Below are 57,671 nucleotides of genomic sequence, written 5' to 3'. Positions count from 1 at the left end.
TCGAGCAGATAGATCCGCGTATTGGCCACCGGCCGCCCAATGGGCACCGACACCAGCCCGGGTTGGCGGGTGCAGTGCCAAGCGGTCACGTCCACCGCCGCTTCGGTCGGACCATAGAGGTTATGCAACTCGACATGCGGCATCTGGCGGTAGAACTCCGCCACCAGCGAGGCGGGCAGCGCCTCGCCGCTGCACATGACGCGCACCACCTGCCCACAGCGGCGGCTCGCGCCTTCATACAGCAGGAAGCTTTGCAGCATCGACGGCACAAAGTGCAGCGTTGTCACGCCATACTGTTCAATGGCGCGGCTCAGGTACTCCGGATCCTTGTGGCCTTCCGGGCGCGCCATCACCAGGCGCGCGCCATACATCAACGGCCAGAAGAATTCCCACACCGAGACGTCGAAGCCGAACGGCGTTTTCTGCAGCACCGTATCCGCCGGCGTCAACCCATAAGCCTGCTGCATCCAGATCAGGCGGTTAACGATGCCGCGATGCTCATTCATCGCGCCTTTCGGTTTTCCGGTCGAGCCGGAGGTATAAATCACGTAAGCCAAATGATTGGGCTGCGCGCGCGGCGCCGGGTTATCGGCGTTCAGATCGTCCGGCAACGGTTCATCCAGCGCCAGCAGCGGCACCGCGTGTTCGCCCAGCGCCGCGCGGCCGGCGGCGTCCGCCAGCAGCAGCACCGGATCGGCGTCCTGCAGGATATATTGCAGACGTTCGCCCGGATAAGCCGGATCCAGAGGCACATAGGCGCCGCCGGCCTTGAGGATGCCGAACAATGCCGTCACCATCGCCAGGCTGCGCTCGGCGCACACCGCCACCCGGCAATCCGGCCCGACGCCGCGCTGCATCAGCGCGTGCGCCAGGCGATTGGCCTGCGCGTTCAGTTGGGCGTAGCTCAGTTCGGCGTCGCCGCAAACCAGCGCCACGGCGTCCGGCGTGCGGCGCACCTGCGCTTCAAATAGCCCATGCAGGCAAACGTCCTGCGGATAAGGCTGTGCCGTTGCGTTCCAACCATTGATCAGCAAGGCGTACTCGTCGTCCGGCAGAATCGACAGTTCACGCACCGGCATTTCCGGCGTGTGTTCCAGCGCATTCACCAGAGCGGTCAACGCCTGTTGCATATAGCGGCACACCCGCGAGGCTTCAATGGGGTCGATGACCTGCGCCGTCAACGCCAGCGAATCCATGCCGTCGTCCACCGACAGCACGAACGGGTAGTTGGTGCGTTCGTCCGCGCCGATCAGGCTGACCCCTTCCGGCAGTGCCAAGGCTTCCCCGTCGTTGTGGCGGTAGTTCAGCAGCGCACTGAACAGCGGCGCACCGCTTTTCACGCCGCTGCAGCGCTGCGCCAACGCCAGCGAGGCGTGCTCATGCGCCAGCAAGCCGCTCAGGCGCGCATGCGCCTGCCGCACCGACGCCTCAACGCTGCGCCCGTCCATATCCAGCCGCAGCGGCAGCGTATTGATGAATAGCCCCAGCGCCCGGTCGGCGCCTTCGCCCGATTCCATGCGGCCCAGCAGCACCGTGCCGAACACCACGGCATCACGCCCGCTGGTGCGCGCCAACACCTGCGCCCAGGCCAGATGGCACAGGCTGGCCAGGCTGACGCCCAGCCGCTTCGCCTGTCGACGCAGGTCGGCATTCAGCGCAGGCGCCAGCGCCAGACGGCCGGTATTGGCGCACTGTCCGTCGCCGTGTACGTTGCCGAGCCCGAACGGCAGTACCGGTTCGTCGATGTCCGCCAGCATGCCGCGGAAGAAACGCTCATGTTCCTGTTCGCTGAGCCCCAAACGCGCTTGCGCCACCGCATTGCGGAACGGCTGCGCGCAGCCCAGCGTATCGCCTCGCCCGGCCAGAATGGCGTTGACTTCTTCTCCCATCATCGCCAGCGTCGAGTGGTCGCCAATCAGGTGGTGCCACTGCTGCAAGACGTACCAGCTGCCGTCGCTCTCTTCGGCGATAACGTAATACAGCAGCGGTGCCCGCGTCAGATCCTGCCGGATCCGTCGGGGGTCGAAGCGCGCTTCCAGCTGACGGCCGACCGGCCCCTCGGCCGGATCCAGCGCCAGCTCGATCACCGCTAAACGCGCCCGACGCCAGACGACCTGTACCGGTTCGGACAGCCCCGCACCGACAAAGGCCGTGCGCAAAATGTCATGACGCTCCACCACCTGCTGCATCGCCGCCAGCCAGCGATCGAAACGCGCCCGGCTGTCGAAACGCAGCAGTGCCGACAGCAGGTAGGGGTCGCCCTCTTCCGCCAGCATGTGGTGGAACAAGATCCCTTCCTGCAACGGGGAAAGGGCGTAGATATCCTGTACGTTGTCGATGCCCCCCTCCACACCGTCGACGATCTGATCGATCTCCGCCTGAGTCAGATCGGCCAGCGGCAGCATCTGCGGCGTGATTGCACGGCAGCCCGGCGCAATCACGTTTTCCGGCACCTGAATCCGCTGCTGCGACACCAGCGTTTGCGCCAGAGCCGACAGCGTTGGCGTGGAGAACAGCGCCTGAACGCTCGCCGACAGCCCGGCCTGGCGCAGCTGCGCCATCAGCTTCACCGCCAGCAGCGAATGACCGCCCAACTCGAAGAAGTTGTCGTGACGCCCCACGCGTTCAACGCTCAGCAACCCCTGCCAAATCTGAGCCAGCAGCGTTTCGGTTTCCCCCTGTGGCTCGACATAGGCTTCGCGCATGGCGGCATCCGGCGCCGGTACCGGCAACGCGCGCCGATCCAGTTTGCCGTTCGGCGACAGCGGCAGCGCCTCCAGCCACACAAAGGCCGTCGGCACCATATAATCCGGCAACGTTGTAGCGAGTGCCCGGCGCAACGTCTGCGCCAGCGCCTCACGCTCCGCCTCCGGCTGCGGCACGACCCAGGCCACCAGACGTTTGTCGCCTTCGCCATCCGTGAGCGCATCCACCACCGCGTCGCGCACGGCGGCATGCATAGCCAGCTGCGACTCGATTTCACCGCATTCAATGCGGAAGCCGCGAATTTTTACCTGCAGATCGTTGCGGCCCAGATACTCCAGGCTGCCATCCGGCATATAGCGCGCCAGATCGCCGGTGCGGTACATGCGGCCGCCCGGCGCGAAAGGATCGGCCAGGAAACGCTCCGCCGTCAGCGCCGGCTGGTTCAGGTAACCGCGCGCCACCTGCGCGCCGCCGATATACAGTTCACCCACGGCGCCCAGCGGCACCGGCTGGCCATCGTCATCCAGCAAGTACGCCCGGCCGTTGGCGATAGGCCGGCCGATAGACGGCATCGCCGTACCGACCGCCGGCTCGCCCGAAGTCGCTACCACGGTCGTCTCCGTCGGCCCATAGTTATTCACAATGGTTACGCCAGGCGGCGCCGGTAGCGGCCAGCGGCGAATGCTGTCGCCGCCGATCAGCAGCATCCGCAGATCGGCAGGCATCTCGCCCATCAGTGCGATCTCAGCCAGCGGCGTCACCATAAACCCGACCTGCACACCGCTGCCGCGCCACCATTGCAGCAGCGCTTCGCCATTGCCCGTCGCCTCTGCCGGCGGCAGCAGCAGCGTCGCCCCCTGCGTCAACGTCGGCCAGATTTCCCAAACGCTGGCGTCAAAACCCAACCCGGCCATGCTGGTCGTTCGCTCGCCAGCCTGCAAACCGGTCGCTTCGCAGTGCCACATGATCAGGTTGATCAGGTGCGCCTGCTCCACCATTACCCCTTTCGGTTTGCCGGTCGAGCCCGAGGTGTAAACCACATACGCCAGGCTGCCTGGCTGCGCGCGCGGCGGCAGGTCGTGATCCTGCTCTGGCAGCGCGTCTTCCAGCGCCAACAACGGCGCTGCTACCGCCCCCAGCGCGGCGCGGCCGGTACTATCCGCCAACAGCAGCGCCGGCGCGCAGTCCTGCACGATATAGTGCAGACGCTCAGCGGGATAAGCCGGATCCAGCGGCACATAGGCGCCGCCGGCTTTCAGGATCGCCAGCAGTGCGACGATCATCTCCGGGCTGCGCGCGGCGCAGACCGCTACGCGGCTTTCCGGCCCTACGCCGCGTGCCGTCAGGTAATGCGCCAGCCGGTTGGCGCGCGCGTTCAATTCCGCATAGCTCAGCGACATCGCCCCCTGAGACAGCGCCGGCACCGTCGGCGTACGCCGCGCCTGCGCTTCAAACAGGGCCGACACGCTCGACGCCTGCGGGAAAGCCCGGTGCGTGCGGTTGCGCACGTTGAGCAATAGCTCTCGCTCCGCCTGGCTCAGTAAACGATCGCCTCGCACCGGCGCATTCGGCGCCGCAGCGGCCTGCCGGAGCAGCAATAGCAGATGCTGCGCGGCACGCAGCATCTGCTCGTCCCCCACCGCGGCGCTGTCGTACACCCAACGGAAAGCGGCGTTGCTTTCACAGATTTGCAGCACTGCCCGAGCGCCGGAGCGTTTCACCGCCGCTGCGCCCTCCTGACTGTCGTCGAATCCCGGCGAGGTGTCGCGGCGCAATAGCGTCACGACGGTTGACCAGGCGCGCGAACGCGTGTCCAGGCCGAGCAATGCCGGATGGTAGGCGCGACGCGCGCGCGCCTGCTGCCATTCGCGTCGCATCTGCACCTGCGCCTCGGCGAAACCCAGCGTCGGATTCAGCGAGATCTGCAGCGGCAGTGTCCAAACCTGGCCCGGTTCGCCGATGACGTCGTCCGTCGCGTTCAGCCAGCCAAGTTGGAAATCACTTTCGCCGCCCATCAATCCCAGATACAGCGCCAGCCCGGTCAACACCGCTTCAACCTCGATCTTGCCCGCGTGTTGCCAGGCCGTAGCCTGCCATGCCGGCCGGGCTTCGCGCTGCCAGGCCACCGGGAACGCCGCCGGGGCAAACTGCGCCAATCGCGGTTGCCAGAAGGCCGCATGATGCCCACCGGCCGCCTGTCGCTCCTCCAATCGTTTCGCCTGCGAAGGATCAAGCAACGGTAACGGCTCGCCCACCGTCAAACCGTGCAGCTGCGCCAGCGCTTCCCCCGCCGTCAGCTCGCCTTCGGCGGTGAACCAACCCCCGATCCGCACCGCCCCTTCCGCCGTGGCGATATTCCAACCCGCATCGTCGACGCAGAGCAGCGTACCGGGTGGCGCATTGTCGGCGTCAGGCAGCATTTCCAGGCGCCCAACGCCCAGCGCCCGGTCGGCCAACAGGATTTTCAGCGGGCAATTCCCCGCAGGATGGCCGAGTGACGTCGCGAGGCGCACCAGCTCAGCAGCAGGGCGATCCCAGCGGATGAAGCCGGCGGCCGGCGGCAGTCGACGGAGATCATAGAAACTGCCGCTGACGTCCGCTTCAGGCTGCGCAGAGATCTGTTGCATCACCTGGGCAATGCTGCCTTCAGGTTGTTCAGAGAGGAGCCGCAGAATAAATTGGAAACGCCGTTGTAAACTCTCAAGCTGGCTTAATGAATGGGCATGCGGCGCATCGGCAAACATGACGTCCAACTCTTGCGCCTGCTGATCTTCGTAAAATAGAATTTGCATATCGCTGACGGCGATGTTGCCACCGTAGTACCAACGTGTCTTACATCCCCAAAACGGATCGCCATGATCGAAGGAAACGATATTGATGGCGGGACCAAACCAGGATGAACTCATGGTGCTGCGATCGCGACGAATATCCTCACCGCGATATAATTGCCGACGAACCACTTTGGCTATTTCCGCAGCGACCTGTTGTGCAAAATCAGCCAGACGACTTTCAGGGTTAATAGCTAAAATCAGTGGCACCACATTCGCAGTCATACCAATACTGTTTCGCTCTCGCGTACCGGTCACCGGCAGGCTGAAATTCAATAAGGTCTGACCAGTAATACTATGGAAACATAATGCGACAGCCGCCGCCAATATATGAGCGCGATGTACGCCGGCTTTTTCCGCCCCCCGATCAATCGCCGCTATCTCATTTATTTTTAATGTGTGATTGCTGATTTGCATGGACGAATAAGGGACGAGTTTCTCCTGACGCGTCAGGCTATAAGGCGCGGCGAGCGTATAGCCTTGCCAGAACTGTTTATCGGTGGCGAAGCGGGAAGAATCGCGGTACTGCAGGTCGTGTTCATAGAGCCGGGTAAAACTGCAATTGCTGAATTCAGGAATGTTTTTTTTCTCAGCTAATGCGTTGTAATACAGCGCGATACGACGCATAAACTCTTCGGCGCTGCGGCCATCTACCAGCATGTGGTGAAAACGTCGGTAGAGGATATAGTTGCCCGGCGCCAACGTCAGTAAGGCAAAACCGAACAGGTCCTGATCCAGCGCGGAGATCACGCGATCGGCATCTTGCCGCATCCAGCGCTGCGCCGCCAGCTCAGGGTATTCCTGGCTGCTGAAGTCATGCACGGAAAGCGGGTCATGACTGCGCGCCGCACGGTATTGATAAAGCTCGCCGTCTTGTTCGGTGAAATGGGCCTGCATCGCCGGCGTTTCTTCAATGATCGCGTCTATCGCCTGGCGCAGCAGGGCTATCTGCAACGGCCCTTGTATCGTGCCGTATCCCCACATATTGAATGGCAAGCCTTCAGACATGCTGGCGCTCAGCCAAAGCTCGCGCTGAGCGGTGGTAATTTCATGCAGTTCGACTTTTTCCAACGAAATATGAGCACCCGTACGGAATTCCCCACTCTTCACATCAGTTTGTTTGTTCATAATATTCTCTAGCACGTTTTCATTACGTTAATGAAAGGGTCCGTCCGGATTTAGGCAAAGCCTGGCCGTCCGACAGTTCAAGTCAGAATAAAAAACCGTAGAAAAGCTGGGTCTCCCCCAACTAAGAAAGAATGAAATGGTTAATCCAGAGGTTCCCCCTGTGCCTCAATTTGCTGAGGTGTGAAGTATAGGAGAGGATATTTTTTTTGGCGAAATGTGCGAAAGGGGATAAATGATCATTTTATTTCCCCGATATTACTCAGGGATGACGAGCGTATTCCGCTTTTATTAACTCGATATAATTATGGAGAGATTAATATTATTTTGTATTATTCACCACAGTTAATGTGCAACAATACTTACGGTAAGAGCCCCTCCATATCAATAAGTTATACTTTATTGTTTTAATGATAATAATTTATTTTTTAATTAATTTACTTCCAATTAAAATGGACGGCGATTTTGCCTGCGGCGCATCTATCGTTTTTTGTTATAACGATGAGAAAAATTATGCTGAAAAATTTCTTCGTTTTTTCTGGCGTCCACCAACGGCACCGTTCCCAACGACAGATAACGTAAAAGGGGCGGCAGAGCCCGCCCCGAGAGGTCTTACCACATCAGCCGGCCGATCAATGGCGCGGCCACGACCGTAATGATGCCGGCCAGCATCATCACCAAACTCGACACTACGCCCTCCTGCGGCCCCAGCTCATAAGCGCGAGCGGTGCCGGCACCGTGCGACGAGGCGCCAAATCCGGCACCCTTCGCCAGACGGCTGCGCACCGCCAGCCGCAAAAACAAAATATCCCCCACCGCCATGCCGAACACCCCGGTGATCACCACGAACAGCGCCACCAGATCCGGCTGCCCGCCCATCTGTTTGGCGGCCTCCAGCGCGAACGGCGTGGTGATCGACCGCACCGCCAGGCTGCGCTGCACCTCTTCCGGCAATGTCAGCAGGCGCGCCAGCCACACCGAGCTGTACACCGCCACCAGCACCGCGGTCGTTACGCCGGCGGTCAGCGATAGCCAGTGGCGGCGGATGATATGCAGGTTCTCATACACCGGCACCGCGAAAGCGATGGTTGCCGGCCCCAGTAGCCACAGCAGCCAGTGAGTTTCACCAATATAGTCCTGATAGGAGATGTGGGTGACCACCAGCAGCAGCACCAGGATCATTGGCGTCAGCACCAGCGGCATCAGCAACAGCGTGCGCCGGCGGCGATACAGCTTCTTGTTGGCGAAGTACAGCGCCAGCGTCGCCAGAAAACAGGCCAAGCTAAGGATAAAATCATTCATGACGCTGCTTCCGACGCTGCAGCCAAATCTCCAGCCGATACACCCTGTCCACCACCAGCCCGGTGGCGCCCAACGTCAGCATGGTGCTGACCGCGATCACCAAAAAGATCTTCCAGCCCTCGACCATCAACAGCTGGGCATAGTTGACCACCGCCACCACCGCCGGCACGAAAAACAGCAGCATTTCCGCCAGCAGCCAGCGGGAGCCGGCCTTAACCCAGCTCAGCGGCAGAATGCGCAGCAGTATTAGCGCCAGCAGCATCAACATGCCGACGATATTGGCGGGGAGCGGCAGGTGGAATTGTTGCACCAGACGATCGGCGATCAGGAACAGCGCCGCATACAACGCCACCTGAATCGGCACCTGCAAGCGGGTCAGCAGGGAGGGGGCAACGCGGCGTAACGCCAGAGACATGAAAGATGACCTCAAACAATAAATTAACGGCCTACAGTATACGCAGCCGGGAAACCACGCCTGAAATGAATTAAAATTATCGACATCATGCCGTCCGGGAATAGTTTCCCGCCGGTAGCGTCCCCAAGGAGAACCCTAACGTGGATGTCCGCACCCTGCGCTACTTCGTTGAAGTGGTGCGCCAGCAAAGCTTCACCCGCGCCGCGGAAAAACTGTTCGTCACCCAGCCCACCATCAGCAAAATGCTGCGGCATCTGGAGGAGGAGCTGGAATGCACGCTGCTGATCCGCGAAGGCCGCAAGCTGCGCCTGACCGACAGCGGCCAGGCGGTGTATCAGCGTGGCCTGACGATCCTCGACGAATTCCGGCAACTGGAGGCGGAGCTGGAAGACATCAGCTCGGTGAAAAAGGGCGTGCTGCGGCTGGGCATTCCGCCAATGGTGGGCAGGCAGATCGCCGATCTGATCCGCCGCTTTCGCCAAACCTACCCCGGTATCGAATTGAAGATTTCCGAGCTGGGCGGGCTGTCGGTCGAACAGGCAGTGATGTCCGGCGAACTGGATCTGGCGATGACGGTGTTACCCTTCGATTCGGAACAGCCGCTGACCTTTCTGCCGCTGCTGGGCCATCCGATGTGCGTAGTGGCGCCGCGCACGCCGCAGTGGCTCAACCGCACCCGCATCAATATCGCCGAATTGGCCGACAGCCCGATCCTGATTTATAACGAAGACTTTGCGCTTTACAAGATGCTGATGAAGGCGTTTCGCCAGGCCGGTTTTGAACCGCAAATCGCGGTGCGCAGCGGCCAATGGGACTTCCTCGCCTCGATGGTGCAGGCCGGCGTGGGCATCGCCATGCTGCCGGAGCCGGTTTGCCGCTGGCTGGACAAGGAAAACCTGGTCTGGCTGCCGCTGGAGCCGCGCATGGAGTGGAAAATCGGCCTGATCTGGCGTCAGGGCAGCTACCTGTCGCACAGCGCGCAGGCCTGGATCGCCTGCTGCCGCGACTATTGGCCGCCGCTCAAGTAGCCAAAAAACAAGGGCCGCACAGGCGGCCCTTCAGACAGAAATAAAGAGGAAAAACGTTTATTCCTCTTCTGGGGTTTACCCTTCGCGTTCGATCAACAGCGCTTCGAGCAGGTCGAGATCGTGCAGCAGTTTTTGCAGCGTCTCGTTGCTGATTTTCTGCGTGGCGCGCAGGTGGTACAGCTCGCCGCGCTCGGCGCGCAGCGCCGTCAGGCGGAAACGCCGCTCGAGGTTTTCCATCGCCAGCGCATTCTCGATATCGTCTTTCGACGCGATGCGCCGCCGCAGCATGCCCGTTACCCGCGAGCTGACCTCTTTCAACACCTGCGGATCGAGGTTCTCTTCGGTATCGGCAACCAGGCGCTCTTCCATTTTATTCACGCTCTCGATCGCCACCTCGGCCGCCATGGCGATCGCCATGCGCTCTTCGTGCTTGCTGGCGCTCTTGTCGGCCACCTGCACGCCGCGCAGCAGCAGCGGCAACGCCAGCACGCCGACAATCAGCGACAGCAGGATCACCCCGGCGGCGATAAACACCAGCTGATAGCGCGCCGGGAAGGCGGTGCCGTCACTCAGCAACAGCGGTATCGACAGCACGCCGGCCAGGGTAATCGCCCCGCGCACCCCGGCGAACGACGCCACCCACAGCTCACGCGTGCTGTAATCGCCGAACTGCAGCGGACGCTTTTTCATAAAGCGGTTACTGGCCTTCTTCATCACCCACAGCCAGGTGAAACGCAGCACCAGCAGTGCGGCGTAGATGGTGGCCACGTCGGCGAACAGGTACCAGGTCTGGATGGTCGGATCCAGCTCCGCCTGCAGGATGGAGGTTTCAAGAATGCCCGGCAGCTGCAGGCCCAGCATGATGAACACCATGCCGTTGAACACGAACTCCAGCATCGCCCATACGCTGTTGGCGCGCAGACGCATCGCCAGCGGCGCGTTGCGGATCACGCCGGATTGGCTGATGGTCATCCCCGCCGCCACCGCCGCCAGGATGCCGGAGACGCCGATGTGTTCGGCAATCAGGTAAGAAGCGAACGGCAGCAGCAGCAGGAACACGATCTGGGTCGCCGGATCGTCGCCGCTCCAGCGGCTCATCACCCGCAGCGATTTACTGTAGGTCCAGGTGACCGCCACGCCGGCCAACAGGCCGCCGATCGCCACTTTGAGGAATTCAAGGGTCGCGCCGCCCACGGTGAACACCATGGTGCCCATCGCCACCGCGATGGCGAACTTGAGCGACACCAGGCCGGACGCGTCATTCATCAGCGCCTCGCCCTCGAGCACGCCCATGATCGGCTTGGGAATCCGCCCTTTGCCGACGATGCCGGACAGCGCCACGGCATCGGTCGGCGACAGCACCGCCGCCAGCGCGAAGGCCGCCACCAGCGGAATGCCCGGCACCATGGCGTAGATCAGATAACCGACGCCGACCACGGTGATCAGCACCAGCACCAGCGCCAGGCCGAGAATTTCACGCCCGTGATGCAAGAACTCGCGCGTCGGCGTTTTCCAGCCGTCGGCGAACAGCAGCGGCGGGATGAACAGCACCAGGAACAGTTCGGGATCAAAGTCGACGTGCAGCCCGAAATGCGGCCAGGCCAACAGGGCCCCGATGGCGATTTGCATCAGCGGCAGCGGCACCTGGAACGGCAACATGCGCGTCACCACCCCGGACAGGGAGACCACCAGGATCAAAATGAGGATTGTAAAAAAGATTTCCATGCTTTCCTTAGACTCTACGATTCAGACGACATCGGCTCAGGGCCTGCGTTGGTCCCGATAGTAGATCACTTTTTTTACAGCCGTTAAAGCTTGTTGTGCCTTTCAAAACGCGGTGCAGAGCAGAAGAAGACTTATCTTAAGAAGGGAATTGCCGTCACAGGCTCCCCCGCCCGATGGGCGAGGGAAACCCAAGAGGCTTAAATCGCCCAGCCGCCGGCGTAGAACGCCACCAGCGCCACGGCGATCAGCACGGTGCCGATGTTCAGCTTACGCCATTCGCCGGAGAAGATGCGGCCGATGACCAGCGAGCTGAAGCCCAGCATGATGCCGGTGACGATGTTGCAGGTCAGCACGATGAACACCGCGCACAGCAGGCCGGCCATTGCGTCGACGAAGTCGTTGAAGTCCAGCTTGGTGACGTTGCTCAGCATCAGCAGGCCGACGTACATCAGCGCCGGCGCGGTGGCGTAGACCGGCACCAGATAGGCCAGCGGCGACAGGAACAGGATCAGCAGGAACAGGATGCCGACCACGGTGGCGGTCAGGCCGGTTTTGCCGCCCGCGGCGGTGCCGGCAGCGGACTCGATGTAGACCGCGGCGGGCGCGGCGCCCACCAGGCCGGAGAAGATGCTGCTCAGGGAATCCGAGGTCAGCGCCTTGCCGCCGTTGATGATCTGCCCGTCTTTATCCAGCAGGTTGGCCTGCCCGGCCACCGCGCGGATGGTGCCGGTGGCGTCGAACACCGCGGTCATCACCAACGCCAGCACGCTCGGCAACACCACCGGTTGCAACGCGCCCATGATATCCAGACTGAAGATCAACGATTTGCCGTCAGCGTCCGCCAGGCTCGGCATGGCGAACAGCCCCTGGTATTTCACCGCCGGATCGACGATCAGGCCGATGATGGAAATGGCGATGATCACCAGCAGAATGCCGCCGGGCACGCGCAGCTTCTCCAGGCCGAAGATCACCGCCAGGCCGACCAGCGTCATCACCACCGGGAAGGAGGTGAAGGCGCCAAGCGCCACCGGCAGGCCATCCAGCGGGTTCTTCACCACCAGGCCGACACCGTTGGCGGCGATCAGCAGCAGGAACAGACCGATGCCGATGCCGGTGCCGTGCGCCACGCCCATCGGCAGGTTACGCAGGATCCAGGCGCGGATGCCGGTGACCGAGATGACGGTAAACAGCACGCCCATCACGAACACCGCGCCCAGCGCCACCGGAATGCTGATGTGCTGGCCCAGCACCAGGCTGAAGGCGGTGAAAGCGGTCAATGAAATCGCACAGCCGATGGCCATCGGCAGGTTAGCCCACAGCCCCATCAGCAGCGAGCCCAGCCCGGCCACCAGGCAGGTAGAGACAAACACCGCCGCCGGCGGGAAACCCGCTTTGCCCAGCATGCTCGGCACCACGATCACCGAGTACACCATCGCCAGGAAGGTGGTCAGCCCCGCCACCACTTCCTGTCGCACGCTGCTGCCGCGCGCGGAAATTTTAAAATAGCCATCAAGCCCGCCGGTTGGTTTTGCGGCGTGGTTCGCTTGAGAGTTCGACATAGGTTACTTCCCCTGTGTTTCATTAATCGGCCCGTCACAGCAGGCCTGTCATCTCGCCCGCGCCCGATCGCCACGTAATCGTTTACGTCACGTTCCGCTTCCTTGCCCTTCCGTCGCATCGCCAACGGCAATGCGCACCAAGGCAAACGTTTAACTCGCAGCGCGCGGTACGGGTAATTTATGGTGGTTTATTCAAGGCAAACGATTATCCTGCCTTCCATGGCGTCTAATCAACTAAAGATCGCGGCAATTTATGCAGAAAGTGGCGGGAATGGCGTCTGCACGATAAAACCGGGGCGACGGACGCCCCGGCGAGATTATTGCGCCTGTACCGCAGCGGGATCCATATACATCAATTCCCAGATATGGCCGTCCAGGTCCTGAAAGCCATGGCCGTACATCATGCCGTAGTCGCGTGGCTGATGATAAGTGTTGCCGCCACCGGCGATCGCCTTGCGCACCAGTTCGTCCACCGCCGCCCGGCTGGGTTGCGACAGGCACACCAGCACCTCGGTGGCCTGTTTGGCGTCGCCGATCGGGTTCGGGGTAAACATCCTGAATTTGTCATGGGTCAGCAGCATCACGTAAATCGTGTCGCTGACCACCATGCACGCGGCGGTATCGTCGGTAAATTGCGGGTTGAAAGCGAACCCCAGGTGGGTGAAAAACGCCATCGAGGCGGGCAGATCGCGTACGGGTAGGTTAACGAAGATTTGCGTAGCCATGGGCTACCTCCGATGAAGAATGACCCCATCGAGTATAGCCCATCCGCTTAACTCAGCAGGTTGTAAGGGCCGCCCTGCTCCAATGCCCGCTGGTAGGCGGGCCGGGCATGAATGCGCTGCAGGAAGCCGCGCAGTTTCGGGCAATTGTCCAACGCGCCGCGCGCCGCCATCGCCTCCAGCGGAAAGCTCATCTGAATATCCGCCGCGCTGAAATCGTTGCCGACAAACCAGCTGCCCTTGTTCAGGTGCTGTTCGAGGTATTCGCAGTGCGGCGCGATCTGTTTGTCGAGGTATTCGCGCTGCACGCCCTTGCCGATCGCGCCGGCCACCGGCCGCAGCAGCCAGGGGATCGGCGGCTGGCCAAGGCGGCTGAACACCAGCTTCATCACCAACAGCGGCATCAGCGATCCTTCGGCGTAGTGCAGCCAATAGCGATACTGCTGGCGCGCGTGGAAGTCGGTCGGCATGAACATGCCCTGTGCGTCATAGGCTTCCTGCAAGTATTCGATGATGGCGCCGGATTCCGCCAGCGTCAGATCGCCGTCGACGATCACCGGCGATTTGCCCAGCGGATGGATCTTTTTCAGCGCCGCCGGTGCCAGCAGGGTCTGCGGATCGCGCTCGTAGCGTTGCACCTGATAGGGCACACCCAGCTCTTCCAAAAACCACAGAATGCGCTGCGATCGCGAGTGGTTGAGATGATGAACAATGATCATGACGAAGCCTCTGTCCGCTGCCACACCAGTTCGCCAACCTGCACGCCGTTGCCGAGCTGCAAGGGCACCGTGCGCAACGTCAGCCGATCGCCGCTGAAAGCGTAAAAACGCACCTGACGGCTGCCTACCCAATTGGGGAACGAACAGCCTTCGACCTGATGCACCACCCGCTGTTCGCTTTCCTCCACCTGATAGTGGCCGAAGTAGCAAATCATATTGATGAAGGCGGCGCGGATCTCCCGCTCAGACCCCTGCGCCAAATCGTCGGCGGCGAAACGCGGCCGCACGGCGCTATACAGCTGCGCCGCCATCGTGCCGTTGGCCTCATAGTGGATGCGCCCCAACACCTGCTCGCCCAGCGGGTAATTCAGCTCGCCGTTCTGGTTTTTGAACACCGACGACACCAGCGCCCAGCTGCCGATAAACGCGTTTACCGTCATTACGCTTCTCCGGTTAAAGATCCTCTGTAAAGGGTAGTGGCGATTTTTACCGCGCGCCAGCGGGTGAAAAACAATCAGTTTATTTGACAGAGATACTCAAAACTCTCCGATTTTTTATTCACACCCGGTGCACTACTATTTAACACATCGAGAGGCAACGGGCTCTCACCTAACAAATACTCTGAGGAACACATCATGAAAAACGTCAAAATTTTTGCTACCGCTGCGCTGCTGGCTACCGCTTCTTTCGCTACCTTCGCCGCTGACCTGCCTTCCAGCCAACCCGCTGCAGACGCCCAAAAAATCGGCGTAATCTCCGTTAGCGGCGCCACCAACCTGAGCGCGCTGGAAAGCGAACTGGCCAGCAAAGCCGCCGCGTCGGGCGCCAGTTCCTACCGCATCGTCGCCGCCGGTGGCCAGAACAAACTGTACGGCACCGCAGAAATCTTCAACTGATCGTCGAACAGCCAACCGACGGAAGAAAGAAGCCCCGCAAGGGGCTTTTCTCGTTGTGGGCAGGCAAAGCTCTTTGTGAACAGTGGCCGCCGGACATTTCACCGATACTGGGAATAACGCCTTACCCTCACCCACTTTGGAGAAATAACATGACCACAGCACATCCTCTGCAAGGCAAAGTCGCATTCGTCCAAGGCGGCTCACGCGGCATCGGCGCCGCCATCGTGAAACGGTTGGCGAGTGAAGGGGCCGCGGTCGCCTTTACCTACGCCACCTCGGCCGATCGCGCCGAAGCGGTGGCAAGCGCCGTTACCGCCGCCGGCGGCAAAGCCCTCGCCATCAGGGCCGACAGCGCCGATGCGGCGGCGCTGCAGCAGGCGGTGCGTCAGGCCGTCAGCCACTTCGGCAACCTGGATATTTTGGTGAACAACGCCGGGGTGTTTACACTGGGCGGCACCGAAGCGCTGGCGCTGGACGATCTGGATCGCATGCTAGCGGTCAACGTGCGCAGCGTGTTCGTCGCCAGCCAGGAAGCGGCGCGCCACATGAATGACGGCGGGCGCATCATCCACATCGGCAGCACCAACGCCGAGCGCGTGCCGTTCGGCGGTGCGGCGGTGTATGCGATGAGCAAATCGGCGCTGATCGGCCTGACCAAAGGCATGGCGCGCGATCTCGGCCCGCGCGGCATCACCGTCAATAACGTGCAGCCCGGCCCGGTAGACACCGAGATGAACCCGGACGCCGGCGAATTCGCCGATCAGCTCAAGCAGCTGATGGCGATCGGCCGCTACGGCAAAGATGAAGAGATCGCCAGCTTCGTCGCCTACCTCGCCGGCCCGCAGGCGGGTTACATCACCGGCGCCAGCCTGAGCATCGACGGCGGTTTCTCGGCGTAACGTCCAAGCCCCGTAAGGGGCTTTTTATTTATTCGCCTGTCGCGGAGTGTAAGCCTGAAGGTCGATACATACCCGTTCGCCACCCCCGCTATACCCCACCAATACCGCTTGAAAGACAACAATCGAATCAGTTTATGCACAAAAACGGAATAGTTTATTGACGATTCTGTTATTTATTCACCTCATCGTCCCCTTTATCCTTCGCTCCATCGTGTCGTACCGGACACCCTTATTTTTCGAATTGTCGAACACAGGATAAAGATATGAAAACCATGACCACCGTTATTTCACTCGCTCTGTTTTCCATGTTGTCGTTTAACGCCGCAGCAGAAAGCGTTACCGCAACCGGTAGAACGCTGGACTCCACCGAAGCTCTCATCGCTAAAAAAGCGCAAGAGGCCGGTGCAAGCGGCTACAAAATCACCAGCGCCTACATGGGCAATTTCGTCACCATGAGTGCAGCGCTGAAAAAATAATATCAATGACGCCGCTCGCACGGCGTTATTTATTTCCGCATAAGGAAGTCATCGTCGGGTGGTTATTCGCCATGCTTTATAAAGCATTACGCTAAAACACCCGCGTACTAAAAATGAGCCTCTTTCTCCACCGGTTATTATTCGGCGGCCTGACGTCGCCTATGTCCGGACGGTTCATTTTCATTCACTCTGCACTACGTCGTTATAAGGATGAGTCACTGATGAAATCATTGTATCGCCTCTCCCTCTTGCTGCCTTTGCTTGCCACAGTGCCTGCACAGGCCGCAGAGTCCGCCGCTCAGCCGTCAGACTGGTACCCTTCTGTTTACGGTGCAAAAGACGAAATCGGCGCCGCCAACCTGCTCACGCCGGAAGGGGTACTACAGTCCGTGCAACTGGTAAAACAGGGCAAGACATTGTCATTGGCGGTTCCCGTCGATAAAGATTTCCCGGCGTTCCGCCACCGTAGCTTCCGTTTATATAATATTCAGCCTGGTCAGCAGGACGGCAAAACGCTTGGCCCAAATAAATTCACCTTTAATGATGAATTGGTGAATGCCTGGACCGGCGTCGGCACCCAGTTGAACGGTATAGGCCATATCGGCATCGACAACGTTTATTATAACGGCAATAAGGCGGCGGACTTCGTCACCGTAGATGGCGTGAAAAAATTGGGCGTGGAAAAAGTGCCGCCCATGGTCACCCGCGGCGTGGTGCTCGATATGACGGCTTATTATCATAAAGACATCGTTCCGGGCGGCACCGAATTTTCCGTTGCGGATATTCAAGCGGTGCTTAAGAAGCAGGGCATTAGCTTAAGAAAAGGCGACGTTGTTTTATTTAATACCGGTTGGCTGGAGCTGATTGGTAAGGACAATAAAAAATTCCTGGAGGTCGAACCGGGTATCGGCATGGAAGCGGCGAAGTGGCTGGCTGACCAAGGCATCGTGGCCTTTGGCGGTGATACCTGGGCTTCCGAAGTGTACCCTAACCCGAAAAATGACGAAGAGTTCCCGGTCAACCAATACCTGCTGGCCAAGCGCGGCGTCTATAACCTGGAACTGATCGACAGCCGCCCACTGGTGCGCACGAAAACCTGGGAATTCCTGTTCGTGCTGGGGCAACCGCTGTATGTCGGTTCAACGCAGGTCAACATCAACCCGGTAGCAATTTACTGATTGGCGACACCGCCGCAGAAAATCGGCAGCGAGCGCCCACAAAAAACCCCGCCTGAGCGGGGTTTTTTTAGCACTGTCGCCAGGCTTAGAACGGGATATCGTCGTCAAAATCCATTGGCGGTTCGTTGCTGCTGGCCGCCGGAGCGCTGTTCTGCGCCGGACGAGACTGCTGCTGGCCGCCGCTGAACTGGTTGCCGCCCTGTGGCTGCTGAGGCTGGCCCCAACCGCCCTGGCCGCCGGCAGATTGACCGGCCGGTGCGCCGCCGCCCTGACGGCCGCCCAGCATCTGCATGGTACCGCCAACGTTAACCACCACTTCGGTGGTGTATTTTTCCACGCCGGACTGATCGGTCCATTTACGCGTCTGCAGGGAGCCTTCGATGTAGACCTGAGAGCCTTTACGCAGGTATTCGCCCGCCACTTCGGCCAGTTTGCCGAACAGCACGACGCGGTGCCACTCGGTCTTCTCTTTCTGTTCGCCGGTCGCCTTGTCACGCCAGCTTTCGGAGGTCGCCAGGGTAATGTTGGCCACTGCGCCGCCGTTCGGCATGTAACGGACTTCTGGATCCTGACCCAGATTCCCGACCAGAATTACTTTGTTTACGCCTCTGCTGGCCATGAGCACTTCTCCCGATGATTGATTTCTACACAGTATAAACGCGTCAGTTTACCACGCTGAGTACGAAACCACACCCGTGTTGATAAGTGCGAATTGCATTCCAGAATTGTCTTTTCGATCGACCTTGTTGCATTCTCATACTGGATATTCATTCAGGTTTTTTTGTGTCATAATTATGCGTTTCGACCAGGCTGTGCCGGTTTTTTGCGAGATCCATCACAAAATCCCCCGCAAAAATCGCGACAGGCGCGGTGTATCATCAAGACGGGAAGTGTAAATGGACAATATCGAAGTTCGTGGTGCTCGAACCCATAATCTGAAAAACATCAACCTGATCATCCCGCGTGACAAACTGATCGTCGTCACCGGCCTGTCCGGTTCCGGCAAGTCTTCGCTGGCTTTCGATACGCTGTACGCCGAAGGGCAGCGGCGCTATGTCGAATCACTCTCCGCCTATGCGCGCCAGTTCCTGTCGCTGATGGAAAAGCCGGACGTCGACCATATTGAAGGTCTGTCGCCGGCGATCTCCATCGAGCAGAAATCCACCTCGCACAACCCGCGATCCACGGTCGGCACCATCACCGAGATCCACGACTACCTGCGCCTGCTGTTCGCCCGCGTCGGCGAGCCGCGCTGCCCGGATCACCATGTGCCGCTGGCGGCGCAAACCGTCAGCCAGATGGTCGACAACGTGCTGAGCCAGCCGGAAGGCAAGCGCCTGATGCTGCTGGCGCCGGTGGTGAAAGATCGCAAGGGCGAACACACCAAAACGCTGGAAAACCTGGCCGCTCAGGGCTATATCCGCGCGCGCATCGACGGTGAAGTGTGCGATCTGTCCGATCCGCCGAAGCTGGAGCTGCAGAAAAAACACACCATCGAAGTGGTGGTCGACCGTTTCAAGGTGCGCGACGACATGGCGCAGCGCCTGGCCGAATCGTTCGAAACCGCGCTGGAGCTCTCGGGCGGCACCGCGGTGGTGGCGGACATGGACGACGAAAAAGCGGACGAGCTGCTGTTCTCCGCCAACTTCGCCTGCCCGATCTGCGGCTACAGCATGCGCGAACTGGAACCGCGCCTGTTTTCCTTCAACAACCCGGCCGGCGCCTGCCCGACCTGCGACGGCCTGGGCGTGCAACAGTTCTTCGATCCGGATCGCGTGGTGCAAAACCCCGAGCTATCGCTGGCCGGCGGCGCGATCCGCGGCTGGGATCGCCGCAACTTCTACTATTTCCAGATGCTGCGTTCACTGGCGGAGCACTATAAGTTCGACGTCGAAGCGCCGTTCAACACCCTGAGCGCCGACGTACAGAAGGCGGTGCTGAGCGGCTCCGGCAAAGAGTCGATCGAATTCAAATACATCAACGATCGCGGTGACACCACCGTGCGCCGCCATCCGTTCGAAGGCGTGCTGCACAACATGGAGCGCCGCTATAAAGAGACCGAATCCAGCGCGGTGCGCGAAGAGCTGGCGAAGTTCATCAGCAACCGCCCTTGCGCCTCGTGTCACGGCACCCGTCTGCGCGAAGAAGCGCGCAACGTGTTCGTCGAAGACACCACGCTGCCGGAAATCTCCGATCTGAGCATCGGCCATGCGATGACCTTCTTCCAGAACATGAAGCTCAGCGGCCAGCGCGCCAAGATCGCCGAGAAAGTGCTGAAAGAGATCGGCGATCGCCTGAAATTCCTGGTGAACGTCGGCCTGAACTACCTGTCGTTGTCCCGGTCGGCGGAAACGCTCTCCGGCGGTGAAGCGCAGCGTATTCGTTTGGCCAGCCAGATCGGCGCCGGCCTGGTGGGCGTGATGTACGTGCTGGATGAGCCGTCGATCGGCCTGCACCAGCGCGATAACGAGCGCCTGCTGGAAACGCTGATCCACCTGCGTAACCTCGGCAACACGGTGATCGTGGTGGAGCATGACGAAGACGCCATCCGCGCCGCCGACCACGTGATCGACATCGGCCCCGGCGCCGGCGTGCACGGCGGCCAGGTGGTGGCAGAAGGCACCGTCGACGACATCATGGCGCAGCCGGAATCGCTGACCGGCCAGTTCCTCAGCGGCAAGCGCGAGATCGCCATTCCCGCGCAGCGTGTGCCGGCCGATCCGACCAAAGTGTTGAAGCTGAGCGGCGCGCGCGGCAACAACCTGAAGGACGTGACGCTGACGCTGCCGGTCGGTCTGTTTACCTGCATCACCGGCGTGTCCGGCTCCGGCAAATCGACGCTGATCAACGATACGCTGTTCCCGATCGCCCAGCGCCAGCTTAACGGCGCCACCATCGCCGAGCCGGCGCCGTTCCGCGAAGTGACCGGCCTGGAACATTTCGACAAGGTGATCGACATCGATCAGAGCCCGATCGGCCGTACGCCACGCTCCAACCCGGCCACCTACACCGGTATCTTCACCCCGGTGCGCGAGCTGTTCGCCGGCGTGCCGGAATCGCGCAGCCGCGGTTATACGCCGGGCCGCTTCAGCTTCAACGTCAAGGGTGGGCGCTGTGAAGCCTGCCAGGGCGACGGGGTGATCAAGGTCGAAATGCACTTCCTGCCGGACATCTACGTGCCGTGCGACCAGTGCAAGGGCAAACGCTATAACCGCGAAACGCTCGAAGTGAAGTACAAAGGCAAGAGCATCCACGAAGTGCTGGAGATGACCATCGAAGAAGCGCGTGACTTCTTCGACGCAGTGCCGGCGCTGGCGCGCAAGCTGCAGACCCTGATGGATGTCGGCCTGTCCTACATCCGCCTCGGCCAGTCGGCCACCACGCTCTCCGGCGGGGAGGCGCAGCGCGTCAAGCTGGCGCGCGAGCTGTCGAAACGCGGCACCGGCCAGACGCTGTATATTCTCGACGAACCGACTACCGGCCTGCACTTCGCCGATATCCAACAGCTGTTGGCGGTGCTGCATCAGTTGCGCGATCAGGGCAATACCATCGTGGTCATCGAGCATAACCTGGACGTGATCAAGACCGCCGACTGGATCGTCGATCTGGGGCCGGAAGGCGGCAGCGGCGGCGGCGAGATCCTGGTCGCCGGCACGCCAGAAACCGTGGCCGAGTGTGAAAAATCGCACACCGCGCGCTTCCTGAAACCGCTGTTGAACAAGTAATATCGCCAACGTGCGGGCCGTCGTTCAGGCGACCCGCACGCTGACCCGTTTCATTGCAATCAAACAGAAACGGGCAAGATTTCGACATTTTCAGGCATTTCCCTCCGCACTCACTGCTTTTATCATCAATGTTCCCTCGGCGGCCGCCCTGTCTGATTCAGGCCGCATCTCACCGGCACTCCGCTGCCGGCCAAGCGTTGTCCCCCCTACATTGATAACTGGAGCGACCATGAACATTACCCATGCCTATGCCGCGCATGATGCGAAGTCTGCGCTGGTGCCTTTCGATTACCCACCCCGCGCCCTGCGCGACCACGATGTGCAAATTCAGGTGTTGTTCTGCGGTGTCTGCCATTCGGACCTGCATCAGGCTCGCAACGAATGGAGCAATACGATTTACCCGGTAGTGCCGGGCCATGAAATCGTCGGGCGCGTCAGCGCCGTCGGCGGCCATGTCTCGCGTTACCGGGTCGGCGATCTGGTCGGCGTCGGTTGCATGGTGGATTCCTGCCGCAGCTGTCCGAGCTGCGATGAGGGGTTGGAACAGTATTGCGAGAACGGCTTTACCGGCACCTATAACGGCCAGGATCGCCAGACCGGCGCCGTCACCTATGGCGGCTACTCCACCAATCTGGTGGTAGATCAGGACTTCGTGCTGCGCGTGCCGGAAAATCTCGATCCGGCCGGGGTCGCACCGCTGCTGTGCGCCGGCATCACCACCTATTCGCCGCTGCGCCAGTGGGGCGCGGGGCCAGGCAAAAAGGTCGGCATCGTCGGCCTCGGCGGGCTGGGGCACATGGGCGTCAAACTGGCGCGGGCGATGGGCGCGCACGTGGTGCTGTTCACCACCTCGCCGTCGAAAATCGAAGACGCCAAGCGCCTCGGCGCCCATGAAGTGGTGATTTCGCGCAACCCGGATGAAATGGCGCAGCACGTTAATAGCTTCGACTTCATCCTCAACACGGTAGCGGCTCAGCACGATCTGAACCCGTTCCTCAACTTGCTGCGCCGCGACGGCACCCTGACGCTGGTCGGCGCGCCGGAGCACGATCATCCGTCGCCGCAGGTGTTCAACCTGATCATGAAGCGCCGCCGTATCGCCGGTTCGCTGATCGGCGGCATCGCGGAAACGCAAGAGATGCTGGACTTCTGCGGCCAACACGGCATCACGTCCGATATCGAGCTGATCCCGATGCAGCAAATTAATGAGGCCTATGAGCGCATGCTGAAAAGTGACGTGAAGTACCGCTTCGTGGTGGATATCGACTCGCTGCGAGCCTGATGACAGCGGGCGCCCGGCGGCGCCCGTTTTTTTATAGCTGCTTGATGACCCTGGCCGGGTTGCCGCCCACCACGCAGTTGGCCGGCACGTCTTTGGTCACTACCGCGCCGGAGGCCACGACCGCATTATCGCCGATGGTCACGCCCGGATTGATCACCGCGCGCCCGCCGATCCACACGTTGTCGCCAATCTTGACCGGCTTGCCGAACTCCGCGCCGCCGACGCGGGTCTCGGCGTCCAGCGGATGGGTGGCGGTGTAGATATGCACGCCCGGCGCCAGCAGGCAGTTATCGCCAATATGCACCTCGCACACGTCGAGGATCACGCAGTCGAAATTGGCGTAGAAGTTCTTGCCGAGATAGATGTTATAGCCGTAGTCGCAGCGGAACGTCGGCTCAATGGTGCCGCCCTGATAGCCGCCCAGCAGCTCGTCCAGCCATTGTTTGCGCAGCTCGCCCTCTTCCGGCGAGGAGTGGTTATAGCGATGCGTCAACTGGCGCGCGCGCCGACGTTCGCTGCGCAGCAGGTCATCACCGGCGTCGTACAGCTCCCCGGCGATCATCTTGCGCTTTTCTTCGCTGATGGCCATGTCGGCCTCCTTAATCTTATCGCGTTTCTTGAATGCCCAAGCGTAGCCGTTTTTTCCTGACGACAAAAAGGGAACGTTCCCAATTTAAAGCCGCGATCACGATTTAACACGAAAAAGCAGGAGAAAACGGGCGGTGCCGCCGCCCGGCAATCAGGCGCGCAGTTCCTGGCGCACGTGTTCGGGCAGGCCTTCCACCACCAGCTGATAGGAGCTGTCGATCAGCGTATAAAACTGCGAGTTCGGCAGGTTGCCGTCGAGAAACACCGTATTCCAGTGCGCCTTGTTCAGGCCGTCGCAGGCGACGATCTCCGGGTGGTGCTCGCGCAGGCTTTCCGCCAGCTCCGGGCTGGACTTGATTGCCAGCGCCGGCCGCCCTTCGACCTCGCACACCATCGCGAACATCACGTCGCCCACCTTGATCTGGCTGGCCTGCCACTGGTTCTGGTCGCTTTGCTCCGCGCCCGGCTTCGCCATGCAGTACTCCAGCAATGCGCTGTTATTCATTGGGTTATTCCCCCTGTAATGTGGCCACAATACGGCGTGCTCCGCCGTGGATGCGGTGCTCCCCCAGCCAGATGCCTTGCCATGTGCCCAACATCAGCCGCCCGTGCCTGACGGGCAGCGTCAAGGAAGCGCCCAGCAGCGAGGATTTGATGTGCGCCGGCATGTCGTCCGGCCCTTCGTAGTCATGTTGATAGGGTGCGTTTTCCGGCACCTGGCGCAGGAAATGCTGCTCCATATCGGCTCGCACCGTGGGATCGCAGTTCTCGTTGAGCGTCAGCGAGGCCGAGGTATGCTGCAGCAACAGATGCAGCAGGCCGGTTTGCAGGCGGTGTAAGTGGGTTAACTGGTTGACGATCTCGTCGGTAACCAGATGAAAGCCACGCGCTTTTGCGCTGAGGATTAGCGTTTGCTGATGCCACATGAGTGAGCGCCCCTCAATCAGTATATTCTCTCTCCGGTTTGCGGCAACTTCGGCGGCGCACCGGCAATAAAAAAGGAGCGATATCGCTATCGCTCCCCGATGAACGTCCGTTCAGACTAACAGGCGTTACTGCACCGCGGCAAACGCCTCGGCCACCTGACGCACGTTGTTGTGGTTCAGGCCGGCCACGCACATGCGGCCGCTGTGGATCAGGTAGACGCCGAACTCTTCACGCAGGCGATCGACCTGCGCCGCGCTGAAACCGGTGTAGCTGAACATGCCGCGCTGAGCCAGCAGGTAATCGAAATTGCGCTGCGGCAGCGCGCTCTTCAGGGTGTCCACCAGCGCGTGACGCATCTCGAGGATGCGGGTGCGCATGCTCTCCACTTCGTCCAGCCACTGGGTTTTCAGCTGGGCGTCGTTCAGCACCTTGGCCACCAGCTGCGCGCCGAAGTTCGGCGGGCTCGAGTAGTTGCGGCGCACGGTGGCCTTCAGCTGGCCCAGCACGCGCCCGGCCGCCTCTTCGCTTTCGCACACCACCGACAGGCCGCCGACGCGCTCGCCGTACAGCGAGAAGATCTTCGAGAACGAGTTGCTCACCAGGCACGGCAGGCCGGCCGCCGCGATGGCGCGAATGGCGTAGGCGTCTTGCTCCATGCCGCCGCCGAAGCCCTGATAGGCGATATCAAGGAACGGAATGATTTCACGATCGGCGATCACCTTGACCACCTCATCCCACTGGGTAGGGGTCAGGTCGGAACCGGTCGGGTTGTGGCAGCACGGATGCAGCAGCGCGATGCTGTGCTTCGGCAGCTGTTTCAGCGCGGCGAGCATGGCGTCGAACTTCACGCCCAGGCTTTCGCTGTCGAAATACGGATAGGTATTCACTTTGAAACCGGCGCCGCTGAAGATGGCGACGTGGTTTTCCCAGGTCGGATCGCTGACCCACACCTGCGAATCCGGGAAGTAGCTTTTCAGGAAGTCGGCGCCCACTTTCAACGCGCCGGAACCACCGACGGTCTGAATGGTGGCGATGCGCCCCTGCTGCAGCATCGGATGCTGCGCGCCGAACAGCAGTTGCTGGATGGCGGAGCGATAGGGTTGCAGCCCTTCCATCGGCAGGTATACCGAGGCGCCGTGCTCGACGCTGTTCAACTGCGCTTGCGCCGCGGCGACCGCCCGCATCTGCGGAATGATGCCCTGCGCATCGTAGTACAGGCCGATACTCAGGTTTACCTTGTGCGCGCGCGGGTCTTGTTTGAATTTTTCCATCAGCGACAGAATGGGATCGCCGGCATAGGCGTCAACGTTCTGGAACACGGGGTTTTTCTCCTGGTTTATTTATTGTGGTTTAGGCACAGCGTTACGTTCCTAATATAGACGGAAAAGCGCATTTGGTTTCAGCTTTCTCGCGTCACCGGCAACAAACCGTTTTCCTTGATGCGATTGAGCACCACCGCCGTTTTGATATGCGCCACGCTTTTGTGCGGCGACAGCGTCTGGCTGATGAATTCGCTCAGCGCCGGCAGGTCAGCCACCGCCACTTTCAGCAGGTAATCGGCGTCGCCGGTGGTCTTGTAAGCGTCAAGGATCGCGTCCACGTCCTCCAGCATCTGATGAAAGCTGTCGATCTGCTCCTGCGCGTGCGTGATCAGGCTAACTTCAATCAGCCCCACCAGCCCCAGGCCGACCGCCTCTGGCGCCAGCCGCGCGTGGTAGCCGCGGATCAGCTGCGCCTGCTCCAGGCTGATGCGCCGCCGTGAACACTGGGAAGCGGAAAGCCCCACCAGTTCGCTCAGCTCCTGATTGGTCAAACGGCCGTTGGCCTGTAACAGCGTCAGGATTTTCATATCAAAATCGTCAATGTTGTACATAGCCACCTGTAAACTGTGTTAATAAATGTTGACGTTACAGCCTACCAGTTTTTTTACCGTTGCCGACGTCACACCCTGGCGCTTAAATCGCGTACAGCAGCAACGCCCGGCGTTTTCGCCGGTAAGCGGCATAAAAAACGGCTAACTCATGCAGACAAACGACAATTAACGGCGAAGTAACGCATAAAACCACGAATGTATAAAAAGGACGCCAGATGAAAAAGCTACTCCCCCTCGCGCTGCTGCTCGCCGCCGGCAGCGCCAGCGCGCAATCCCACCTGGACAAAGTGCTGCAGCAAAAGACCCTGGAGGTCTGCACCACCGGCGACTACAAGCCCTATACCTTCCTCAAGGAAGACGGCAGCTATGAAGGCATCGACATCGACATGGCGCAATCGCTGGCCAAGAGCCTGGGCGCCAACGTGAAGTGGGTGAAAACCAGCTGGAAAACCCTGACGCCGGACTTCGCCTCCGGCAAGTGCGACATCGCGATGGGCGGCATCTCCGTCACGCTGGAGCGGCAAAAACAGGTGTTCTTCGCTGACAAGCTGGATACCGACGGCAAAATCCCGCTGGTGCGCTGCACCGACGTGAAGAAATACCGCACTATCGAACAGATCAACAAGCCGTCGGTGCGTCTGTTGGAACCGGCGGGCGGCACCAACGAAGCCTTCGTGCACGCCTATCTGCCGAAGGCCAAACTGACGCTGACGCACGACAACATGAGCATTTTCCAGCAGCTGGTGGATCGCAAGGCGGACGTGATGATCACCGACGCCTCCGAGGCGCTGTACCAGCAGAAGCGCTATCCGAAGCTGTGCGCGGTGAATCCGACCAAACCGATGCAGTACGGCGAGAAGGCTTACATGCTGCCGCGCGACGATCTGAGCTGGAAACTGTATGTGGATCAGTGGCTGCACCTGGCCAAGGCGACCGGCGAGTATCAGAAGGTTATCGACAAGTGGTTGGCGGTAAAGAAGTAACCCGCTGAGAAACGGGGCCGACGCGCGTCGGCCCCTGCGGCGCATCAGTCGCCGATGTATTCCATCGCCATACGCTGCGTGAGCTTGGTGATCAGTTCGTAAGCGCTGATGCCGGTGCAGGCGGCGATGCGTTCGACCGGCAGCGCCTGGCCCCACAGCACCGCTTCATCCCCCACCTTATCGGCGGCGTCCGGCCCGAGATCGACCGAAATCATGTCCATCGACACCCGGCCGACGATCGGCACTTCGCGGCCGTTGATCAGGATTGGCGTACCGGTCGGCGCGCTGCGCGGGTAACCGTCGCCGTATCCCATCGCCACCACGCCCAGCCGGGTATCGCGCGGGCTGACCCAGGTGCCGCCGTAGCCGACCGCTTCGCCGGCCTTGTGCTCGCGCACCGCGATCAGGCTGGATTTCAGGGTCATCGCCGGCTGCAGACCATGCTCGGCGCCGCTGCCGTTATCCAGCGGCGACACGCCGTACAGAATGATGCCGGGGCGCACCCACTCGTTGTGGGCGTCCGGCCACAGCAGCGTGCCGCCGGAGGCGGCGACCGAACGCTGGCCCGGTTTACCGCGCGCGAACTGCTCAAAGCAGGCGATCTGTTTCAACGTGGTGTCGGACTCCGGTTCATCGGCGCGGCTGAAGTGGCTCATGATATTGACCGGCTGCGCCACGTTGCGGCAGGCGCACAGGCGCTGATAAAACGCCTCCGCGTGTTCGGGGCGCACCCCCAGCCGATGCATGCCGGTATCGAGCTTCATCCACACCGGCACCGGGCGCGCCAGCTCGGCCTGCTCCAGCGCTTCGAGCTGTTCGATGCAGTGCACCGCGGTTTCGATGTTGTTCGCCACCAGCACCGGCAGATCTTCGGCACTGAAGAAGCCTTCCAGCAGCAGGATCGGCTTGACGATGCCGCCGGAACGCAGCATCAGCGCCTCGCCGATGCGCGCCACGCCGTAGCAGTCGGCGTCTTGCAGGGTGTGTGCTGTTTCCAGCAGGCCATGTCCATAAGCGTTTGCTTTCACAACGGCAATCAGGCGGCTTTGCGGCGCCTGGCGGCGCACCTGTTGCAGATTATGTCGCAGAGCGCGGCGGTCGATTACAGCGGTTGCCGCTTTCATTTCAGTTCCTTAGCTGATTATTCGTCATCGTATTGTGGCCCCGCGTAGTTGTCGAAACGCGACCACTGGCCGTTAAAGGTAAGGCGCACGGTACCGATCGGGCCGTTACGCTGCTTACCGATAATAATTTCCGCGATCCCTTTCAGATCGCTGTTCTCGTGATACACCTCATCACGATAGATGAACATAATCAGGTCGGCGTCCTGCTCGATAGAGCCGGATTCACGCAGGTCGGAGTTAACCGGGCGTTTGTCGGCGCGCTGCTCCAGGCTACGGTTCAGCTGCGACAGCGCCACCACCGGCACCTGCAGCTCTTTCGCCAGCGCCTTCAGCGAGCGCGAAATCTCGGCGATCTCCAGCGTACGGTTGTCGGACAGGGCCGGCACGCGCATCAGCTGCAGGTAGTCAATCATGATGAGGCTAAGCCCGTCGTGCTCGCGGAAAATGCGCCGCGCGCGCGAGCGCACTTCGGTCGGCGTCAGGCCGGAGGAATCGTCGATGTACATGTTGCGCTTCTCCAGCAGGATACCCATGGTGCTGGAAATGCGCGCCCAGTCCTCGTCGTCGAGCTGGCCGGTACGGATGCGCGTCTGATCCACGCGCGACAGCGACGCCAGCATACGCATCATGATCTGCTCGCCGGGCATCTCCAGGCTGAAGATCAGCACCGGTTTTTCCTGGGTCATCGCGGCGTTTTCGCACAGGTTCATGGCGAAGGTGGTTTTCCCCATCGATGGACGGGCGGCGACGATGATCAGATCGGACTTTTGCATGCCCGCGGTTTTCTTGTTGAGGTCCTGATAGCCGGTATCGACCCCGGTCACGCCGTCGTGCGGCTGCTGATACAGCTGCTCGATGCGCGATACGGTGTCTTCCAGGATGCGTTCGATGCCCTTCGGGCCTTCGTCTTTGCTGGCGCGGTTCTCGGCGATTTGGAATACGCGGGATTCCGCCAGATCGAGCAGGTCTTCGCTGCTGCGCCCCTGCGGATCGTAGCCGGCGTCGGCGATTTCGTTAGCCACCGAGATCATTTCGCGCACCACCGCGCGCTCGCGCACGATGTCGGCGTAGGCGCCGATGTTGGCGGCGCTCGGGGTGTTTTTCGACAGCTCGGCCAGGTAGGCGAAGCCGCCGACCGAGTCCAGTTCACCCTTCTGCTCGAGCGATTCGGACAGGGTGATGAGGTCGATAGGCTTGCTCATCTCCAGCAGACGCTGCATCTCGGTAAAGATCAGGCGATGCGGGCGGCTGAAGAAGTCGTTGGCGACCACGCGTTCCGCCACGTTGTCCCAACGCTCGTTATCCAGCATCAAACCGCCCAACACCGACTGCTCGGCCTCCAGCGAGTGCGGCGGCATCTTCAGCCCTTCCATCTGACGATCTCTGGAACGCTCTCTGGTTTCGTCCGCGTTTGTTTTGTTGGTTGGTTTTTTTCCTGCCATGAAACGTAGTCTTTATCCGGTTGCGAATGAGGGTGAGGCTGCTGACGCAAGAGTATACGTGATTTTTCCGCACGATTCCGCCGCATAATTGCCACAGGCTGGCGCACGGGCAGGCTAGATCTCCGCAGCCAAAAGGCATAGGGTGAATTCAGATAACCAAATGAGGGTAGAACATGGCCAAGCGCATTCAATTCTCCGCCACCGGCGGGCCGGAAGTCTTGCAATACGTTGATTTTACACCGCTCGATCCGGCTGCCGGCGAAGTGCAGATCGAGAACAAGGCGATCGGCATCAACTACATCGACACCTATGTGCGCAGCGGACTGTACGCGCCGGCCAGCCTGCCGAGCGGCCTCGGCACCGAAGCGGCCGGCGTGGTGACCAAGGTCGGCGCCGGGGTCAGCGTCCTCAAACCGGGCGACCGGGTGGTGTATGCGCAATCGGCGCTCGGCGCCTACAGCGAGATCCACAACGTCTCGGCAGAACGCGTGGCGCTGCTGCCGGGCAACCTTAGCTTTGAACAGGGTGCAGCCTCTTTCCTCAAAGGGCTGACGGTATACTACCTGCTGCGCCAGACCTATGACGTGCAACCGGGTGAAGTGTTCCTGTTCCATGCCGCGTCCGGCGGCGTCGGGCTGATCGCCTGCCAGTGGGCGAAAGCGCTGGGTGCGCGCCTGATCGGCAGCGTCGGTTCCGACGAGAAGGCCGCGCTGGCGAAACAGGCCGGCGCCTGGGCCACCATCAACTACCACAAAGAGGATATCGCCCAGCGGGTGGCCGAGCTGACGCAGGGCGAGAAGGTCGGCGTGGTGTACGATTCGGTGGGTAAAAGCACCTGGCTGGCCTCGCTCGACAGCCTGAAGCGTCGCGGCCTGATGGTGAGCTTCGGCAACGCCTCAGGCCCGGTGACCGGCGTCGATCTGGCGCTGCTGAATCAGAAGGGCTCGCTGTACGTCACCCGCCCTTCCCTCAACGGCTATATCACCAACCGCGCCGAGCTGCAGTACGCCAGCAACGAGCTGTTCTCCCTGATCGGCAGCGGCGCCATTCGGGTAGAAGTGAAAGACGAGCAGAAATTCGCGCTGGCCGACGCCCAGCGGGCACACCAAGTATTGGAAAGCCGCAGCACCAGTGGCTCCAGCCTGCTGATCCCCTGATCGCGGCCAAAGAAAAGGGCTCCTTACGGAGCCCTTTCTGTTACTGCGTTTTGTAGGGGTAGAGCAGAGTCCGCCAGAGACAGGGGGTTGCTTCAGCAACACGAATTTTGGTTGTCTCTCACGGTGATGAAATCGGTCGCATCACTGCATCGACCCACATCCTAACAGCCCCGTGCGGCAAAAAACACGCTTTATGTGCCACATCGCCGGGTAAAACTGCCAAGCTGTGATCGCTGCCGCATTAGCGTGGCGGGCAGTTATGCAAGTTTCATCGCGACTGACTGATTATTCAGCAAAAAATCAGTAACGCCTGGCCTGCGGTTTCTGCATCGAACGGTAAATCCATACCCCGACCACCGCCAAAATCAGCCACGGCAGCAGCTTAATCACCACCGCGAACAACCCGCCCAACAGCATGAACGCCGCCGCCACCAACAACGCGGCGAAGATCCCCAGCAGCGAGATGCCGGTCACCATCAGCATCACCACAAAGCCAATGAGAAAGAAGATTTCCAACATGATTGCTCCTTTGCAATACAACGTATCTGCAGAGTGGATTACAAGAAGCGTGCCAGAATGGCGGAAGGGCTAACCTATTGAAAAAATAGGACAGGCATCCGGTAACGTACCGAATGCCTGGCGAAAAACACTAACTATTGGTCAAATTTTTTGCGGGTTACGCCATTTCGACGCGCGGCTGACGCACCAGCGCCAGCGCCTGCTCCACCACCCGCGCATCGGCGCCCGGCTTGTGGGCGTTCTCGCTCAGGTGGCGACGCCACTGGCGCGCGCCCGGCACGCCCTGGAACAAACCGAGGATGTGACGGGTGATGTGGCCGAGATAGGTGCCGTTGGACAGCTCGCGCTCGATATACGGATACAGCGCTTCGACGATCGCCACGCTGTCCGGCACCGCGGTCTGCGCGCCGAACAGTTCGCTGTCGACCCGCGCCAGGATACCCGGATTCTGATACGCCTCGCGCCCCATCATCACACCGTCCAGATGCTGCAGATGCTGCCGCGCCTCTTCCAGCGTTTTCACCCCGCCGTTAATGGCGATGGTCAGCGCCGGGAAATCCCGCTTCAGCTGATAAACGCGCGGGTAGTCCAGCGGCGGCACTTCGCGGTTCTCTTTCGGGCTGAGGCCGGAGAGCCAGGCTTTGCGAGCGTGGATAGTGAACATGTCGCACTCGCCGCGCCCGGCGACGGTCTGGATAAAGTCGCACAGGAAGGCGTAGCTGTCCTGATCGTCGATGCCGATGCGGGTCTTCACCGTCACCGGTATCGATACGACGTCGCGCATCGCCTTGATGCAATCGGCGACCAGCGCCGCCTGGCCCATCAGACAGGCGCCGAACATGCCGTTTTGCACGCGATCGGACGGGCAGCCGACGTTGAGGTTAATCTCGTCGTAACCGCGCTGCTCCGCCAGCTTGGCGCAATGCGCCAGCGCGGCCGGATCGCTGCCGCCCAACTGCAGCGCCACCGGATGCTCTTCTTCGCTGTAGGCCAGGTAATCGCCCTTGCCGTGGATGATCGCGCCGGTGGTCACCATTTCGGTGTACAGGAGCGTTTCCTTGGTCAAGAGGCGGTGGAAGTAACGGCAATGACGATCGGTCCAGTCGAGCATCGGCGCGATGGAGAAACGATTGGCGGCGTAGGTTGGGGCGTGGTTGTCTTTCGTCATGCTGAGTTACTGGCTACCTGAGTCTGTCTGGGTTCAACGAACGGCGCGCGGCCGCAAACGGCTATTATAACGACAATCAGCGCCGTTGGGAAAAACCGCTTGCCGCCGGCAAAAATAAGCGGAGACAAGGCGAATAAACCCACTCGTTCAGGTGTTATCTCATTACGGGCGCGCACGGCGCCTCTGCCTTGAGGACACAACCATGAACAGCTTCATTAAACGCCTGCTGGCATCGGCCATTGCCGGCTGCCTGCTGTTTTCCGGCGCGGCGCTGGCGATGGGCGGCGACGGCAGCAGCCAAACCCCGCCGACCTGCCCGAAAGGCCAGGTCTACGACAGCAAAACTCAGACCTGCATGGTGGATAAAAGCGGCAAGGTCGACGACGTCGACCGCACTAACTACGCCTATGCGCTGGCGAAAAGCGGCCGCTATCAGGAAGCGCTCGATATGCTCAACACGCTGAAAGATCCCAACACCGCCGTTGCGCTGAACTATCGCGGCTACGCCACGCGCAAACTTGGCCGCACCGATGAGGGTATCGGCTATTATTTAAAATCAGTAGCTCTCGATCCGAAATACCCTAAAGTGCGCGAGTACCTGGGGGAAGCCTACATGCTGAAAGGCCGACCCGATCTGGCGCGCCAGCAGTTGCAGGTGATCCAGTCGCTGTGCGGCACCAAATGCGAGGAGTACCGCGATTTGGCGGCGGCCATCGACCGCCACCCGGAATCTTGATCCGACGCGCCTGCGGAGGTGACTATCAGCGGCGATGCGATACGCGATGAACTCGGCCACTATCTCTCCCGCCTGTGGCGCTATGCGCTGGTGCTTTCGCACCGGCGGGATATCGCCGACGATCTGGTGCAGGCGACCTGCCTGCGTGCGCTGGAGCGCGCTGCGCAATTCACTCCCGGTTCGCACCTGGATCGCTGGTTGTTTTCCATCCTGCACTCCATCTGGCTCAATGAAGTTCGCGCCCAACATCTTCGCCAGGGGCAAGGCTGCATGGCGGCGGAAGAGCTTGGCGATGCAAACAACGGTGAACAGCCGGTCTGGCTCCATGAAGTGATGCGACGCGTCAGCCGGCTGCCGGCGGCTCAGCGCAACGCGCTGTTTCTGGTGTATATCGAAGGGCTATCCTATCGGGAGGCCGCGAAAGTGCTGGCGGTGCCAATCGGCACCGTCATGAGCCGCCTGGCGGCCGCACGCTTGGCGTTGGCCGATGACCGCCCGTTGGCAAACGACGGCCCGCACCGCAAAGAGAGCCATCCCGCCCCCTTGCCTCCTGCTCGTCGATAACGCCCTATTCCAACGAGCGGATAACCCGGCATGGCTGCCCCAGCGCCAGCACGTTGGCCGGGATGTCGCCGGTGACGATGCTGCCCGCGCCGATGGTCGTGCCGTCGCCGATGGTCACTCCCGGCAGGATCACTACGTTGCCGCCGATCCAGACGTTGTTGCCAATGGACACCGGCTGCGCCGAGGTGCGGAAAGGGAAATCCGGATCGCCGGTGAAGCGCTCTGCGGCCTTCAGCGGGTGGCTCGGCGTATAGATTTGCACGTTGGGGCCGATCAGCGTGTTGTCGCCGATGGTGATGGTATTACAATCGAGGAACACCGCATTGACGTTGATAAAACAGTTTTTACCGATGCGGACATGCTGCCCGTAGTCGCACCAGAATGGCGTTTCAATCCAACTCGCCTTCCCCCAGGCGCCAAACAGCTCGCCGAGCAGGCGGTTTTTCTCGTCCGCCTGATGCGAGTCCAGCGCCCCCAAGCTTTTGGTCAACGCCCTCGCCCGATGGTACAGGGCGATCAGTTCTTCATCGCGGCTGTTGTACTCCAGGCCGCTTAACAGCTTCTCTCTTTCCGTCATCACACAGGGCTCCTGCTCATCACGCGGGTGAAAGGCGTTATACCGCTCTCGTCCCCCGCTCTCCAGCGCTAAAACCGGCAACGTTGATTTGCCGCCCGACGGCGGGGAAAAGTTGTGATGCAACTCTCTTTTCGCGCGATCGACGCGCCTTTCCCTGCGCTATCCTCAGGGGAAAAGGGGGCAACTCTCGGCGATTCGCCGTAATCATGGTAAAATCGGCTTTTTTACGTACCGGGATATTTGCGATGAACTCAACCACCCAGGAAAAGCTGCTGGCGCAGGCTGAACGCCTCTGCCAGCAACGCAATGTGCGATTGACGCCGCAACGGCTGGAAGTGCTGCGTCTGATGACTCAGCAACCCGGTGCAATCAGCGCATATGACCTGCTCGATCTGCTGCGCGTCGCCGAACCGCAGGCCAAGCCGCCGACGGTCTACCGCGCGCTGGATTTTCTGCTGGAGCAAGGGTTTATCCATAGAGTGGAATCGGCCAACAGCTACGTGCTGTGCCACCATTTCGAACAGCCGATGCATACGTCCGCGCTGTTTATCTGCGACCGCTGCGGCCAGGTGACCGAACGCACCACCGAAGGCGTGGAGGAAACGCTGCAGAAGCTGGCGCAGGAAGCCGGATTTGCACTGCGGCACAGCGTGGTGGAAGCGCACGGTCTGTGCGCCGGTTGCGTTGAAGTTGAGGCTTGTGACAGCAAGCATGATTGCGCCGAACACGATCACAGCATCGCCATCAAGAAGAAGTAAGACGAAGTCAGGTACTTCCCTGTACCTGCAGCCGGGGCGCCAGAGGATGGAGCGACGCCGGCCTGCGCTGTTGCCGGCCGCCGTCAGTGGCGGCCCTGCGTGTTACCAGCGGTGTTTGGTGTGATCTTCCCAGGCTTTCACCTCTTTCTCGGCCGCCTCTTTCTGGTAACCGTAGCGCTCCTGGATTTTACCGACTAGCTGTTCGCGTTTCCCTTCGATGACCGTCAGATCGTCATCGGTCAGCTTGCCCCATTTTTCCTTCACTTTGCCTTTCAGCTGCTTCCAGTTACCGTCGGCTTGATCTTTATTCATAGTCTCTCCGTTAACCTGTGGTGAATCAGTGATCCCTGTCGCCGGCCGGGGTTAAACAGAAGTTTTTCTGGTTGATACTCCCTTCACCTTAAGAAGCACCGCTCCCCTTCATTCACCAGCCACATGATTCATTCTAGTTAAACATGGAAATAAAAAAGCCAAACATCAGAATAAAAAACCATTAAAAAGAAAAATAAACACAAAAAACGCTAACAAACAACGAACTAAACCGGAAATATTCAGGCTGAAAACATGTAAGCAAACATGAATAAAAACATAAGATAAATTAATAATTAACCCAACAAAGCGTCCGGTCTAACGTGCAGCAAACCAGCTGCCGCGCACCTGATGACGGTGCCAAATCCAACCCAGCGCCACGCCACGCAACGTCAGAAACACCGCCAGCGCCAGCCAGAGCCCGTGATTGCCTAGCAGCGGCACGCTGAACAGCGTCAGACCATATCCTGCCGCGGCCACCGCCATACTGTTACGCATCTCGGCGCCGCGCGTGGCACCGATAAACATGCCGTCCAGCAAATAGCACCACACCCCGACCAGCGGCAGAATGACCTGCCACGGTAAATAGTGGGCGGCCAACGCACGCAGCTCCGGCAAGGAGGTCAACGCCGCCACGATCTGCTGGCCGGTAACGGCATACGCCAGGCCGAAAGCCAACGCGACCAGCCCAGCCTGCCTGCAGGCCGCGTGCCACACCTTACGCAGTTGGCTGCCGTCCCGGGCACCGTAGGCGTGGCCGGAATGGGCCTCCACCGCATAAGCGAAGCCGTCGAGCGCATAGGCGGTAAACGTCAGCAGGTTCATCAACACCGCGTTAACCGCCACCACATCGCTCCCCAGGCGAGCGCCGAAAATGGTCAGCGACGCAAAACACAGCTGCAGCAGCAATGAGCGCAACATGATGTCGCGATTGAGCGCCAGCAGGCGGCGCAGATCGCCACGCCAGGCCTGACGCAGCATCGCCAGGGTAATACCGCGCAGACGCATCACTCGCCACGCCAGCCACAGGCCGAGCAATAGCGTGGCATATTCGGCGATGGCGGTGGCCGCCGCCGCCCCTCGTACGTTCCAGCCCAGGCCCATCACCAGCCAGATATCCAGCACGATGTTCAGCAGGTTGCCGACGATCAGCAGGATCACCGGCGCACGCACGTACTGCACGCCGAGCAGCCAGCCCAGCAGCACCAGGTTGGCCAGCGCCGCCGGCGCGCTCAACCAGCGGATCTCAAGAAAACGCCGCGCCTGCTCCAGCACCTCGCCATCGCCGCCGACGATCCGCAGCGCCAGTTCGATCAGCGGGTAGCGCAACAGGACGATCGCCCCCCCGGCCAACAGCGCCAGCAGCAGCGGTTGCATAAAGGCGCGCGCCAGCGCCTGCGGGTTTTTCGCTCCCAGCGCCTGCGCCGCGAGGCCGGTGGTGCTCATGCGCAGGAACAGCAGCAGCATGAACAGGAAGCTGGTCGCCACCGCGCCGATCGCCACGCCTCCCAAATAGATCGGGCTGTCGAGGTGGCCGATCACCGCGGTGTCCACCAGCCCGAGCAGCGGCACGGTGATATTGGAGAAAATCATCGGCAGGGCGAGGCGCCACAGGGCTTTATCGGTGTCGCTGGTGAAGGCGGAAATCAGGCGCATGATGGGATGTTCCTGTGACAGAGTGACAAAGGGCGAAGTCAGAAACAAAAACGCCCCAAAACAGGGGCGATTGATACAGGGAGCGGCGGTGATGGCGCGGCGATTAAATCCAGTCGCCGTTGCGGATCACGCCGACCGCCAGCCCTTCGATCGTGAAATTCTGCTGGCGCAGATCGACCACGATCGGTTGGAATTCATTGTTCTCCGGCAGCAGCTCAACCACGTTACCGTGCTTTTTCAAGCGCTTGACCGTCACTTCGTCTTCGATGCGCGCGACCACGACCTGGCCGTTGCGCACGTCTTGCGTTTTGTGCACCGCCAGCAGATCGCCGTCCAGAATGCCGATGTCGCGCATCGACATGCCGTTCACCCGCAACAGGAAATCGGCGCTCGGTTTAAACAGGGAAGGATCCACCTGGTAGTGCCCTTCGATGTGCTGCTGCGCCAGCAGCGGTTCGCCGGCGGCGACGCGACCGATCAGCGGCAACCCTTCTTCTTCTTCCATCAACAGGCGGATACCGCGCGACGCACCGGAGACGATTTCGATCACGCCTTTGCGTGCCAGCGCCTTCAGGTGCTCTTCGGCGGCGTTAGGCGAACGGAACCCCAGACGCATCGCGATCTCGGCACGCGTTGGCGGCATGCCCGTTTGCGAAATATGATCGCGAATCAGATCGTAGACCTCTTGCTGTCTGGTAGTTAGTGCTTTCATTCCGCCCCCTGTTTGTTTATACAGTCTTGCTGTGAGTATATACAGGTAAGCGCGGATTGGGAACCGAAGAATAAATAAAAATCAGTCAGTAGGCGACTTTCGTCAGCCAAAATGCTGCCACAAGACCGTACCCCAAACGAACAGCGCCAGCACGATCGCCAGCGACACCGCCGCCGATCCCATGTCCTTGGCCCGCCCGGACAGCTCATGGTGTTCGCTGCCGATGCGATCCACCACCGCCTCGATCGCGCTGTTCAGGATCTCGACGATCATCACCAGCGCCACCGATCCGATCAATAAAATGCGCGCTATCGCACCCACGTCCAGCCAGACAGCCAGTATGATAGCCAGGAGGGTCACCACCAGTTCCTGGCGGAACGCCGCCTCGTGTTGCCAGGCGGCGGAAAGCCCTTTATAAGAATAGCCGGCGGCCTTGATGATGCGGGTCAATCCGGTTGCTTGGTTTGCCATGTTTTCGTGCCTTTCTCAGAGGTCGGTCATAATAAAAAGAGTCTAGAACAGTCCGCGCTGACGGCTCTCGGTTTTCGAACACCACAGATCTGCTACCCGGTTTCTGGTATGCTTGCGGCGCATTGCTAACAAGAGGCTTCACGTTGTTATGTCAGGTTGGCGTAAAATTTATTATAAAATATTGAATTTACCACTTAAATTGTTGGTAAGAAGTAAGGTCATCCCTTCAGATCCGGTTACCGAGCTAGGGTTGGATCCCTCACGGCCGATTTTGTATGTTTTACCTTACAATTCCAAGGCGGATTTGCTGACGCTGCGCACCCAGTGTCTGGCGCAGGATCTGCCCGATCCGCTCAACGCGCTGGAGATCGACGGCACCGTGCTGCCGAGCTACGTGTTCATTCACGACGGCCCGCGCGTGTTCCGCTACTACACCCCGAAAGAAGAGTCGGTAAAGCTGTTCCACGACTATCTGGATCTGCATCGCAGCAATCCGGATCTCGACATTCAGATGCTGCCGGTTTCGGTCATGTTCGGCCGTTCGCCGGGCCGCGAAGGTCACGGCACGCCACACCTGCGTCTGTTGAACGGCGTGCAGAAATTCTTCGCCGTACTGTGGCTCGGCCGCGACAGCTTCGTGCGTTTCGCCAACACCGTTTCGCTGCGCCGCATGGCCACCGAGCACGGCACGGATAAAACCATCGCGCAGAAACTGGCGCGCGTGGCGCGCATGCACTTCTCGCGTCAGCGCCTGGCCGCGGTAGGCCCGAGCCTGCCGGCCCGTCAGGACCTGTTCAACAAGCTGTTGGCGTCCAAAGCGATCGAAAAAGCGGTCGAGGACGAAGCGCGCAGCAAGAAGATCTCGCACGAGAAGGCCCAGCAGAACGCCATCGCGCTGATGGAAGAGATCGCCGCCGATTTCTCCTACGAAACCGTGCGTCTGTCCGACCGCGTGCTGAGCTGGACCTGGAACCGGCTGTATCAGGGCATCAACGTCACCAACGCCGAGCGCGTGCGCCAGCTGGCGCAGGACGGCCACGAGATCGTCTACGTGCCCTGCCACCGCAGCCACATGGACTATCTGCTGCTGTCCTACGTGCTGTATCACCAGGGCCTGGTGCCGCCGCACATCGCTGCGGGCATCAACCTCAACTTCTGGCCGGCCGGCCCGATCTTCCGTCGCCTGGGCGCGTTCTTCATCCGCCGCACCTTTAAAGGCAACAAGCTGTACTCGACGGTGTTCCGCGAATACCTCGGCGAGCTGTTCACTCGCGGTTACTCGGTGGAATATTTCGTGGAAGGCGGCCGTTCCCGCACCGGGCGTCTGCTGGAACCGAAAACCGGCACCCTGTCGATGACCATCCAGGCGATGCTGCGCGGCGGCGCCCGTCCGATCACGCTGGTGCCGATCTACATCGGCTACGAGCATGTGATGGAAGTGGGCACCTACGCCAAAGAGCTGCGCGGCGCCACCAAGGAAAAAGAGAGCCTGCTGCAGATGCTGCGCGGCCTGCGCAAGCTGCGCAATCTGGGCCAGGGTTACGTCAACTTCGGCGAACCGCTGCCGTTGACCGCTTACCTCAACCAGCACGTGCCGCAGTGGCGCGAGTCGATCGATCCGATCGAAGCTCAACGCCCAAGCTGGCTGACGCCGACGGTCAACGATCTGGCCGGCCAGATCATGGTACGCATCAACAACGCCGCCGCGGCCAACGCCATGAACCTGTGTTCCACCGCGCTGCTGGCCTCGCGCCAGCGTTCGCTGACCCGCGAACAGCTGCTCGAGCAGCTCGAGTGTTACCTGCAGCTGATGCGCAACGCGCCTTACGCCCATGATGTTACCGTACCGACGCAGACGCCGGACGAGCTGCTGGATCACGCGCTGAACATGAACAAGTTCGAGGTGGAAAAGGACAACATCGGCGACATCATCATCCTGCCGCGCGAGCAGGCGGTGCTGATGACCTATTACCGCAACAACATCCACCACCTGCTGGTGTTGCCGTCGCTGATCGCCAGCATCGTCATGCATCATCGCCGGGTATCGCGCGCCGAACTGCTGCGCCAGATCGGCATGATCTACCCGATGCTGAAAGCCGAGCTGTTCCTGCATAACGACAAGGAACAGCTGCCGGACGTGCTGCGGCCGATGATCGACGAGCTGATCCGTCAACAGCTGATCTGCGACAAAGGCGACGAGCTGGTGCTGAACCCGGCGCGCATTCGCCCGCTGCAGCTGCTGGCCGCCGGGGTGCGCGAAACCCTGCAACGCTACGCCATCACTATGTCGATCCTCAGCGCCAACCCGAGCATCAACCGCGGCGCGCTGGAGAAAGAAAGCCGCATCATGGCGCAGCGTCTGTCGGTGCTGCACGGCATCAACGCGCCGGAGTTCTTCGACAAGGCGGTGTTCTCCACCCTGGTGGCGACGCTGCGCGAAGAAGGCTATATCAACGACAGCGGCGATGCGATCCGCGAGCACACCCTCGAGGTGTACAACATGCTGAGCGATCTGATCACGCCGGAAATCAAGCTGACCATCGAAAGCGTCAACATGCCGGAAGAGACCAACGCTCTGCCGCAAGCCGATGCGGAAGAAGAGCAAGACGAGTGATTTCGTCCGGCGCGGAAACACAAAAGGCACCCCGAGGGGTGCCTTTTTTCTTGCTGCAGGAAACCGTTACGCCGGCAGATAGCTCAGCGCGATGCCGATAAACACCACCAGCCCGACATAGTTGTTCTGCAGGAAGGCCTTGAAGCAGGCTTCGCGCTCACGCCCGGCGATCTGCTTTTGCTGGTGAATGAACAGCGCGCCCGCCAGCAACAGCGACCAGTAAAACGCGCCGCCGAGCTGCGCCAGATAACCGACCCACACCAGCAGCAGCAGCGTCGCGAACTGCAGCAACCCGACGATCAGCTTGTCATAACGCCCGAACAGGATAGCGGTAGATTTGATACCGATCTTCAGGTCATCGTCGCGGTCGACCATCGCATACAGCGTGTCGTAGGCCACCGTCCAGCAGATGTTGGCCAGCAGCAGCAGCCAGCAGCTGAGCGGCAGCGATTCGCTGACCGCCGCATAGCCCATCGGAATGCCCCAGCCGAACGCGGCACCCAGCACGAACTGCGGCAGGTTGGTCACCCGCTTCATAAACGGATACACCCAGGCTAGCGCCAGCGCCGCCAGCGACAGCCAGATGGTCATAGCGTTCAGCGTCAATACCAGGCAGAAGGAGATCAGCACCAGCACCACGAACAGCACCTTGGCCTCTTTCGCGCTCACCCGACCGCTCGGCATCGGCCGCCCGGCGGTGCGCTTTACGTAGCCGTCCACCGCGCGATCGGCGTAGTCATTCACCACGCAGCCGGCGGCGCGCATCAGGAACACGCCGAGCACGAACACCACCAGAATCGAGAGCGGCGGCACGCCTTTCCCGGCCAGCCACAGCGCCCACAGCGTCGGCCACAACAGCAACAGCGTGCCGATCGGTTTATCAATGCGCATCAAATGGCTGTAAGCCCGCCATTTACTTTGAGTCACGCTTCCCTCCAACGTCTTGCTCTCCTCTCTTTATGCGGGGACCGCTGAATACAGCGGCGAAGCCGGTAAAAATAGTTCGGTCAGCAACAGCGGCTTGCCCGCCAGCCGCAGCCGTGAACGACGCGCCCACAGCGCGTCCTGCCGGCCGATATGGATATAGTCGCGGGTCAGATCGCCGCTGCTGAACAGATAGCGCCCGAGCGGCAGCGTGCCCAGATCCACCAACGCCTGATCGGGGCCGGTCAGCGTATGTTCCGGGATCACCGTGCGCCCAAGCAGCCAGGGCTGGTCGTCGCCCAGCAGCACCACTTCGCGCAGCCAGTAGCGCGGGCTGTCGGGCAGGTGGTTCGCCTCGTCGCCCAGCGCCTCGCGCGTGACGAAGCATTCGCGCTGCGGTTCGACGCGCACCTGGGCGCAATGGCGTTCAAATCGGCGGGTCATGGAGCCTAACTCCATCAGCCAATCGCTGACGGCGGCGGGCGCCGGAGGATCCTGTTCGGACAACCACTCCAGCGGCGGCAGGATGGAATCCCTGATGCCAGACATTGCTTTACTCCTCGCCTGAACCGCAGCCGGTACGGCGCGCCAGACGATACAAACTGTTAACAGGCCCCCATTGTAGCGCAGAAATACGAAAGCGGCAGGCTGATTCGTGGCGAAAACGGCAGGCCTATCGGCCGGAAAAACCGGGGTTCTGTCATCTTTTTGCCATCCGCCTTCTCTATCTTCATTTCCCGGCGCGCTGACGATTCTGTGATCGCCCGCAAAGTTTCAGCTTCCTCGCGTTGTGTTATCTACGCGCGTAGATACCCTGATACAGCAGCGTTGAATCGCCATGCGTCCGACATGATTTGTCGGCACACCTTTGTTGCCGGCACCAGGGAAACCATCTTTAACCGCGCCCCTCCAGGCGCAGAACAAAAGAGGATAGCACTGCCATGAGCGAAACAACGCTTGCCCCTTCACAGACCGCCGACGCCGCGCTGGCGGCTGATGAACGCCTGGCAACCAAAGAGGGGCGCAGCCAATTTTGGCGCGCCACCTTCTCCTGCTGGCTCGGCACCGCCATGGAATACGTCGACTTCGCGCTGTACGGCCTGGCAGCCGGCATGGTGTTCGGCGACGTGTTCTTCCCGGAAGCCACGCCGCTGGTGGCGCTGCTGGCCAGTTTCGCCACCTACTCCGTCGGCTTCGTCGCGCGGCCGATCGGTGCGCTGGTGTTCGGCTGGATCGGCGATCGCAAAGGCCGCCGCGTGGTGCTGATCACCACCGTGGCGCTGATGGGCCTCTCCACCACGCTGATCGGCCTGATCCCCTCCTATGCGCAAATCGGCGTCTGGGCGCCCGCCTGCCTAGTGATCCTGCGCTTCGCGCAGGGGTTCGGCGCCGGTGCGGAACTGTCCGGCGGCGCGGTGATGCTGGCGGAATACGCGCCGGCCAAACGGCGCGGGCTGGTGGCGTCGATCATCGCCATTGGCTCGAACAGCGGCACTCTGCTGGCGTCGCTGGTATGGCTGCTGGTACTGCAGCTGGACAAGGAAGATCTGATGAGTTGGGGCTGGCGCATTCCGTTCCTCGCCAGCATTCTGATCGCCGGTGCGGCGCTGTACCTGCGTCGCCACGTGCGGGAAACGCCGGTCTTCGAACGCGAGCTGCAACAAAACCACCAGCGCATGCTGGACGCCGCCCAGGCCGCGCCGGATACGCGCAGCTACCTGCAGCGCACCAAAGCGTTCTGGGTGATGCTCGGCCTGCGCATCGGCGAAAACGGCCCTTCCTACCTGTGCCAGGGCTTTATCGTCGGCTATGTCGCCAAGGTGCTGATGGTCGATAAATCGGTGCCGGCGCTGGCGGTGTTGATCGCCTCGCTGTGCGGTTTTCTGGTGATCCCGCTGGCCGGCTGGCTGTCCGATCGCTTCGGCCGCCGCATCACCTACCGCTGGTTCTGCCTGCTGCTGGTGCTGTACGCCTTCCCGGCGTTCTGGTTGCTCGACAGCCGTGAACCGGCGATCGTCATCTCGGTGATCGTGGTCGGCATGTGCATCGCGTCGCTGGGAATCTTCGGCGTTCAGGCGGCCTACGGCGTCGAACTGTTCGGCGTGAAGAATCGCTACTCCAAGATGGCGTTCGCCAAAGAGCTCGGTTCGATCCTCTCCGGCGGCACCGCGCCGCTGATCGCCACCGCGCTGCTGTCCGGTTTCGGTCACTGGTGGCCTGTCGCCTGCTATTTTGTTGTAATGGCGGCCATCGGCTTAATCACCACCTTCTTTGCTCCCGAAACCCGCGGCCGCGATCTCAACCTGCCGCAGGATGCCGCGTAGCGAGAAGGCGAACAGGAACCCAATTTGGATAATCACTCCGCGCGACGCGTTACCCGCGCCGACGTGGCCCGCGTAGCGGGCACCTCCGTCGCCGTGGTCAGCTATGTGATCAACAACGGCCCGCGCCCGGTGGCGGAAGCCACCCGGCTGCGCGTGCTGGCGGCGATCGAGCAGACCGGCTACCGGCCTAACGACATCGCGCGGGCATTGGCCTCCGGCAGCACGCAAACCTACGGGCTGGTGGTGCCGGATATTTCCAACCCTTTCTTCGCCACACTGGCGCGGGCGCTGCAGCAAGAGGCCTTCAGCCGCGGCCGCGTGCTGCTGCTGGGTGACGCCGGCGATGACCGGCAGCGTGAGTATGAGCTGATCAACAACCTGCTGCGCCGCCAGGTCGACGGCCTGCTGTACACCAGCGTCGATCGCCATCCGTGGTTCGAGCTGATCCGCGCCTCCGGCACGCCCTGCGTGATGATAGACACCATCGACAGCCAGGCCGGCGTCTGCGCCATCCGCGTCGACGAGCGCGACGCCGCCTGCCAGGCGACCCGCCATCTGCTGCAGCACGGCTATCGCGACATCGGCATTTTTATCGGCCCGCTGACCATGCTCAACGCGCAGGATCGCCTGAACGGCTGGCGCGATGCGCTGCTGGAGGCGGGCATTGCGCCGCGCGACGAGTGGATTTTCGAGGTGCCCTACACCCGCCAGGGCGGCTACCAGGCCACCCAGTGCCTGGTGCAAGGCCCACGCCCACGCGCCGTTTTCACCTCTAACGAACAGCAGGCGCTCGGCTGCCTGTCGGCGCTGGCAGAGCATGGGTTGCGCGCACCGGACGATCTGGCGCTGATTTGTTTTAACGGCACGCAGCAATCCGAATTCAGCGTGCCGCCGCTCAGCGCGGTCGAGCAGCCGATCGACGCCATGGCCAAGCGGGCCATCGCCATGCTGGCCGCCGGTGCCGCGCCCGCCGAGCTGCATGAATTCGCTTTTCAACTGCGCATCCGCCATTCATGCGGCTGTTAGCGGGTTTTCAGGACACCTTATATGCGTTTAATCATTGATTGCGATCCCGGCAATGGCGTCCCCGGCGCCAACGTCGACGACGGGCTGGCGCTGGCCCTGGCGCTGGCGGCCAAACCGCAGCTGCAGCTGGAGCTGATCAGCATCGTGGCCGGCAACACCCCGCGCGAAGTGGGCTTCGCCGTCGCCACCGATCTGCTGGCGCAGAGCGGCTATCAGGTTCCTGTCGCCCTCGGCGCGGCGCGCGCCCTGAGTGAGCCGCCGGAGCCGTGGCGCGCGCATCTGGACCGCCCGATCGCCGATCCCAAGCTGGCAGCGCTGTGGCGCGACTTGCCCGCGCCCTCACTCGCCAACGCGCCCGCACCGGACGCCGCCATCGCCATCGGCGAGCTGATCTGCCGCCATCCCGGCGAGGTAACGCTGGCGGCGATCGGCCCGCTGACCAACGTTGCGCACGCCATGCAGCTTTACCCGCAGATGGCGCAGGCGGTGAAAGAGATCGTAATCATGGGTGGCGTATTCAACGTCGACGGGTACATCAAGGACACCAATTTCGGCCTGGATCCGGAAGCGGCACGGCTGGTGCTGAACAGCGGCGCCGCTATCACGCTGGCGCCGCTGGATGTCACCACCCAGACCATGCTGACCCAGGCGGATCTGGCCGCACTGACGCAGCCGGATACGCCGCTGTGCCGCTATTTGCGCGCCACCACGCAGCCGTGGATCGACTATTCGCGCCATACGCGGCGCCTGCCAGGCTGCTGGATCCATGATGCGCTGGTGATCGCCTGGCTGCTGGAACCGCAGCTGGTCACGACCGAAATGTTCCATGTGGATGTGGCGCTGGAAGGGGCGTTGACGCGCGGCAGCTCACGCCGTTGGCGGCCGGACAGCCTACGCCTGACGGTCGGCATGCCGCCGCCGCAGGGCAAGCCGGTGCGCATCATGCAGCAGGTGGACAACGCCCGTCTACTGGCGTTGATCGGCGCAACGCTGGCGCGCGGATGAAAAAAGGTGCGCCAAGGCGCACCAATCATCGAGCCAGCATCGGCAGCGCTGGGTGTTACCCCTTGCCTTTAACGCTGCTGATAAACGTTTTACGCGCAGTGGTCGAGCCCAACTTCTCGGCCTCATTCATCAGTTTCAGCGCCTTGTCGATATCGCCCGCCTTCACCGCCTGCTTGATGCCATTATTGAAGTAGCTTTCGGTATCGTTGAGCATCGGCTCCGCCGGTTTCTCTGGGGTCGGTGCCGGCGCCGCCACAGCGGCCGGTGCGGTTGATCCTACCACCACCGGCGCCACGGTCGGCGCAGGCTGCAGCATACCGATCATCACGTTGCCGGTGCCCTGTTCCGCGGTCACCTTGAGCTTCAGCGTGCCGCTCGTCGCGTGGCCGGCGATTGGATCCGGGATATCCGGCACCGCGTTGCCCACGCCCTGCGCATAGGCCTTAGCCGGATTGGTCAACTGCGTGGTTTTCGCCAAGTCCTGCCGAGTGGTGTACACCAGCAGGTAAATCTGTTTTTGACCAAGCGCCGGCGTCAGTTTCAACGTGCCTTCGAGGCGATCGGAGGACATTGCTCCCGGCGGCTGGTAAGGGAAATAGCTGCTCGGGTAATACGCCGCCGGGCGCAGATGCTCGTCCAGCACCAGCACGCTCGGCGCGTACAGCGAATTGTTTTTAGCGAGGCTGCTCAGCGTCACTTCCAGCGAGCCGCGATCGGCCGGCAGCGTATAGGCGGCGATCGCCCCCTGAATGTCGCCCTGATTGAGCTGCGGGCTAACGGCGTCGAGCTTCACTTCTTGCGACACCGGCGGTTGCAGCGGCTGCCACGGCAGGCTTTGCAGCGTGGCGGCGCTGATGGCCGGGGCGACGGAAACGTTGGCCGGCGTCTCGGCGTTGGCCGCCAAAGGCGCGCCGACGGTCAGCGCCAGCGACAGGCAGAGTGACAGCAGATTCTTTTTCATCGTTATATCCTCTTTCAGCACCGCGGCGGATCAGGCAAGAGATCCGGCCGCGGCGAATGCGGTTGGGGGAGAGCCGGCGGCCCTCCCCGTCCTGTCGTCGTTACCACCAAATTTCCATCTGGGCGCCGAAGGTGACTTCGTCATCCTTGCCGCGGCTGAAGGTATGCATGCTGGTGTCGTTGTAAGCGGTGCCGGCGTTATACCCGGTGTCATCGCCGGTGGCGTAGCCCCACTTCTCGTCCCACTTGGCGTAGGTGGCGAACAGGCGGATGGCCGGACGCGACCAGATGCTGTTGCCCGCCTGCCATTGCTGCGCCAGGGTCACTTTATACTGGCCGTTGCGATCGCCGGTGCGCTGGGATTTGACGTTGTCATAGCCCGCCTCCAGCAAGGTGCTCATGATCGGCGTCCATTTGTACATCGGGCGCACGCCCACGGTGTACCAGGTGGTGCCGTTGTTGTTGTCGCGGTCGATGTCCTGGAACATGGCGACGTACATCAGTGCCCACTGATCGTTGAAGTCGATGGCGCCGTGATCCAACACGCGGATCATCTTGCCGTTGTTATCAATGGTGGCGCCTTCGTTGCGGCCGTTGTTCTGCGAGGTCATCGAGTCGGTGGCGTACTGCAGCACGAACTTGTTGTAACCGTTCAGGATACTCTGCGTGTGTTCGGCGGTGAACATCCAGCCGTCTTTGCTGGCGCCGTCGGCCAGGCGGTAGTTATCCTGCGCATTGGCGCGGCCGTAGTCCACGCCCAGCTCCAGGGTGCCGCCCGGGTTCAGCTCCAGCCCGGCCAAGCGCACGTCGAAGGTGTCGTTGACGGTTGGACGCTGTTTCCATTCGTTATCCAGGTAGCCGTAAGAGCCGCCGGACTCCGAGTTGCGGGTCACGGCAGCGGACAGCTTGCCGAAGCCCAGATCGATGTTTTCCAGACCGGCGCCCGGGCCGGAGATATCCCAGTAGTAGAAGTCGATCATATGAACGTCATGACGCTGATAGAAGCGCTTACCGGCCCACAGCGTGGAGCCCGGCAGCCACTCGATCAGGTTTTTACCCTGCACGTTGACTTCGCGGAAGCCCGGGGTCACGTCTTCCCAGTCAGAACGCTGCGAGACCGAATAGGCCAGGTTAGTGTCGAAATAGAAGCTCTTGTCGCCTTCTTTCCACACTTCCTGCCCCAGTTTCAGTTCGGCGTAGGTTTCGCATTCGTTGCCGAGACGGTATTTACTCGCGGCGCCGGTGGCCTTGAAACACTGTTGCTCACCGCCGCTGCCGGTCCAGCCGATGCCGGAACGGGCGTAACCGTGGAAATCCACGGCCAGCGCCTGAGTAGAGAGAACACCGGCGGCGACAGCCAGTGCCAGAGGAAGTTTGCGCAGAGTAGTCATCATTATTCTCCTGTTATACCGACTTTGATGCTTTAAACGCCCGGCTCCTGGTGCAGCCGTTTACATGCCGTACCGTCTTCACGGAACAGGTGGCAGCGGTGAGGCGGCAGGCCGATGGCGAATGTGGCACCTTCTTCTACCAGCACCACGTCATTCTGGCGGTACACCAGGTTTTGACGGATGGCCGGGATTTGGATGTGGATTTGCGTCTCGTTGCCGAGCTGCTCCACCACCTGTACGTCGCCGGTAAGCCGCACTTCTGAGGCTTCGCCGGGCAGCAGATGTTCAGGGCGAATGCCCAGTGACAGGTTGGCGCCGGGTTGAACGCCCGCGCCTTCCACCGGCAGCCAGACCAGCTGGCGGTTGGGCAGTTCGACCTGCACCTGTTGCGGCTCCGCCGCGGTCACCTTGACCGGTAGGAAGTTCATCTTCGGCGAGCCGATAAACCCGGCGACGAAGCGGTTGGCCGGGTAGTGATACAGTTCCAGCGGCTTGCCGACCTGCGCCACGCGACCGGCATCGAGCACCACGATCTTGTCGGCCAGCGTCATCGCCTCGACCTGATCGTGGGTGACGTAAATCATGGTGCGCTGCAGGCGCTTGTGCAGACGGGAGATCTCGATGCGCATCTGCACCCGCAGCGCGGCGTCGAGGTTGGACAGCGGTTCGTCAAGCAGGAATACGTCCGGCTCGGCCACCAGCGTGCGGCCGATCGCCACGCGCTGACGCTGCCCGCCGGACAGCGCCTTCGGCCGCCGGTCGAGCAGGTGCGCCAGTTGCAGCACCTCGGAGACCTGGTTCACCCGTTGATTGATTTCCGCTTTCTTGGCGCCGGCCAGCTTCAGGCCGAACGACATGTTGTCCGCCACCGACAGGTGCGGATACAGCGCATAGGATTGGAACACCATGCCGATGCCGCGCTCGGAAGGCGGCACCTCATTCATACGTTTCTCGCCGATCAGCAGCTCGCCGGAGGTGATGTCCTCCAGCCCGGCGATCATGCGCAGCAGCGTCGATTTACCGCAGCCCGAAGGCCCGACAAACACCACAAACTCGCCGTCTTCGATGGTCAGATTGACGTCTTTGGAAATCACGGCCTCACCGAAGGCCTTATAAACGCTGCGCAGTGTCACGCTAGCCATGCGTTACTCCCCTGCTTTCGCAGTTAACATGTCGTGTGAAAATGGCGGAGGCAAAGCCCGCCAAAACCCATTGATGACCCTCTTGCTGCGCGCCGTGCTGCCATGCCAACGGCAAGGTCGCCTCAGACGGCGCGGCCGCCTGAGTATAAGGCTGCAGGTTTATCAGCGCTTCAAGGCATTGATCCTGATGGGTAATAAGTAAGCGCACCACGCCATCGCGCTGGCTGACTTCGTTCAGTTCGCCGTGCTGGATGAGCGGCGAACGACGCAGGGCCAACAGCGCCTGGCAGTAACGTAAGGTGGAGTGGCTGTCGTGCTGTTGGCGGCTGATGGCCAATGCGCGGTGTTCGATCGCCACCTGTTGATACCAGCTGATTTCGCCGGCGGTGACCTGTTCGGGGGCTTCGTGCCACGGCATCGGCGTTTGCGCGCCGCGCGGATCTTGCAGGCCGGCGGCATGCGGCAGCCCCAGCTCCTCGCCCTGATACAGGCAGATTGGCGCCGGTAGCATCGCCAGCAGCGTCAGAAAGGCGGCGGCGGAACGCAGGTCGCCCTGCCCCCAGCGGCTGACCACCCGGGGCTGATCGGCGTCCCCGGTGCTCCACAGGCTGTCCGCCAATGTGGTACGACGGGCGTGCAGCACCGCCACCAGCTTCTCCGCGCTGAACGGCATCACGTCCAGCGCCAATGCCCCCTGGACGAACCGCTGCGGCGCGGCCGCATTGCGAACGCGGTTGGCTTCATCGCCGTACCACAGCGTCAGCCCTTCGCCCGTCACCGTCGCCTCGGCCCCCGGCGCCAGCGTCTGCGGCAGCAACAGGCCGTCGATCGACAGCGCTTTCAGATACGGCAGCGCCGCCAGCATGCCGTGCGCGTCGCCCACGCCGTCCCCGTTTCCGTCACGGAAACTGGCCGGATGGATCCGGTACAGGGTGGGCTGAGTAGCGATAGGCGTTGACGACATAAATCCGGTATCCCTGCTGCGCGTGGCGTTGAAAATCAATGGGCCGATAGTGCGGGAGTCGCCGGAAAGGGTAATCATCCGTAACAAGATTTTTCATGGGGGAGGAGGCGGGAGGATGAGAGAACGACCGCGGCGATGAGAAGTTCCGCGCTTAAGGCAATTCTGTGATCCGGCTGGCAAAAATCGCCCCCCTATTTTGTGCCTGACGCCACAGAATAGAGCGCAACGTTAACTGGATCACACTCCTCATCTCAGGGGCGTAGAGGGGGGGAGGATGAGAATATGTCGCGTTGTGACCCACTATTACCGCGAAACGTCTCTCCTTGATTTATGTGCCCACAAAAAGAAGGACTGGATTATGACTCGCAGCATTACCCTCGCCCGCACGCTGGCGCTCTCGGCACTGGCCACCCTGGTGCTCTCTTCTTCCGCCTTCGCCAAGATCGAGGAAGGCAAACTGGTTATCTGGATCAACGGCGACAAGGGCTATAACGGCCTGGCCGAAGTCGGCAAGAAATTCGAAAAAGACACCGGCATCAAAGTCACCGTCGAGCACCCGGACAAGCTGGAAGAGAAATACCCGCAGGTGGCCGCCACCGGTGACGGCCCTGACATCATCTTCTGGGCCCACGACCGCTTCGGCGGCTATGCGCAGTCCGGCCTGTTGGCCGAAATCCACCCGTCCAAAGCCTTCCAGGACAAGCTGTTCCCGTTCACCTGGGACGCCGTGCGCTATGACGGCAAGCTGATCGGCTACCCGATCGCCGTCGAGGCGCTGTCGCTGATTTATAACAAAGACCTGGTCAAACAGCCGCCGAAGACCTGGGAAGAAATCCCGGCGCTGGACAAACAGCTGCGCGCCAACGGCAAGAGCGCCATCATGTGGAACCTGCAGGAACCCTACTTCACCTGGCCTATCATCGCCGCCGACGGCGGTTATGCCTTCAAGTATGAAAACGGCAAATACAACATCAAGGATGTCGGCGTCGCCAACGCCGGTTCGCAGGCCGGTCTGCAGTTCATCGTCGATCTGGTGAAAAACAAACACATCAACGCCGATACCGACTACTCGATCGCCGAAGCCGCGTTCAACAAAGGCCAGACCGCGATGACCATCAACGGGCCGTGGGCCTGGAACAACATCGAGCAGAGCAAAATCAACTACGGCGTGACGCTGCTGCCGACCTTCAAAGGCAAGCCGTCCAAGCCGTTCGTCGGCGTGCTAACCGCCGGCATCAACGCCGCCAGCCCGAATAAAGAGCTGGCGACCGAGTTCCTCGAGAACTACCTGCTGACCAACGAAGGGCTGGCGGACGTCAACAAAGACAAACCGCTGGGCGCGGTGGCGCTGAAGTCCTATCAGGAAGCGCTGGCCAAAGATCCGAAGATAGCGGCCACCATGCAGAACTCGCAAAACGGGGAAATCATGCCGAACATCCCGCAGATGAGCGCCTTCTGGTACGCCGAACGCAGCGCGGTGATCAACGCCGTCAGCGGCCGTCAGACGGTGAAAGCCGCGCTGGACGACGTGCAGACCCGTATCACCAAGTAACGACGTCGTGCGGGGTGCCACGGTGCCCCGCCGTTGCTTCACAGAAAGGAACGCCCTATGCAATTCGCTCACGCCGGGACGCCCGCGCGTAAAAAATCGAAGTGGTGGCAAAGCGACGCGCTGAAATGGCTGGTGGTCGGCCTGTTCAGCCTGGTGACCTGCTACCTGATTGTGTTGATGTATGCACAGGGTGAATACCTGTTCGCCATCCTGACGCTGATCCTGGTCAGCGCCGGGCTTTACGTCTTCGCCAACCGCCGCGCCTACGCCTGGCGCTATGTGTATCCCGGCGTCGCCGGCATGGGGCTGTTCGTCCTGTTCCCGCTGATTTGCACCATCGCCATCGCTTTCACCAACTACAGCAGCACCAACCAGCTGACTTTTGAACGCGCGCAATCGGTGCTGATGCAGCGCCAGTTCCAGAGCGGCCAAACCTTTACCTTTGGCCTCTACCCGGCGGAAAACCAGCAGTGGCGCCTGCAGCTGACGCCACCGGACAGTGAACAGCCGCTGATCTCCGAGCCTTTCCGCCTCGACGCCGCCGCGCCGCAAACCCTGAAACTGACGGCGCAGAACGCCGCGCCGCAGGGCGAACGCGCCACGCTGCGGGTGATTACCCAGAACCGGCAGGCGCTGAGCCAGCTGGTGGCGCAACTGCCCGACGGCGGGGAATTGCGCATGAGCTCCCTGCGCCAGTTCTCCGGCACCCGCCCGCTGTATGCGCTGGACAAAGACGGCAGCACGCTGACCAACAACCAGACCCAGGTACGCTACCGGCCAAACGGCGACACCGGCTTCTATCAGGCGATCAACGCCGACGGCGGCTGGGCGCAGGAAACCCTGAGCCCGGGTTATACCGTCACCACCGGCTGGAAAAACTTCCTGCGGGTGCTGCAGGACGAGGGCATTAAGAAACCGTTCGTGTCGATCTTCATCTGGACCATCGTGTTCTCGGTGATGACGGTGATCCTCACCGTGGCGGTCGGCATGGTGCTGGCCTGCGTGGTGCAGTGGGAGGCGCTGAAAGGCAAGGCGATCTACCGCGTGCTGCTGATCCTGCCCTATGCGGTGCCGTCATTCATCTCGATCCTGATCTTCAAAGGCTTGTTCAACCAGAGCTTCGGCGAGATCAACATGATGCTCAGCCATCTGTTCGGCATCAAACCGGCCTGGTTCAGCGATCCGCTCACCGCCAAGAGCATGATCCTGATCGTCAACACCTGGCTCGGCTACCCCTACATGATGATCCTGTGCATGGGGCTGCTGAAGGCGATCCCGGACGATCTGTACGAAGCCTCGGCGATGGACGGCGCCAACCCGTGGCAAAACTTCTTCCGCATCACCTTACCGCTGCTGATCAAGCCGCTGACGCCGCTGATGATCGCCAGCTTCGCCTTCAACTTTAACAACTTCGTGCTGATCCAACTGCTGACCAACGGCGGCCCGGACATGATCGGCACCACCACGCCGGCCGGCTATACCGATCTGCTGGTCAGCTACACCTACCGCATCGCCTTCGAAGGCGGCGGCGGGCAAGACTTCGGGCTGGCGGCCGCCATCGCCACGCTGATCTTCCTGTTGGTGGGCGCGCTGGCAATCCTGAATTTAAAAGCCAGCAAGATGAACTTCGATTAGGGAGAATAACGATGGCCATGGTTCAACCCAAATCCCAGCGCCTGCGCCTGTGGATCACCCATATATTGATGCTGTGCTTTATCGCCCTGATCATGTTCCCGCTGCTGATGGTGGTCGCCATCTCGCTGCGCGCCGGCAACTTCGCCACCGGCAGCCTGATACCGGAAACCCTCTCCTGGGATCACTGGCGGCTGGCGCTCGGCTTCAGCGTCACCCACGCCGACGGCAGCGTGACGCCGCCGCCGTTCCCGGTGCTGCTGTGGCTGTGGAACTCCATCAAGATCGCGGCGATCACCGCCATCGGTGTCGTGACGCTATCCACCACCTGCGCCTACGCCTTCGCCCGCATGCGTTTTCGCGGCAAGAGCACGTTGCTGAAAAGCATGCTGATCTTCCAGATGTTCCCGGCAGTGTTGTCGCTGGTGGCGCTGTACGCCCTGTTCGATCGCCTGGGCCAGTACATTCCGTTTATCGGCCTGAACACCCACGGCGGCGTGATCTTCGCCTACATGGGCGGCATCGCGCTGCACGTCTGGACCATCAAGGGCTATTTCGAAACCATCGACAACTCGCTGGAAGAAGCGGCAGCGCTGGACGGCGCCACGCCGTGGCAGGCATTCCGTCTGGTGCTGCTGCCGCTGTCGGTACCGATTTTGGCGGTGGTATTCATTCTGTCGTTTATCGCCGCCATCACCGAAGTGCCGGTCGCGTCGCTGCTGCTGCGCGATGTGAACAGCTACACGCTGGCGGTGGGGATGCAGCAATATCTCAACCCGCAGAACTACCTGTGGGGCGACTTCGCCGCCGCCGCGGTGCTGTCAGCGATACCGATTACCGCCGTGTTCCTGCTGGCGCAGCGTTGGCTGGTGGGCGGCCTGACGGCCGGCGGCGTGAAGGGGTAATTTGTGCCACTGCAGTGCGTTTGATGTTTTTCCTTATCTTTTACCCTATGGATTTCAAGTTACAGCTAGGCGACCAGCTCGCTAAGCCCAGGCGCTTACTTCAGTAAGTAACTGGGGTTAGCGAGTGCAGTCAACAACGCTGTCGCTTGAAAGACGACGGGTAATTATATCCTGTGTCTTTGGCGGCCTTTGGCCGCCATTTTTATCGCTACTCCCGTTTCAGCCGGTCGGTATTGGCCAGATAGAGCGTCACCACCAGCACCAATATCGCCGCGGCGTAGATCAAGGTATCGATGGGGTTTTTGTGGTCCACGATAATCAAACGAATAATCGCGGTAATGCCAATGTAAATAAAATAGCGCAACGGGAAATGATAACCCGACTCAAAATACTTGACGATCAAGGCGATAAATTCAAAGTACAGGAAATAAATCACGATACCTTCAATCAACAGGTAAGAAGACGACTCTTCGCTGTTGATAAATAACACCTTCGCCAGATGGATGGTTTCCTTGACCAGAAACACCACCAGAATTGCCGCCAGCAGCAACAAGCCCACGTTCAGCACTCGCTGCAGTCCTTTCGCTATCATTATCGAACGCGACGTTTTTGCCATAAAACCTCTCTCTGAATGCCGCTTATATGATTCAACTGTGCCAATATAGGCATTGTCTTAAAAATTATGCCCCGCGCGAAAGCACTTTAAACCCCATTTAATTCATAAAGTTATAATAAGATGTTTCTGGCTTATAGATTTGTAGCAAATCGAAATGTCAACTATCATGGGTCACAGAGATCTTTACATAAAACCAATAACCTCGAATTAACAAGGGAATTCTTTATGCGCGCTAAACTTAACGGACTGGTCGCTGCGGGCCTGTTTACCTGTGCATTGTCCGGCCACGCCGCCGGCCTGGTAGCCCCTGACAACGATCTGCGTAACGATCTCGCCTGGTTGTCTGACCGCGGCGTTATCAACGTCAGCCTGTCCACCTGGCCGCTGAGTCAAGAAGAGATCAGTTCCGTTATCGCGCAGGCCAAGCCGGTGACCAACACCGAGAAAAACGTCATTGACCGCGTACAACGTCGTGTCGATGCCCTGAAAGCCAACATCCGCGTCAGCGGTTACGCGTCGACCGATAAACCCGGCACCCCGCAGGGCTTCGGCCAAAACGAGTACGCCGACGATCGCCTGACCATCGGCGCCGGCGCCAACGGCGAGTTCTGGGACGTGCGTCTGCAGGGCTCGGTGGAAGGCGATCAGCGCGTCAGCGACGGTTCCAAATTCAATATGAACGGCTCCTACGGCGCGGTGAAAATCTGGAATCAGTGGCTCTCCTTCGGCGAGGTTTCCCAGTGGTGGGGACCGGGCTACGACGGCAGCCTGATCCGCTCCGACGCCGCGCGCCCGGTGGCCGGCTTTATGCTGCAGCGCGCCGACCAATCACCGTTTGAAACCCCGTGGCTGTCGTGGATCGGCCGCTGGCAATATCAATTGTCCGCCGGCCAGCTGTCGCAGTACAGTTCTGTCCCACATACCAAATTGTTTGGCGGCCGTTTCACTATGATGCCTACCGACTTTCTGGAGTTGGGCGCTTCACGCGTCATGATGTGGGGTGGTGAAGGCCGCCCTCACTCCTGGAGTTCCTTCTGGGATGGCGTAACTGGCAACGATAACACCGGCGATCCGAAAAACGATCCGGGCAACCAACTGGGCGGATTTGACTTCAAACTCAAGCTGCAGCCGCTCATCGGTCTGCCGGTCAGCCTGTATGGCCAAATCACCGGCGAAGATGAAGCCGGTATGCTGCCTTCGCATAATGCCTATCTGTTGGGCCTGGAAGGGCACCCAGAGTGGGGTCCAACGACCATCAACTGGTATATCGAAGGGTCGGATACACGCTCCGATGGCCACGACAATAATGTGATGTATTACCACTACGTCTACAAGGGCGGTTACTACCAGCAAGGTTATCCGCTGGGTCATGCGATGGGCGGAGACGGCCAAATGCTGTCCGGTCGCGTGGAAATGGTGCTGGACGATGGCCAACGTTGGAGTACCCGACTGGTGTACGCCAAAGTGAACCCGAACAACCAAACTATCAACCGGGCGTTCCCGCGTTCCGATACGCTGAAAGGCATTCAGCTCGGCTGGGGTTACAGCTTCGATTCTCAGGTTAAGTTTGATACCAGCCTGTGGTACACCGACAACGATCACAGCACCGCCGATGACGTGGGCGCGGGCGTCAGCTTCGAAGTGCCAATCAATCTGTAACTTTCGCAGACGTAAAAAAACCCGCCGCGGCGGGTTTTTTATTGGCTTCAGCTCAGGCGCTTAGCGCCATTCCTTGAAGCGGTTGATCAGCGCATTGGTCGAGCTGTCGTGACTGCTGATTTTCTCGCTGCCCGCCAGCTCCGGCAGGATGCGGTTAGCCAGCTGTTTGCCCAGCTCCACGCCCCACTGATCGAAGGTGAAGATGTTCAGGATCGCGCCCTGAGTAAAGATCTTGTGCTCGTACAGCGCGATCAGGCTACCCAGGCTGAACGGGGTGATTTCACGCAGCAGGATCGAGTTGGTCGGACGGTTGCCTTCAAACACTTTGAACGGCGCCACGTGTTTAACCTGCTCAGGGGTTTTACCCTGCGCCGCGAACTCCGCCTCCACCACTTCCAGCGACTTGCCGAACGCCAGGGCTTCGGTCTGCGCGAAGAAGTTGGACAGCAGTTTGGCGTGGTGATCGCCCAGCGGGTTATGGCTGATGGCCGGCGCGATGAAATCGCACGGCACCAGCTTGGTGCCCTGGTGGATCAACTGGTAGAACGCATGCTGGCCGTTGGTGCCCGGCTCGCCCCAGATGATAGGGCCGGTCTGGTAATCCACCGGATTGCCGTTGCGGTCGACGTACTTGCCGTTGGATTCCATGTTGCCCTGCTGGAAGTAAGCGGCAAAACGGTGCATGTACTGATCGTACGGCAGAATGGCTTCGGTTTCGGCGCCGAAGAAGTTGTTGTACCAGATACCGATCAGCGCCAACAGCACCGGCAGGTTTTTCTCCGCCGGCGTTTCGGCGAAGTGCTTGTCC

The 57,671-nt window shown here is 60.8% G+C and carries 51 protein-coding genes (2 of these 51 running past the window's edge); 20 read left to right on the top strand and 31 right to left on the bottom strand.

The window, feature by feature from the left end; translation table 11 throughout:
• The 3 genes from RE418_RS08635 to RE418_RS08625 form a co-directional block, all read right to left on the bottom strand.
• A protein-coding gene (locus RE418_RS08635) for an amino acid adenylation domain-containing protein (RefSeq protein WP_399676068.1) crosses the window boundary here: on the bottom strand, positions 1-6,662 show its beginning. The gene continues 11,119 nt to the left of window position 1, outside the view; only the first 6,662 of its 17,781 coding nucleotides appear in the window; the start codon lies at positions 6,660-6,662; its stop codon lies off the left edge, out of view.
• Between the two features lie 609 nt (positions 6,663-7,271).
• Positions 7,272-7,961, bottom strand: a complete 690-nt coding sequence (locus RE418_RS08630; protein WP_004936833.1) for an LrgB family protein — start codon at positions 7,959-7,961, stop codon at positions 7,272-7,274.
• Complete coding sequence (locus tag RE418_RS08625) at positions 7,954-8,376, bottom strand: CidA/LrgA family protein (protein ID WP_004936830.1); 423 nt, start codon at positions 8,374-8,376, stop codon at positions 7,954-7,956. Before RE418_RS08625 ends, RE418_RS08630 begins: the two co-directional genes overlap by 8 nt.
• A 140-nt stretch (positions 8,377-8,516) precedes the next feature.
• On the opposite strand from RE418_RS08625, the gene RE418_RS08620 reads away from it, so the two are divergent.
• Positions 8,517-9,404, top strand: a complete 888-nt coding sequence (locus tag RE418_RS08620; protein WP_025304429.1) for a LysR family transcriptional regulator — start codon at positions 8,517-8,519, stop codon at positions 9,402-9,404.
• 75 nt (positions 9,405-9,479) lie between these two features.
• Here the strand turns inward: RE418_RS08620 and RE418_RS08615 are convergent, their stop codons facing one another.
• The 5 genes from RE418_RS08615 to RE418_RS08595 form a co-directional block, all read right to left on the bottom strand.
• Positions 9,480-11,129 carry a Na+/H+ antiporter gene (locus tag RE418_RS08615; protein WP_025304430.1) on the bottom strand — a complete coding sequence of 550 codons (1,650 nt, stop codon included), beginning with the start codon at positions 11,127-11,129 and terminating at the stop codon, positions 9,480-9,482.
• Positions 11,130-11,326: 197 nt separating this feature from the next.
• Positions 11,327-12,688: an NCS2 family permease gene (locus tag RE418_RS08610; protein WP_025304431.1), complete on the bottom strand. Its 1,362-nt coding sequence runs from the start codon at positions 12,686-12,688 to the stop codon at positions 11,327-11,329.
• A 317-nt stretch (positions 12,689-13,005) separates the two neighbouring features.
• Positions 13,006-13,413 (bottom strand): VOC family protein, encoded by a 408-nt coding sequence (locus RE418_RS08605; protein WP_025304432.1) that lies wholly within the window; start codon positions 13,411-13,413, stop codon positions 13,006-13,008.
• Between the two features lie 47 nt (positions 13,414-13,460).
• Complete coding sequence (locus RE418_RS08600; RefSeq protein ID WP_043139706.1) at positions 13,461-14,129, bottom strand: glutathione S-transferase family protein; 669 nt, start codon at positions 14,127-14,129, stop codon at positions 13,461-13,463.
• The gene (locus RE418_RS08595; RefSeq protein WP_025304434.1) at positions 14,126-14,569 is read right to left on the bottom strand and encodes a lipocalin-like domain-containing protein; all 444 of its coding nucleotides are present in this window, start codon (positions 14,567-14,569) and stop codon (positions 14,126-14,128) included. The genes RE418_RS08600 and RE418_RS08595 overlap by 4 nt, the downstream gene beginning before the upstream one ends.
• A 195-nt stretch (positions 14,570-14,764) precedes the next feature.
• Here RE418_RS08595 and RE418_RS08590 point away from each other — a divergent pair, with 195 nt between their 5' ends.
• The 4 genes from RE418_RS08590 (at position 14,765) to RE418_RS08575 (ending at position 17,578) form a co-directional block, all read left to right on the top strand.
• On the top strand, positions 14,765-15,025 hold the full coding sequence (locus RE418_RS08590) for a YdgH/BhsA/McbA-like domain containing protein (protein ID WP_099816661.1): 261 nt from the start codon (positions 14,765-14,767) through the stop codon (positions 15,023-15,025).
• Positions 15,026-15,174: 149 nt separating this feature from the next.
• Entirely contained in the window at positions 15,175-15,924 is a 750-nt protein-coding gene (locus tag RE418_RS08585; protein ID WP_141999050.1) for a 3-oxoacyl-ACP reductase family protein, read from the top strand.
• A gap of 263 nt (positions 15,925-16,187) precedes the next feature.
• Complete coding sequence (locus RE418_RS08580) at positions 16,188-16,400, top strand: DUF1471 domain-containing protein (protein ID WP_169540438.1); 213 nt, start codon at positions 16,188-16,190, stop codon at positions 16,398-16,400.
• Between the two features lie 113 nt (positions 16,401-16,513).
• A complete protein-coding gene (locus RE418_RS08575) occupies positions 16,514-17,578 on the top strand; it encodes a cyclase family protein (protein ID WP_237651423.1) in 1,065 nt (354 codons plus the stop codon).
• A gap of 85 nt (positions 17,579-17,663) precedes the next feature.
• On the opposite strand, the gene ssb1 is transcribed toward RE418_RS08575, so the two are convergent.
• The gene (gene ssb1 / locus RE418_RS08570; RefSeq protein WP_063988542.1) at positions 17,664-18,197 is read right to left on the bottom strand and encodes a single-stranded DNA-binding protein SSB1; all 534 of its coding nucleotides are present in this window, start codon (positions 18,195-18,197) and stop codon (positions 17,664-17,666) included.
• A 277-nt stretch (positions 18,198-18,474) separates the two neighbouring features.
• On the opposite strand from ssb1, the gene uvrA reads away from it, so the two are divergent.
• Both uvrA and RE418_RS08560 read left to right on the top strand, forming a co-directional pair.
• Complete coding sequence (gene uvrA / locus RE418_RS08565) at positions 18,475-21,303, top strand: excinuclease ABC subunit UvrA (RefSeq protein ID WP_049208298.1); 2,829 nt, start codon at positions 18,475-18,477, stop codon at positions 21,301-21,303.
• Positions 21,304-21,532: 229 nt separating this feature from the next.
• Positions 21,533-22,585 carry an NAD(P)-dependent alcohol dehydrogenase gene (locus RE418_RS08560; protein WP_043139692.1) on the top strand — a complete coding sequence of 351 codons (1,053 nt, stop codon included), beginning with the start codon at positions 21,533-21,535 and terminating at the stop codon, positions 22,583-22,585.
• Between the two features lie 31 nt (positions 22,586-22,616).
• Here the strand turns inward: RE418_RS08560 and maa are convergent, their stop codons facing one another.
• The 5 genes from maa to RE418_RS08535 form a co-directional block, all read right to left on the bottom strand.
• A complete protein-coding gene (maa, locus tag RE418_RS08555) occupies positions 22,617-23,174 on the bottom strand; it encodes a maltose O-acetyltransferase (RefSeq protein WP_025304441.1) in 558 nt (185 codons plus the stop codon).
• Between the two features lie 150 nt (positions 23,175-23,324).
• A complete protein-coding gene (locus RE418_RS08550) occupies positions 23,325-23,678 on the bottom strand; it encodes an MmcQ/YjbR family DNA-binding protein (protein ID WP_025304442.1) in 354 nt (117 codons plus the stop codon).
• A 4-nt stretch (positions 23,679-23,682) separates the two neighbouring features.
• A complete protein-coding gene (locus RE418_RS08545) occupies positions 23,683-24,099 on the bottom strand; it encodes a secondary thiamine-phosphate synthase enzyme YjbQ (RefSeq protein ID WP_004936779.1) in 417 nt (138 codons plus the stop codon).
• A gap of 126 nt (positions 24,100-24,225) precedes the next feature.
• Positions 24,226-25,419 carry an amino acid aminotransferase gene (locus RE418_RS08540; RefSeq protein ID WP_399676063.1) on the bottom strand — a complete coding sequence of 398 codons (1,194 nt, stop codon included), beginning with the start codon at positions 25,417-25,419 and terminating at the stop codon, positions 24,226-24,228.
• A gap of 80 nt (positions 25,420-25,499) precedes the next feature.
• Complete coding sequence (locus RE418_RS08535) at positions 25,500-25,973, bottom strand: Lrp/AsnC family transcriptional regulator (RefSeq protein WP_025304444.1); 474 nt, start codon at positions 25,971-25,973, stop codon at positions 25,500-25,502.
• 215 nt (positions 25,974-26,188) lie between these two features.
• On the opposite strand from RE418_RS08535, the gene RE418_RS08530 reads away from it, so the two are divergent.
• Positions 26,189-26,956, top strand: a complete 768-nt coding sequence (locus RE418_RS08530) for a transporter substrate-binding domain-containing protein (RefSeq protein WP_049204325.1) — start codon at positions 26,189-26,191, stop codon at positions 26,954-26,956.
• Between the two features lie 44 nt (positions 26,957-27,000).
• Here RE418_RS08530 and alr read toward each other — a convergent pair whose 3' ends face one another.
• Together alr and dnaB are read right to left on the bottom strand one after the other, a co-directional pair.
• A complete protein-coding gene (gene alr / locus RE418_RS08525; protein ID WP_399676061.1) occupies positions 27,001-28,080 on the bottom strand; it encodes an alanine racemase in 1,080 nt (359 codons plus the stop codon).
• Between the two features lie 17 nt (positions 28,081-28,097).
• Positions 28,098-29,522 carry a replicative DNA helicase gene (dnaB, locus tag RE418_RS08520; protein WP_025160134.1) on the bottom strand — a complete coding sequence of 475 codons (1,425 nt, stop codon included), beginning with the start codon at positions 29,520-29,522 and terminating at the stop codon, positions 28,098-28,100.
• 173 nt (positions 29,523-29,695) lie between these two features.
• Between dnaB and RE418_RS08515 the strand changes: the two genes are divergently transcribed.
• Entirely contained in the window at positions 29,696-30,679 is a 984-nt protein-coding gene (locus RE418_RS08515; protein ID WP_025304447.1) for a quinone oxidoreductase, read from the top strand.
• Between the two features lie 300 nt (positions 30,680-30,979).
• Here the strand turns inward: RE418_RS08515 and pspG are convergent, their stop codons facing one another.
• Complete coding sequence (pspG, locus tag RE418_RS08510) at positions 30,980-31,198, bottom strand: envelope stress response protein PspG (protein WP_025304448.1); 219 nt, start codon at positions 31,196-31,198, stop codon at positions 30,980-30,982.
• A 157-nt stretch (positions 31,199-31,355) separates the two neighbouring features.
• On the bottom strand, positions 31,356-32,366 hold the full coding sequence (gene dusA, locus RE418_RS08505) for a tRNA dihydrouridine(20/20a) synthase DusA (RefSeq protein ID WP_042785464.1): 1,011 nt from the start codon (positions 32,364-32,366) through the stop codon (positions 31,356-31,358).
• 202 nt (positions 32,367-32,568) lie between these two features.
• Here dusA and RE418_RS08500 point away from each other — a divergent pair, with 202 nt between their 5' ends.
• Positions 32,569-33,102: a tetratricopeptide repeat protein gene (locus tag RE418_RS08500; protein ID WP_060434710.1), complete on the top strand. Its 534-nt coding sequence runs from the start codon at positions 32,569-32,571 to the stop codon at positions 33,100-33,102.
• 18 nt (positions 33,103-33,120) lie between these two features.
• On the top strand, positions 33,121-33,666 hold the full coding sequence (locus tag RE418_RS08495) for an RNA polymerase sigma factor (RefSeq protein WP_089181385.1): 546 nt from the start codon (positions 33,121-33,123) through the stop codon (positions 33,664-33,666).
• Positions 33,667-33,670: 4 nt separating this feature from the next.
• On the opposite strand, the gene RE418_RS08490 is transcribed toward RE418_RS08495, so the two are convergent.
• Positions 33,671-34,243: a sugar O-acetyltransferase gene (locus RE418_RS08490; RefSeq protein WP_025304451.1), complete on the bottom strand. Its 573-nt coding sequence runs from the start codon at positions 34,241-34,243 to the stop codon at positions 33,671-33,673.
• A 245-nt stretch (positions 34,244-34,488) separates the two neighbouring features.
• Here RE418_RS08490 and zur point away from each other — a divergent pair, with 245 nt between their 5' ends.
• Positions 34,489-35,001, top strand: coding sequence for a zinc uptake transcriptional repressor Zur (gene zur / locus RE418_RS08485; protein ID WP_015379223.1), 513 nt, complete (start codon positions 34,489-34,491; stop codon positions 34,999-35,001).
• Between the two features lie 102 nt (positions 35,002-35,103).
• Here zur and RE418_RS08480 read toward each other — a convergent pair whose 3' ends face one another.
• From RE418_RS08480 to RE418_RS08465, 4 genes are all read right to left on the bottom strand, one after another.
• Entirely contained in the window at positions 35,104-35,313 is a 210-nt protein-coding gene (locus RE418_RS08480; protein ID WP_004936743.1) for a CsbD family protein, read from the bottom strand.
• Between the two features lie 315 nt (positions 35,314-35,628).
• The gene (gene dinF, locus RE418_RS08475) at positions 35,629-36,966 is read right to left on the bottom strand and encodes an MATE family efflux transporter DinF (protein ID WP_025304452.1); all 1,338 of its coding nucleotides are present in this window, start codon (positions 36,964-36,966) and stop codon (positions 35,629-35,631) included.
• A gap of 103 nt (positions 36,967-37,069) precedes the next feature.
• On the bottom strand, positions 37,070-37,678 hold the full coding sequence (gene lexA, locus RE418_RS08470; RefSeq protein WP_025160136.1) for a transcriptional repressor LexA: 609 nt from the start codon (positions 37,676-37,678) through the stop codon (positions 37,070-37,072).
• A 102-nt stretch (positions 37,679-37,780) separates the two neighbouring features.
• Positions 37,781-38,149, bottom strand: coding sequence for a diacylglycerol kinase (locus RE418_RS08465; RefSeq protein ID WP_015379225.1), 369 nt, complete (start codon positions 38,147-38,149; stop codon positions 37,781-37,783).
• A 148-nt stretch (positions 38,150-38,297) separates the two neighbouring features.
• Here RE418_RS08465 and plsB point away from each other — a divergent pair, with 148 nt between their 5' ends.
• The gene (gene plsB, locus RE418_RS08460) at positions 38,298-40,763 is read left to right on the top strand and encodes a glycerol-3-phosphate 1-O-acyltransferase PlsB (protein WP_399676057.1); all 2,466 of its coding nucleotides are present in this window, start codon (positions 38,298-38,300) and stop codon (positions 40,761-40,763) included.
• A 66-nt stretch (positions 40,764-40,829) separates the two neighbouring features.
• On the opposite strand, the gene ubiA is transcribed toward plsB, so the two are convergent.
• Entirely contained in the window at positions 40,830-41,702 is an 873-nt protein-coding gene (ubiA, locus tag RE418_RS08455; RefSeq protein WP_025304455.1) for a 4-hydroxybenzoate octaprenyltransferase, read from the bottom strand.
• Between the two features lie 18 nt (positions 41,703-41,720).
• Positions 41,721-42,236: a chorismate lyase gene (ubiC, locus tag RE418_RS08450; RefSeq protein WP_033651214.1), complete on the bottom strand. Its 516-nt coding sequence runs from the start codon at positions 42,234-42,236 to the stop codon at positions 41,721-41,723.
• 392 nt (positions 42,237-42,628) lie between these two features.
• On the opposite strand from ubiC, the gene RE418_RS08445 reads away from it, so the two are divergent.
• Genes RE418_RS08445 through RE418_RS08435 form a run of 3 tightly spaced genes read left to right on the top strand, consistent with a single transcriptional unit; the run spans position 42,629 to position 46,042 of the window.
• A complete protein-coding gene (locus tag RE418_RS08445; RefSeq protein WP_043139666.1) occupies positions 42,629-44,011 on the top strand; it encodes an MFS transporter in 1,383 nt (460 codons plus the stop codon).
• A gap of 24 nt (positions 44,012-44,035) precedes the next feature.
• A complete protein-coding gene (locus tag RE418_RS08440; RefSeq protein ID WP_025304458.1) occupies positions 44,036-45,037 on the top strand; it encodes a LacI family DNA-binding transcriptional regulator in 1,002 nt (333 codons plus the stop codon).
• 21 nt (positions 45,038-45,058) lie between these two features.
• A complete protein-coding gene (locus RE418_RS08435) occupies positions 45,059-46,042 on the top strand; it encodes a nucleoside hydrolase (RefSeq protein ID WP_049208285.1) in 984 nt (327 codons plus the stop codon).
• A gap of 55 nt (positions 46,043-46,097) precedes the next feature.
• Here RE418_RS08435 and malM read toward each other — a convergent pair whose 3' ends face one another.
• The 4 genes from malM to RE418_RS08415 all read right to left on the bottom strand — a co-directional run bounded on the left by malM (position 46,098) and on the right by RE418_RS08415 (position 50,499).
• A complete protein-coding gene (gene malM, locus RE418_RS08430) occupies positions 46,098-47,003 on the bottom strand; it encodes a maltose operon protein MalM (RefSeq protein ID WP_089181387.1) in 906 nt (301 codons plus the stop codon).
• A gap of 100 nt (positions 47,004-47,103) precedes the next feature.
• Positions 47,104-48,393, bottom strand: coding sequence for a maltoporin (locus RE418_RS08425; RefSeq protein WP_025304461.1), 1,290 nt, complete (start codon positions 48,391-48,393; stop codon positions 47,104-47,106).
• Positions 48,394-48,425: 32 nt separating this feature from the next.
• The gene (malK, locus tag RE418_RS08420) at positions 48,426-49,535 is read right to left on the bottom strand and encodes a maltose/maltodextrin ABC transporter ATP-binding protein MalK (protein WP_025304462.1); all 1,110 of its coding nucleotides are present in this window, start codon (positions 49,533-49,535) and stop codon (positions 48,426-48,428) included.
• Entirely contained in the window at positions 49,528-50,499 is a 972-nt protein-coding gene (locus RE418_RS08415) for an alpha-amylase family glycosyl hydrolase (RefSeq protein ID WP_089181704.1), read from the bottom strand. Before RE418_RS08415 ends, malK begins: the two co-directional genes overlap by 8 nt.
• Positions 50,500-50,857: 358 nt before the next feature.
• On the opposite strand from RE418_RS08415, the gene malE reads away from it, so the two are divergent.
• Genes malE through malG form a run of 3 tightly spaced genes read left to right on the top strand, consistent with a single transcriptional unit; the run spans position 50,858 to position 54,588 of the window.
• Positions 50,858-52,051 carry a maltose/maltodextrin ABC transporter substrate-binding protein MalE gene (gene malE / locus RE418_RS08410; RefSeq protein ID WP_025304464.1) on the top strand — a complete coding sequence of 398 codons (1,194 nt, stop codon included), beginning with the start codon at positions 50,858-50,860 and terminating at the stop codon, positions 52,049-52,051.
• A 57-nt stretch (positions 52,052-52,108) separates the two neighbouring features.
• Entirely contained in the window at positions 52,109-53,686 is a 1,578-nt protein-coding gene (gene malF / locus RE418_RS08405) for a maltose ABC transporter permease MalF (protein WP_025304465.1), read from the top strand.
• Positions 53,687-53,697: 11 nt separating this feature from the next.
• Entirely contained in the window at positions 53,698-54,588 is an 891-nt protein-coding gene (gene malG, locus RE418_RS08400; RefSeq protein ID WP_089181388.1) for a maltose ABC transporter permease MalG, read from the top strand.
• Between the two features lie 208 nt (positions 54,589-54,796).
• On the opposite strand, the gene psiE is transcribed toward malG, so the two are convergent.
• A complete protein-coding gene (gene psiE, locus RE418_RS08395) occupies positions 54,797-55,204 on the bottom strand; it encodes a phosphate-starvation-inducible protein PsiE (RefSeq protein WP_015379238.1) in 408 nt (135 codons plus the stop codon).
• A gap of 225 nt (positions 55,205-55,429) precedes the next feature.
• Between psiE and RE418_RS08390 the strand changes: the two genes are divergently transcribed.
• Positions 55,430-56,863: a capsule assembly Wzi family protein gene (locus tag RE418_RS08390; RefSeq protein WP_043139652.1), complete on the top strand. Its 1,434-nt coding sequence runs from the start codon at positions 55,430-55,432 to the stop codon at positions 56,861-56,863.
• Positions 56,864-56,923: 60 nt separating this feature from the next.
• Here the strand turns inward: RE418_RS08390 and pgi are convergent, their stop codons facing one another.
• A protein-coding gene (gene pgi / locus RE418_RS08385; protein ID WP_004936690.1) for a glucose-6-phosphate isomerase crosses the window boundary here: on the bottom strand, positions 56,924-57,671 show its final stretch. 899 nt of this gene lie beyond the right edge of the window; 748 of the gene's 1,647 nt are visible here — the last part of the coding sequence; the start codon falls outside the window, past its right edge — the gene reads right to left on this strand; its stop codon occupies positions 56,924-56,926.

Source organism: Serratia sp. szju, from assembly GCF_044594185.1.
GTDB classification, from domain to species: Bacteria; Pseudomonadota; Gammaproteobacteria; order Enterobacterales; family Enterobacteriaceae; genus Serratia; species Serratia bockelmannii.
This window is presented reverse-complemented; position numbering and strand designations above follow the sequence as displayed.

Coding starts and splice junctions, on each gene's coding strand:
- malG (WP_089181388.1), top strand. CDS start 53,698: ATGGCCATGGTTCAACCCAAATCCCAGCGCCTGCGCCTGTGGATCACC.
- lexA (WP_025160136.1), bottom strand. CDS start 37,678: ATGAAAGCACTAACTACCAGACAGCAAGAGGTCTACGATCTGATTCGC.
- RE418_RS08445 (WP_043139666.1), top strand. CDS start 42,629: ATGAGCGAAACAACGCTTGCCCCTTCACAGACCGCCGACGCCGCGCTG.
- malF (WP_025304465.1), top strand. CDS start 52,109: ATGCAATTCGCTCACGCCGGGACGCCCGCGCGTAAAAAATCGAAGTGG.
- zur (WP_015379223.1), top strand. CDS start 34,489: ATGAACTCAACCACCCAGGAAAAGCTGCTGGCGCAGGCTGAACGCCTC.
- RE418_RS08390 (WP_043139652.1), top strand. CDS start 55,430: ATGCGCGCTAAACTTAACGGACTGGTCGCTGCGGGCCTGTTTACCTGT.
- dusA (WP_042785464.1), bottom strand. CDS start 32,366: ATGACGAAAGACAACCACGCCCCAACCTACGCCGCCAATCGTTTCTCC.
- ssb1 (WP_063988542.1), bottom strand. CDS start 18,197: ATGGCCAGCAGAGGCGTAAACAAAGTAATTCTGGTCGGGAATCTGGGT.
- RE418_RS08480 (WP_004936743.1), bottom strand. CDS start 35,313: ATGAATAAAGATCAAGCCGACGGTAACTGGAAGCAGCTGAAAGGCAAA.
- RE418_RS08500 (WP_060434710.1), top strand. CDS start 32,569: ATGAACAGCTTCATTAAACGCCTGCTGGCATCGGCCATTGCCGGCTGC.
- RE418_RS08425 (WP_025304461.1), bottom strand. CDS start 48,393: ATGACTACTCTGCGCAAACTTCCTCTGGCACTGGCTGTCGCCGCCGGT.
- RE418_RS08560 (WP_043139692.1), top strand. CDS start 21,533: ATGAACATTACCCATGCCTATGCCGCGCATGATGCGAAGTCTGCGCTG.
- RE418_RS08465 (WP_015379225.1), bottom strand. CDS start 38,149: ATGGCAAACCAAGCAACCGGATTGACCCGCATCATCAAGGCCGCCGGC.
- malK (WP_025304462.1), bottom strand. CDS start 49,535: ATGGCTAGCGTGACACTGCGCAGCGTTTATAAGGCCTTCGGTGAGGCC.
- RE418_RS08625 (WP_004936830.1), bottom strand. CDS start 8,376: ATGTCTCTGGCGTTACGCCGCGTTGCCCCCTCCCTGCTGACCCGCTTG.
- alr (WP_399676061.1), bottom strand. CDS start 28,080: ATGAAAGCGGCAACCGCTGTAATCGACCGCCGCGCTCTGCGACATAAT.
- RE418_RS08600 (WP_043139706.1), bottom strand. CDS start 14,129: ATGATCATTGTTCATCATCTCAACCACTCGCGATCGCAGCGCATTCTG.
- dnaB (WP_025160134.1), bottom strand. CDS start 29,522: ATGGCAGGAAAAAAACCAACCAACAAAACAAACGCGGACGAAACCAGA.
- RE418_RS08415 (WP_089181704.1), bottom strand. CDS start 50,499: ATGTCGTCAACGCCTATCGCTACTCAGCCCACCCTGTACCGGATCCAT.
- RE418_RS08585 (WP_141999050.1), top strand. CDS start 15,175: ATGACCACAGCACATCCTCTGCAAGGCAAAGTCGCATTCGTCCAAGGC.
- RE418_RS08630 (WP_004936833.1), bottom strand. CDS start 7,961: ATGAATGATTTTATCCTTAGCTTGGCCTGTTTTCTGGCGACGCTGGCG.
- RE418_RS08435 (WP_049208285.1), top strand. CDS start 45,059: ATGCGTTTAATCATTGATTGCGATCCCGGCAATGGCGTCCCCGGCGCC.
- RE418_RS08605 (WP_025304432.1), bottom strand. CDS start 13,413: ATGGCTACGCAAATCTTCGTTAACCTACCCGTACGCGATCTGCCCGCC.
- malM (WP_089181387.1), bottom strand. CDS start 47,003: ATGAAAAAGAATCTGCTGTCACTCTGCCTGTCGCTGGCGCTGACCGTC.
- malE (WP_025304464.1), top strand. CDS start 50,858: ATGACTCGCAGCATTACCCTCGCCCGCACGCTGGCGCTCTCGGCACTG.
- pspG (WP_025304448.1), bottom strand. CDS start 31,198: ATGTTGGAAATCTTCTTTCTCATTGGCTTTGTGGTGATGCTGATGGTG.
- RE418_RS08580 (WP_169540438.1), top strand. CDS start 16,188: ATGAAAACCATGACCACCGTTATTTCACTCGCTCTGTTTTCCATGTTG.
- RE418_RS08530 (WP_049204325.1), top strand. CDS start 26,189: ATGAAAAAGCTACTCCCCCTCGCGCTGCTGCTCGCCGCCGGCAGCGCC.
- maa (WP_025304441.1), bottom strand. CDS start 23,174: ATGGCCATCAGCGAAGAAAAGCGCAAGATGATCGCCGGGGAGCTGTAC.
- RE418_RS08545 (WP_004936779.1), bottom strand. CDS start 24,099: ATGTGGCATCAGCAAACGCTAATCCTCAGCGCAAAAGCGCGTGGCTTT.
- RE418_RS08575 (WP_237651423.1), top strand. CDS start 16,514: ATGAGCCTCTTTCTCCACCGGTTATTATTCGGCGGCCTGACGTCGCCT.
- RE418_RS08535 (WP_025304444.1), bottom strand. CDS start 25,973: ATGTACAACATTGACGATTTTGATATGAAAATCCTGACGCTGTTACAG.
- RE418_RS08595 (WP_025304434.1), bottom strand. CDS start 14,569: ATGACGGTAAACGCGTTTATCGGCAGCTGGGCGCTGGTGTCGTCGGTG.
- RE418_RS08550 (WP_025304442.1), bottom strand. CDS start 23,678: ATGAATAACAGCGCATTGCTGGAGTACTGCATGGCGAAGCCGGGCGCG.
- dinF (WP_025304452.1), bottom strand. CDS start 36,966: ATGCGCCTGATTTCCGCCTTCACCAGCGACACCGATAAAGCCCTGTGG.
- RE418_RS08515 (WP_025304447.1), top strand. CDS start 29,696: ATGGCCAAGCGCATTCAATTCTCCGCCACCGGCGGGCCGGAAGTCTTG.
- RE418_RS08610 (WP_025304431.1), bottom strand. CDS start 12,688: ATGTCGAACTCTCAAGCGAACCACGCCGCAAAACCAACCGGCGGGCTT.
- RE418_RS08615 (WP_025304430.1), bottom strand. CDS start 11,129: ATGGAAATCTTTTTTACAATCCTCATTTTGATCCTGGTGGTCTCCCTG.
- psiE (WP_015379238.1), bottom strand. CDS start 55,204: ATGGCAAAAACGTCGCGTTCGATAATGATAGCGAAAGGACTGCAGCGA.
- uvrA (WP_049208298.1), top strand. CDS start 18,475: ATGGACAATATCGAAGTTCGTGGTGCTCGAACCCATAATCTGAAAAAC.
- ubiC (WP_033651214.1), bottom strand. CDS start 42,236: ATGTCTGGCATCAGGGATTCCATCCTGCCGCCGCTGGAGTGGTTGTCC.
- plsB (WP_399676057.1), top strand. CDS start 38,298: ATGTCAGGTTGGCGTAAAATTTATTATAAAATATTGAATTTACCACTT.
- RE418_RS08490 (WP_025304451.1), bottom strand. CDS start 34,243: ATGACGGAAAGAGAGAAGCTGTTAAGCGGCCTGGAGTACAACAGCCGC.
- RE418_RS08590 (WP_099816661.1), top strand. CDS start 14,765: ATGAAAAACGTCAAAATTTTTGCTACCGCTGCGCTGCTGGCTACCGCT.